Here is a 57671-nt window from a genome sequence, read left to right on the forward strand (position 1 = left end):
TGTTACCACAACCTCAGCCAATTGCTCTGACGAAACGGTTAATGTAATATTTAAATGAGTCTGGTTGGTCACAAGAACCTCTTGAGGCTCCATTCCAATAAAAGAAAACACCAGAGTAATCTCTCCATCTGGCAGTTCTAATAAAAAATTTCCATCAAAATCAGTAGATACACCTGTATTTGAACCCTTTATAACTACAGAAACTCCAGGAAGAGGCAAGCCCTTATCATCGATTACGGTTCCTTTTATTTCTTTTTGCTGCTGTTGATCTTGAATCACAGGTTCTGGAGCTCTTTCCACAATCATGATCACATCATCTTGAAATTTACATTCCAAATCTGTTTCTTCAAAGACCTCACTCAAAACTTCCTCAACAGTAATATTTCCTACATCTAAATCAATGGCTTGCAATCCTTCAATTTTATCTTCGTTAAAGATAAAACGTAAACCAGTTTGAGTTTTAATTTCATTTAGTACTTCTAATATGGTAGCATCTTCAAACTGCATACTTACTCTTTGGTTTTGAGAATAAATACTTGCAGAGGCTCCAAATGAAATTAATAGTACTAATAGAATAGTTATTTTCATTTCCACGAGGATTTTAAGCCATTTCCTTTGATGGAAATGTGCAAACAAATTGTTTTTTTTCATAATTTTGTAATGAAATGAGTTAAAATTTGAATAGAAACCGCCAAGTATCTATTCGATAATTGATTTCGAAACGGAAGGATCTGCAAATCTTTCCGTTTTTTATTTAGAATTAATTATTTAGCCATTACTACAATAGTATTTTTGTTAATTTCAAATTTCACATTTGAGGTTTCCTGTATAAAGTACAACAAACTACTCACATCAGCATATCTTTCCATATCACCCGAAAACCGGAAATCCTTGCATTTTTCATTCATGTAAAACACCTTCACGTTGTACCAGCGTTCCAAACGCAACATGATATTTTCCAGTGATTCGTTCTCAAAAACAAAATCGCCATCCTTCCAGGCAATGTATGGTCGAACATTTACTTTTTGAATTTCGATTGTTCCCAATTGCATGTCTGCCAAGCTCAATTCTCCTGGCTTCAGTTTTTCTTCAGCACTTTTAGGACTAGCTCTTACACCAACTGAACCTTCTACCAAAACAGTTTTGATCTCTTCCTGACTGTAGGCATTGACACAAAACTCTGTTCCATACACCTTTACCTCCTGATCGTAAGAATTCACAATAAAAGCTTTGTCTTTATCATGAACCACATCGAAATAAGCTTCTCCTTTTAAGTACACTTTTCGATTTTTACCTGTAAACTGCACTGGATAGCGCAACTCTGAATCAGCATTCAGCCAAACCCTGGTTCCATCGGCCAATTGCATGCTAAACTCATTTCCTCTAGCAGTTTTTAGTGTATTGTAAATTAACCTGTCTGAAGTTGAATCACTCTTAGAATACTCCAAACCCGTTTCTGTATCCAAATGAATAAAAGAACCATCCTTTTCTTTGATCTGCTTAGTCTGATCTTCAATATCAACTCTCTTTCCAGTAGATAAAATCAACTGAGCCCCTTTCTTTCCTGGTAAAATAATTTGATTTGCTGAAATCAATTCCTGATTTTCATGATACTGATTCCATAAGTATGGAATCGAAAAGCCTAGAATAATTGCGATACTGGCTGCTGCTGCAAACCAGGTAATATAACGAATACGAGAACTAAGGCGATTCTCAAATTTCCTCAATTCTTTATTGGTGTCGATTTGATTAGATTTTAAACTCCAACGCACAAACAAAGATTTTTTAAGAATCTTCTCATAGATCTTTTGGTTCTCATCCGAAGAATTAATCCATGCTTCCACAGATTTACTTTCTTCAAGAATGAGATCTCCTGAAATGTAATCTACAATTTCCTGGTATTTTTGGTCGGTAACATTCATTTGTATTCCTATAAATTAAGTGCACTTTCACTACAAGTACAGGAAAAAATGAAAAACGGTTGACAAGAATATCTATTTTTTTGAAAAAAAGTAAAAAAGAAAAAAATCTCCCAACTTATCAGAACTGGTTCTTAATGTTTTAAGAGAACGCACCAAATGGGTTTTTACAGTTTGAAGTGAAATATTTAACTCATCAGCAGTTTCCTGATATTTCATACCCCTCAAGTAAATACACTTGACAACTTCTCTCCCTCTTTCTGGTAATCTCTCAACTTCCTCCAGAATTTTGACTACAATTTCTTCTTTGTTCGATTCAAATTCATCGTAGATTTTATCGAAACTATCAATCCCAGTTGTGTCTTTAAGTACATCTATTTTTTCAAGCTTATTGTAACATGAATTCTTAACAGCAACATGCAAATAGGAGGGCAATTTATCTGGATTCCAATTTCGGTAAGTTTTTTTTCTCCAAATACCCACAAAAAGTTCCTGCACCAAGTCTTGAGATTGATCCATATCGTTTAAAAAAGTATCAGCCCAAATCACTAAGGATTCAAAATACTTTTTAAAAAGTAGATTCATTCCCTGCTTGTTATCAGTAGATAACAATTCGCATATGTACTTATCGGTGGTTCTCATGTTTGAATGGATGCTCCAAAGCTTGTAATTTTTTTTGTTTTCTGCAAACTCAATACTAAACTCAAGACCATTGACCATTTGACTTTTTTGATTTTTCAACACTTTATGTCTTTTTCTGACATAAACAAAAAAAGAGCAGTCGAACCAACTACGACTACTCTTTTATCACCAACTAACTAACCTCATGTATTCTCTCCTCAAAAGGAAATAAACATGAAACTAAAACTTAATTTATCTATTTCTACTAATTACTTTTATGGACATAACTGCCAATATAATGCTGTATCACTAAATCTTCTTCTGAAGATTTTTTTCATTTCCGCCTTGTGGCGTTTGTTGAATGAGTTATATTCCTTTTGAACAATCGCCATCACGATAGGTGAATTTGGATTTGCACGAACCGTTTTCACAATTGACATTCTACGACGAGATTGTGCCTTTTTGATATCTTTCTTGTAATCGAACATGGTAAATTCATCATCCTGTGATAACTTTCCACCATTTTCAATTTCTTCATTCTTTTGTTTTACCCATGCCATTTTCTCTTTCACAGGAATAATATAAGCTGAATCCAATCGGTTGCAGTAAGCGTGATATTCCGATGCCAAATCATCTTTATAAACTGCAGGCTCTTTAATTTTTGATATATCACCAGCAACTGTAAAGCTTCCGTATTTGCTTACCCATATATCGAACTCACAATTTTCATTTGCATACATTGTGAATCGTACAGGCGGTTTAATTTCATTTGATCGGAACTCAAACTCGCCATCTACAACCTGGATGGTATCAATACATTTTTCACCAACTTTTTTATTGGTTTTCATTTTTACAACTAAAGATCCATTCTGAAGACCTTCAATTTCCCCCTTAATTTTTAAAGACTCTTGGTTACAAGCAAACATGAATAAACTTGCAATCAATAAATACCCTATCTTCTTCATTATTTTGTTATTTAAGTAGGTTAGGTGTTTATAAATTATTATTTGATTTTGCATGCTTTTACAGCACTTACAATAATATGACGCTCAATTCTAATTTAGGGTGAATGAATGTTGATTATTTTTTGTTGAAAGAAAAAGAATTTAACATACAGCAGCGTGCTTTCTACAATCAGTTGACAGTTTTAAGTTAAAGGAAGCAAGAGCAAACTAAGAAGCAGAGTTCGACTCTTGGACTATTCGACCATTCCACTTATAAAACAAAAAAAGCCCGGTATAAAACCGAGCTTCTCTATATCATTTAATGGTAATACTTATTCTATTCCCAATCAAGAATTACTTTTCCGCAATCTCCTTTTTCCATGATTTCAAAACCTTTCTGGAATTCATCAGCTTTAAAGCGGTGTGTAATCATTGGTGATAGATCCAAACCACTCATTAGCATTTGTTCCATTTGGTACCAAGTTTCGTACATTTCACGACCATAGATTCCTTTCAACTGAAGACTCTTAAAAATAATATCAGTCCAGTTTACAGTAGTTTGTGATGGTAGAATTCCCAATAATGAAATCTTACCTGAATTGTACATGTGACCAACCATATCATTAAAAGCAGCTGGAGCACCTGAACATTCCAAACCTATATCGAAACCAATCATACCTAGTTCCTTGATTACATCATCTAAACTTTCTTCCATTGGATTGATTACACGATCGGCACCCATTTTCTTTGCCAACTCAATTCTGAAAGGATTGGTTTCCGTAGCAACAACATATCGTGCACCTGCAAATTTTGCTACTGCAACACACATGCTACCAATTAAGCCAGCACCAGTTACCAATACATCTTCACCAATCAAAGGGAATGAAAGAGCTGTGTGAGTAGCATTTCCGAATGGATCCATAATGGCTAGCATCTCATCAGGAATTTTGTCGCTCATTTTCATCAAGTTCGATGCTGGAATAGCAGCATACTCAGCAAAAATACCATCGATGTTTACACCAATGCCTACTGTATTTTCACAAACATGCTTACGACCTCTTCTACAGTTACGACAGTGACCACAAGCAATGTGACCTTCACCTGTTACACGATCGCCAATTTCGAAACCAGTTACACCAGCTCCAATTTGAGCTACTTCACCAACATATTCGTGACCTATAATCATTCCTGGTTTGATGGTATTTTGCGACCATTCATCCCACTTATAAATGTGTAAATCGGTACCACAAATTGCAGTTTTCTTAATCTTTACAAGAATGTCGTTTACTCCTACTTCAGGAATATCTACTTCTTCCATCCAAAGACCTTTTTCTGGCTTGGATTTTACAAGAGCTTTCATTTTAGCCATGATGATGTATGTGTTTGTTGTTTTTGTTGAAAATCTAAACTGTTCTTTCCTACAGATTTAATCAATCCATTTCTGTAAAAAAGCCTCACACAAAGTAAAAAAACTTGACCTTAAATTCAAGCCCTAGCTCACCTATTAAGTAAATAAAACTGAATGTCCCAAATTGCAGCTTAAGAATTAGTCGAAATTGCGGATATTGATTCCTTATTCCAGTAATATTTACTCCGAATACTCAATTTTAAAATAATTAACCCCAGAATTATTAACAGACTGCAATTTTCCTGCTCTTTCAATTCGGTCGATAGCAATATCACTAATAAAAGAAAATCCCAATTTGTAACCAGCAGAATTCACAGCAAGCTTTTCATTCTTTTGAATACAGATAAACCTTCGATTTGAATCCGGTGAAAAGTTCATTTTGTAAATGGCATGAGCCGTAGAAGCCGAACCGGCAAAAATATCCAGTACAATATCTTCCTTATCCATTAACTGATCGAAAAGAAATATTAGCAAGTCCGTAGGTTTTGGATGTTTAAATGGTATTTCTTCAGGATACAAGTCTTTCAACTCCTTTGTCCCCCTTAATCCTGGAATATCTGTAATGATTGAAGAGAGTGGTTTTTTCTCACTTCTCAATTCATTGCGATATTTCTTCAGTAAAAATCGCTTCCCTTTTTCTTTTGGAAATACCATTTTTCCTGATTTCGTCCACTCTTCTACTCTTGCCTTTGAAAAAGCCCAATACCTGCCATTGGGTGGCAAATATTCTTCCTGTGTATTGGGATTCACGATTGGAAATCTTGCATTCTCATTGCCACTAGCTGCAGTCGGATTATCTGGAATCCAATCTCCATTTTCATCATGATCAGGATTAGAATAATTCGAGAAATCCTTTTCTTCTCCTTTAAACTTTAGCTTTGATTTATCCTTGGCATAAACAAGAATGTACTCATGAATTGTTGAGAACAAGTTGGCCGAATCATTACTAATACTTCGGTTCTCCCAGATAAAACAACCTACAAAATTCTCTTCCCCATACACCTCATTACAAATCAACTGTAAATTGTTTTTCTCCGATTCATCAATCGATATTACTACAGCCCCATCATCGGTTAAAAGGTCTTTTGTAAGTATCAATCTAGGGAAAATCATATTCAGCCATTGAGTATGAATTTCTCCACTTTCAATTTTGTGTTGGGTAAGTTCATCAACCCTACCAATATTAAATTGATTCAGATATTCAAGATAATCATCTTCTGCCAAATGGTAATTATCACTAAAAGCAAAGTTCTTACCCGTATTGTAAGGCGGATCGATATAAATCAATTTAATTTTCTCTTGATAATCCTTCCTTAGAAGTTTAAGAGCATCCAAGTTATCTCCTTCAATAAATCGGTTCTCGGAGTTTTTAGGTAAAATCGATTTCTCTTTTACAAAAACAAGCTCTGCATCACAATTTGCTTTAGCAGAATCAAGAGCTAGTTTTTTATCGTACCATGAAAGCTCATAGTTTGTATGATCAATAAAGGCATCTTCACCAACAAAAGCTTTCAACTTTTGAATATCAAGTACTCCTCCTTCAAATAACTCAGGCAAAATTGCCTTCAATTCTCTTAATTGCCTTTGCTTTTTATATGAACTTAAAAGTGATGATTTATTGGTCATGATGTTAAGGTAAGCGATAATCTGTAACGCAAACCTAACACATTTCCCATTGGTAAAAAAATTTGATTGTATCGCAGCCTAACACTCTTCAGCTACCAATAGCTTCTCATATAAATAATCATCATTACCAGTTATCCTTACTGTATATGCATCTTCAGGTAAGTTTTCTGGCAAGGATTCTTCACAAAATCGTTTTAACGAGTCAAAACTCAAATATACAACATCACCTGCAAGATTAATCACCTCAATTCTGTACATTCCTTCTTTATATATTTCCATGATTATTAGATTGTAGTTTCGTTAATACTAATTTACAAAAAACATTTTCAGGTAATGTTTTATATAGGTTAATTTAAACTGATTTAATTATTACAATCAAAGTTAAACAGTCGAAGAGTCTTGAAAATTAAAATAACAGAACTTCAACTTTGCTAAACAACCAACTGATAAATACTCATTGATCATTGTTAACTGCCAATTGTTATTACCTTTGCGGCATGCAAATAAAGACTGAAGATATTTTAAAGAAGCTGGGCATTCAGGAATTGAATGAGATGCAAAATGTTTGTGCAAAATCGTGGGTAAAATCGAATGATTTAATTCTATTATCGCCTACGGGTTCCGGAAAAACACTAGCATTTCTTTTGCCAATGTTGAAAGATTTAAATCCCGAACAAGATGGAGTTCAGGCGCTTGTTCTTTCTCCTGCTAGAGAATTGTCTTTGCAGATTGAATCAGTTTTTAAGGATATGGGAACTTCCTATAAAGTGAATTGCTGTTATGGTGGTCATTCTATGCGAATTGAAAAGAATAATTTGCAAAATCCTCCTTCAGTTTTAATAGGAACTCCGGGTAGAGTTGCCGATCACATTCGCAGAGAGAATTTTGACACATCAGGAATTAAGTTCCTGATTCTTGATGAGTTCGATAAGGCCCTTGAATTGGGATTCCAAAAAGAAATGACTGAAGTTATTAAATCATTACCTCGAAATGTAAAGAAGGTGCTTACATCAGCTACCCAAGGAATTGAAATTCCTGAGTTTGCGCGAATGAATTCACCTAAGGAAATAAACTTTCTGCCAAAGCAAAAAACAATTGCTTTAACTCAAAGAAAAGTAATGGCCAACGATAAAGACAAGCTAGATGCATTGTATAGACTCATATGCACAGTTGGAGATCAACCTGGCTTGGTTTTTTGCAATCACAGAGATGCGGTTGAACGAATTGCTGATTTGCTAAAGGAACAAAATATCAGTTGCGATATATTTCATGGAGGATTGGAGCAAGCTGACAGGGAACGTGCTTTGATCAAATTCAGAAATGGTAGCAATCACTTGTTAATTACTACTGATTTGGCATCAAGAGGTTTGGACATCCCTGAAATTCAAAATGTGATTCATTACCAATTGCCAAAAGTTGAGGAAGCATTTATTCACAGAAATGGTAGAACGGCCAGAATGCATGCGAAAGGAAATTCCTTTATTGTATTGGCCGAAGAAGAAAAAGTCCCTGAATTTATATCTGATGATATTCCCTATTTCTCTCTTAAAAGTGAAGTACAAATCCCCAACGCTCCCATTTGGGAAACCCTTTATATTGGTTTAGGAAAGAAAGAGAAAATCAATAAGGTAGATTTGGTTGGCTTCTTCTTTAAAAAAGGAAACTTACAAAAAGATGAACTTGGAAAAATTGATGTATTGGACCATACTTCTTACGTAGCTGTAAAGAGAGGTCTTGGTAAAAAGCTTGCTAATCAATTGAAGAACGAAAGAGTAAAGAAAAAGAAGATTAAGATTCAAGTTTCAAGATAAATTATAGTCTTCAGCAGACAGCTTACAACCATCAGCAAAAAATATCTGTCATTTGAAAACTATCGAGATAAGTCGAGGATCGACTATTTCACTTTTTTACCTTTTGACTATTTGACTTTTATTCTCCAAATAAGTTATCAAGAAATCGAGTAAAGGAACTACCTGACTTTTTCTCTGTTGGGTATACCTCTTCTTTTGTAGAAATCATCTTATAGATATTTCCCCAATCAGGAATGCCCCCAATATTTCTATCGTCGATGTACAAATCGGCATAAATTTTACGGCTTACACTTTCATCAAACTCCTCTTCTGGATAGTTCTTATTAACAGCATAAAATACCAAACCTTTGCTTTCGCAGTAATCCACAGCTTCGTACAATAAAGCACCTGTTCGGTAGGTCCATAGAATAAGCTGGTGTCCTTCTTTTTGCAATTCAAGTAAACTTTCAACTGCAAAAGGAATTTCAGCTCCTATTTGAGGGTATTTATGTTGCACTATGGTTCCATCAAAATCAACAGCAATAATCATGAATTTCTTATTAAGGGAATAATACTCCCTTTAAATTTATAGAATTAATCTTAGCTTTCTAAGATTATGCAAAAGAAAAAGGTTCGAAAAATTTCGAACCTTAGTTTATTTTTAATTATTACTCACCTTTTCCCAAAGCTTGCGAACAATTCCAGGCGATGGTTCCTCATAATAATATCCTTCTCCATTGGTATAGTTCCCATATGCTCCATTTGATGTTACATCATTTAGAATCAAGGATACATTATCCAAAGTTCCTCTTTCTGCGATTTGATTCACAAAATTGATTTGCTCTTTATGACTAAAACCTTGTCGAAGCACAAACAGGTTGGCATCTGCTAACTTTCCAGTAATAAAACCATCAGTTACCATTGATATTGGAGCATTGTCGATAAACACATAATCAAACTTCCCTTTTACTGCATTCAAAAACATCTCCAAACGTCCATTTTCAAGTAACTCTGCAGGGTTAGGAGGAACAGGGCCTGAAGTCACGCAATACAAATTCTTAATGTGTGTATTTTGCACCACTTCTTGCCATTTATTGTATCGAATTAGGTATGTACTTAAACCAACCTTATTCTCTAAATCGAACATTTTCTCCACTTTAGGCTTCCTCATATCTGCTCCTATCAAAAGAACTTTCTTGTTGTTCATGGCAACAATACTGGCCAGATTGACAGTAGCAAATGATTTACCTTCCGAAGGAATGGTTGAATGAACCCCAATTATTTTTGTTGGCTGATCGGGAAGAACATAGTTCAAGTTGGTTCGAAGCGACCTGAATGACTCTGAAATTGCCGATCGTGGCTGATGGAAAACAGGCAGATTATTTGGATAACGATTATGAGCAATGGTTCCCAAAAGCGGTAAATGGGTTTTCTTCACCAACTCCTCCCTACTTTGGATATTATCATTGAAAAACTCTTGCATGATAATAATCAAAAAGGGAAATCCTAAACCTAAAAACATCCCAATTAACAGGTTTATGGCAAGTTTTGGTTTAATCTTTATGATTGTGGCCAATCGTGCAGGATCAATAATTTGAGCATCAGAAACATTTGAAGCCTTTGCAATAGCAGCTTCAGCTCTCTTCTTGAGCAAGAATGTATACAACTCATTGTTCAAATCGAAGTTGCGCTTCATATTATTAAATTTCTGCTCATTTTTAGGCATTCTAGCCAACTGATCTCTCACTTTTGACATGCGTTCGCTTAGACTAGCAACCTCGATTTGAGAATTGGCAACCAAAGATTTTAGGTTTTCATCCAAACTTTGGCGAATCATATCGATTTCATTATTCAGAATCACCATACTAGGGTTTTTGGGCTGTACACTGTAGGACAAAGCCTCTCGTTTACCATACAAATCGGTAAGTTTGGTTACTAATGCAGTCAAAGAAGGATCACTAACTCCTGCTGTTGTTGGTGCAACAACTTGCTTCATCTGATTGGCATCGCCCAGATTTCGAAGTAAATTTTTATAATACTCCAACGAAATCTGTGCTTGAGAAAGTTGAGTTTCCAACTCCTCCATTTTAGCCACTACTACTCCCGCTTCTTGTCCAAGGTCTACAATCCTGTTTCTGGAACGGAAATTGGTAAAACTCTGACCAGCCAATTGCAAGGAATCCACAATTCCTTCCAATCGTGAATCAATAAATCGAACTGTATTTTCTGACTTTTTATTTTTCTCGATTAACCTGAACTGAAGGTACACCCAATTCAGTTCGTTTAAGAAATCAACGCCACGAGCAGGTTCTGAATCATCTATTCTCAGATGAATCAATTCGGCTTTCTTCTCGGCAACCGTAATTACCATACTCTCCATATATTTCAGCGTAAGCTTATCCAAATCATTAAACACAAAGTAATGATTCGCATCCTGATCTACTTTCTTTTTCTTAGGCTTGATCGTAAAATGAAAGAACTTGTTCTTAAAAGCTTGATTAAAAAAACCTTCCTTTTCAAACTTCACCTTTACCTCATCACCTTTGTATTCAGCTTCGCCATCAACTCTTATTTTATAGGTATGTCCATCAACCTGTTCAATAAAAACAGGAATGTCAGTAAGGTTTGTGCCTTCGTGTTGAATAACTTCAAAAGGCTCATTTCTATACAATCCTTTGTCTATAAACCATGTTTTCTTGTACCAGGATTGAGTCCACCCCAGGTTCTCCATTGCTTTGCGGTTTATGGTAAAGGATTTTAAGATTTCCACATGATTTTGAATATTTGCCTTATCTCGCAGTTGATATCCTTCGAACATTTGTTTTCCACTTGTCTCATCAGGATCTACATGCACCAATAAGCTACTTCGCATCATATAAACAGGGGTTGAATATTTGCTCACCAAATAGGCAATACAAATCCCCATTACTCCACAGATTACAAATATCTTCCACTTAGATAAAATTCTGTAGAGGAAATCTTTAACGTCAGGACCATCCTTCTTGTCGAAATAGTCCACTACTTCATCTACGTATTTCATATGTCTTGAATTTACTTTTCAATTGTTATCCCGATAACTATCGGGAAGAACTTGCCAATCTTGTTATTCCTCTGTATGAGAAATTTTTCTCATGGCTCGTTTCATCACAATTCTATCTTAATTGGAAATTATTAAACTGGTAATCAGTACAGCTGTTGATACTGTTGAAAGCAACAAACTGTATACATTAGAGTTCATATCGGTATTCTTAATCTTATGAGGTTCAACGTAAATTACGTCGTTAGGCTGAATAAAAAAGGCTTCCGACTTTAGGAAGTTCTTACTCGATAAATCCAATCGGTAAGTTTTACTTTCCTGATTGTTGGTTCTAATTACCAATACTCGGTTTATCCTGGCGTGATCGGTAATTCCATTTGCCATACTTAGTGCTTCCAGAATACTTAAGCTACTGTTATAATTGTAATAAACTCCAGGAGTAGTTACTTCTCCCATAACAGTCACCCTAAAATTCAATAGCTTCACTTTTACACTCGCATCTTTCAGATACTCATCGGCGTGTTCCTGAACTTTTGCCTGAGCTTCTCTTTGCGTTAATCCTGCAACCCCTATGCTTCCAATTATCGGCAAGGATATGTTCCCATTTGAATCTACCTGGTATCCATTCAAATACTGATCAGGCAATTGGCTATAAAGGTTTTGTGTTCCTTGCTGCCCCCCTATGGCCTGGGCAGGATTGTAAAGCTGACTAATCTCTGGATTCATCGACTTTATACTAACGAATAGATTATCGTTGGTTTTGATCTTGTATTCAGGCACCTTTGTTACATATTCAGGAGCCAAAACTTCAGCATCAACATCTTGTAGATAAACAAGATCTTGATTCGATCGACAGGAAATGAGACCCATTACTATAACAAGGCTCATTAGGGTAATTAATTTTTTATTCATGGTCTTGGTTTTTATTTAATTCTTTAGGTCCGATAGTTATCGGTAATGAATTATGAATCAGGTTGTACCTGATCATACTTGTAAGAAAGAATCCTTACAAAAAGATTTGAGAGATTAAATTTTATAACAGGAGATCGTATTTGGTTCTCTCTGGTGACTGATAATATTTCTATAGAATTACATCCCCCTGAATCCCCCTTCAAAGGGGACTTTGGAAGCTGCATTTTTTCAACTGTTTACTGTTTACTGATCACTGCTAACTGATAACTGATAACTGATAACTGATAACTGATAACTGATAACTGCCTACTGTCCATCCCCAGTTAGAACCACTTTAATGGTGCTAAGGAAAAGCATTAAGTCTAGCTTTAACGACCAGGTATCGATGTACATCATATCTAACCTCATCCACTCATCAAATGGAATGTTGTTTCTTCCTGAAACTTGCCAGATACAGGTAATTCCTGGCTTCATACTCAATCGGCGTCTTTGCCAGCGTTGATACTGCTGAACTTCAGATGGGATTGGAGGACGAGGACCCACAATCGACATCTCGCCCTTAAGAACATTAAAGAATTGTGGAAGTTCATCCAGTGATGTTTTGCGCAGGAACCTTCCCACTCGAGTAACCCTAGGATCGTTTTTAATCTTAAAGACTGGTCCTGATTGCTCATTCATATTTTCCAGTTTTACTCGAAGAGCTTCTGCATTCTCGACCATCGTCCTAAACTTTAAACATTTAAACAATCGTCCGTTTAAGCCAACCCTTTCTTGTTTGAAAAATATCGAACCGCCATCCTCAATTTTAATGGCAATGGCTATGCTTAGTAACACAGGAGAAATCAATATGACAATGAAGAATGAGAATACAAAATCGAGAATTTCCTTCACTTTTAAAGCGAAGTAGTTTTTGGTGTTGTTTGCAAAGGTCAAAAATGGAAGTTCCTTAAAATAAGTCAAATGAGAACGCATACTAACCACACTCAATAACTCGGAATATACTCTAAAGGTTACTCCAACTTCCGAACAAGCATAGATTAATGCTCGCACTTCATCATTATTAAATTTTCCCTTACAGTAAATTACCTCATCCACTACATTGGCATCAATAATCTCATTCAATTGAAAATGCTCATGCATTACTCTTACATGCGAATCGTATTTGTTTTTAATGATCTTTCCATCCGACATGATCGCCCAAACACGATATCCCCAATCGCGAATAAAAAGCATTCTATCAATAAAGTGCAGGTAAGAATCATCATCGGCTACAATCAATACATTGCGTGTATTGTATCCTTTTCCTCTAATTTTCTTGAAAATGGTATAGCTCAACATTCTAAAGTTGAACAAAACTGTCATATTCAAACAGGCAAACAAAGCCAATATTAATACAGGAACAGTATCGGTTAAAAACAAGCTTCCCAAATACAACAAGCCTGAACTGATGAATACCATTGCAAAATATTCGGCAAACAATTCGGAGTAGGTTTTTACCCTTAACATTTTCCCTAAATTGAATTCCTTAATAAGAGTGTACCATATTGCAATAATCATTAAATATACAATATTGGTATCGTGAGCAGCAATTTCAACTGGCCGCAAATAATTGTTCGTTGCCCAGGCAACAAACCAATAGCAGCCTAAGGACAAAGCAACCTGAACTATGGTGCTTATCCTTGCCAGTGTTTTTTCTCGTCCTTTAATCATGTTTGGTTGTTTAAGGTTTTAAAGTGAATTTATTTATGGTTGTTTTATATTGTTTTACGCTTTAAAAACACCCCCCTATATCCCCCCTGAATGGGGGACTTTAGCAGATGCATTTTAATCGCGCCACTGATAACTGATAACTGATAACTGATAACTGATAACTGTTTACTGTTCACTGTTCACTGTCCACTGAAAATCTCTCCCTCAGTACATAGTAAATAAATAGCGAATTGGTCACCAGGTATCGCTTCCACATTCTTCCGGGTTCTTGTAAGAATCTATAGAACCATTCCAATCCTGTTTTTTGCATCCAAACGGGTGCTCTTTTAACTTTTCCTGCAACTACATCAAACGATCCTCCAACACCCATAATGAAGGGTACTTTCAACCTGTCTTTGTAGGTGTTTAAAAAAATCTCTTTGGTTGGTGAACTAATGGCTACAAACAAAATATCAGCTTTCGATTCTGCAATTTGAGCAGCGATATTGGCTTCCTGATCTTTCTTAAAGTATCCATTGCGATATCCTGCTATGATTTCCTTTCCAAATACCGATGTATATTTTCTAACTACCTCAGAAACTACCTCTTCTTTTCCGCCAAAAAAGAAAATCTTATACTTTTTCTCAGAAGCAAGAATTACCAGCTCTTGCATTAAATCAACGCCTGCAACACGCTCGGGCAATGGTTTACCCAATAAACTCGCAGCCCATACCACTGCCATTCCATCAGCATTAATAATATCACTATCAACTACCGACTGATACAACTCCTCATCCTCTTGCATATTAACCAGCTTGGCTGCATTAACCACAATGTGTTGAATTGATTTTTTTTCGCGAATCGAATCATCGATAATATCAATGGTTTCGCGCATTGTTAAAACATCAACCGGCGAATTCATTATTGTAACTCGTTTTCTCATAATCCGGTGTTTTTAAGGTTTCTAATAAATAGGTTGATAAAGCCAAAAACATCCAGGCCTGAGCCCATCGAATGTATGGTATCTTGGTTTTAAAGTTTTTCCCAGCTCTGAAATAGAAATATCCTTCAGGACTTTGCAGGTTTGATATGGTCCAATTCAATACCCGATCTACCAATTCCTCCTGCAATTGAAAAGCACCAAGCTTACTTAAGGTGATTGGCAATTGTGCCGGACAATGTATATCTACAGGGTAAGTTGAATTGTTAAAGTATTTAGGAATCCCCTCTTCGGTAAAGAAATGATTCAGGTAATATTCCAGTCCTTTTTCTATATTCTCATGGAAGGATTCATCCTCTGTATATTTCTGGTAATCGGCCAAAGCCTCCAGGTTAAATCCAGTATGGAAATTATCAATCCACTGATGATAAGGTAAAGTTCCATACGCCCACGATCCATCTGCATGCTGATAATTAATACTAAACTGAACTGACTTTTTCGCTTCCTCAGCCAACACCTCACCTTTGGTAATGGAATAAATTCGAGCTAAAGTTTTACTTCCCAGTAATGAAGCGTTAAACACTCTTGTTTCATCTAGTGGTGAATAGGAAAAACAAAAATCACCATTTCCATCGTAGGTGCGATGCAAATCGTTCAAAATAAAATCTTTCGCGCTAATGGCTGTTTCCAACAATTCTTTATCGCCCAATATTTCGTAGGCATCCAACAAAGCGTTGGTAACATATGATGTAACCACAACCGAAGGTGTTCCTTTGGGTTGAAAAAATGCCCTGGCTTGCCAATCGAAGTTGTATCCCCAACAAGCTCCCGACCATCCTGTCGATTGCAATTCCAATATCTTCTGACTTAAAAAAAGGATCCGGGATCTTACCTCCTGTGTGCGATCAAGCTGATAAAGCTTACAATAACCACTAAGAAATAAACCAAGACCTTTAGGATTATAAGCTTTCTTAATCCCTGCAAGATCCCGGAAATTCATTGGATTTCTTTTAAAGGCCTGAATCCATATCAATCTCATCAATCGACTTTTGTTCAAAAAAGGAATCGACTGGAAAAGTTTGGAGTTTAATCCATCATAAGGATCCCAACCTTTGTATTCTTGGTCTTCTATATAAACTCGAAGTTTTTCGAGACTTTGTGCTATCATTTATTCGTGTGTGTTTCTTTAATTTGAACAATTGCTTCACTAATCGTGAAGAACTTTAACTTCCCTCCTGATGCTTTCATTGCCAAAAACTCAATAGCATCGGAGTAGTAGAAATCTTTCGGATGTCCCACCAATACAAAAGGATGAAAGGATGTATTGGAACTCTCCTTGATCTTGATGGCTGCATTAAGGAACTTCCGCATTTTCGATTTCGAGAACAGGCAAAAATCCCATGTAACGGCTTCTTTATCCATTAAAAATTGGAGGATTTCCCATTTCGTTTTCTTAGTACTGTTGTTCTTAAACTTTTCAATAGAATTCGCCTTGTTCTTTAAAGCTGATCGAATCCTCACCAAATCGTATTTCGAAATTCTTCTGATTTTTTTTGCAAAAACAGGCAATTCCACAAACTCCTTTTCATTCTTGCTGGCTGCTAACAAAGAGCCATTGGTAAACCAATAAGGAATTTCCTTCTTTACAAGGGTATAGTCGTATTTCGACAGTTCACTCTCAGCTTTTCCACCATAATAAACCGAACTATCGGCTATAAATTCATTCTCTTTTAATGCTTTTAACAAACGTTCCGATGGATCGATATTGTAACCTCCTGCCCGCAATACATTGCATTTGTATAATGGATTAATTGGCCGTAGCATATTTTCCAACTCCTCTTTGCCTTTGCGAATCAATTTGCTCAATCCCATACTGATTTTCTCATTGGCCTGATCCGGAACTTCTGGCAATCTCCAGTAATCCATATTCAGTTGCCACTCTCCATTATGATATTGTGCATCAATCCATTGTGGATGAAGGTGCAGTTGAATATCATGCCCCAACTGATGAGCTTTCTTAATCTGATTGGCCATGGCTTCGGCAGGATTTCTTTCGTATCCCATCGACTCACCGCTTTCATATACTTCCTTCAGTTTCCAATACTCTACCACCTCAAAGAATATGGTGAGTTTCATTCCATACTTAGAACAAATTGCAAGTAAGCGATTGGTAGGTTCTATAATATGCGTAAACACATTACCTCTTCCCGATCCAAACAACTCATAGTCTAATGTCAAACAAAGTGAGATCATTCTTAAGTATTCTTATACTACTTCAACTAAAAAGGTGGACTTATTTATTGGGTATAATGCTGATGTAATTAATGAATGGAATTGTCAAATAATAATTCGAATAAGATTAACTTCATTAGACCCTGAGTTCGATTAACAATTACACTTACATCTATTCCAGATACATTTTCATACTTGTTTTACTTCCTAACACTAACTTTCTGTCCTTTTACATCTATTCCAAGTGATCTTCATCTTTCAACACAGCCAGTTCATTATAATTTTAATACACTTACATTTAATTTACATTGCCTTACATCTACTCCAGATACATTTACAGATGTATTTTGTACTCTTACACTTACTCCAGATGCTCTTCATCTGTCAACATGTCCTGTTAATGCTACTACAGATGCTCTTCACCTGCCAACAAGTCCTGTTAATGCTACTACAGATACACTTACATTTACTCCAAATGCATTTACATGCCTGTTTTGCCCATTTACACAGCCATCTTTTACATTAAATTCCGATACTATTTCAAGCCCAATACCTTCCATTACTGCACATTAACTATCGCTTCATCTGATAAAAGAATGGCAAAGGATCATTAATATCCCAAACATCGAAGGTTCGCTTGTTAAAGTCGAACAGAACTTTTAGCATGTGAATGGCTTCACTTGGATTCTTTAGGATCAGTACCATGTCTCGAAGTACATTAATCCATTTTACTGGTTTCGGATTTTTATACGCTACCAGTTTATGTCCCATTATATAAGCTATCAATTCAGGATATTTCTTCTTCATGATTTTAATGAAACCAAATGGTCGAGGGTTCACTTCAAGCAAATACAATTGTCCATCTTTAATTTTAAACTCTACATCTAAAAAGCCGGTAAACTTTGTTTGATTCAGAACTGCCTCTGCCTGTTGTTTGATTTCCTTGGCATAGTTTCCAACATACTCCTCAACTACCGATGAAACACCCGATCGGAAATGACGAACCTCGTTTACACAAATATCCAACTTCACAATTCCCTCGTCCACATAAGCACCATAGGAAAAGTTGTTTTTTAAATCCGCACCTAAAAAGTCCTGAGTAATGAGCGATGCCTTTTCCTGATCACTTACTATTTTAAGCAATTCAATCATTTCAGCAACATTCTCAATCAATTGAGTTTTAAATCTGGGCTTTTCAAACAGAAAGATATCCTTGTTCCATTTCACGATCTGAGGATAATGGAGTTGATTCACCAGTTTCTGATTTTCTACATCCATTAAAATATGGGTCTGGGGAAACAACACCTCAACATTTTTTGCCAGCTGGTAAGTTTTGCTTTTGGTCATCAATTGTTCTATCGACACTTTATGCCCTGGCATCACCTGATACAACTGAAAGAAGCGTGGAAAATGATTCATCAAAAAAGCCAAATAAAATCCACTGGCGATATATGCTTTTAATTTAGGATAAGTATTTGCCAATGAATTCAATTCCAACACCAAATGCTCCTCGCTACGAATCGCTTTTTTCTCCCCATACTTCGAATGCATGGCAATTTCGTTTTTTCTGCCTACCAAAATTACATGGTAATTCAAACGACTAAACTCCCGCACCAAAAACAAGGCCTGAGGTCCTGCACCTACAACTAATATTTTCTCTGAAAAATTTTTCATTGGTATTGATGGTAGAAGATAAGGGTACGCTGTACCTAAATTCTTTAACGGATCAATTCTTAGCCTTCTACTTTAATTGAGAAACCACAAGATTAAATTTCCCCTTCGCTGTTCTAATCAACTGATCTGTTTCTATCTTGTCAAAACGAATCATGCATTCATCGCCAAGCAAATCACGCAAGTTCAATTCTATTACATCCAAATCACTTTTATCAAATCTCTTATCCGGTATCAGATTCACCCTTATAATGCCAGGTTCATCCTGAACAATTTGTGCTGCCAACAAGTTTCTGGCTTGCTTAAAGGCCAAATCAAGCCGACCAATTCGTTGACCATCTTTTAAAACAATGTAATCATCATCTCTGCCTTCAATCTTCTTGATCACGCAAATGCCATTGCTGCATTCCGCCAATTGCACCACATCATCTACTCGATAACGGATCAACGGAAAAGCGGAGTTGATAAAACTTGTGGTAATCAAATGATCATCTTCGAACTCGGTATGGGAATACAATGGAAACTCCCGATACAATTCATCTTCGAACTGCCCCAATGCAACTGTTTGCTCAGCATTGCCATACCAATCGTATATTTTTGTATTCAGTGTTTTCTCAACAATATCTTTCTGGAATCCATGCAAAACCTCCGATGATGTAAAAGCAATCGGAATGTCTAAACTCAAATCTTTCTTGTGCAATTCTGTCGCCAGAATGTGCATAGAACTCGGATAGGCTTTAATTACCTTAGGATTAAAATCTTTTATCAGCTTGTAGTATTCATCAATTCTTTCCGACTTTAAGTGATAGGATGACAAATACAATACATTATTGCTCTTATCGTAATAAGAAAAAGTATTCCGGTCTAAAGTTCCTCTTAAGGATACAACCGGATCACCCAAATGATAACCATGCATTTGCTGGAAAAAGTGACCGTAGGCATACTCTTTTATCGTAGATGAAAAGTCTCTGTAAACCTGTAATGGTGTACCTGTTGTTCCACTTGAATAAGCTTTAAATACACACAATCTGGATTTAGCCAACATCAACTTTGCATGATTACGAACATCTACCTTTGAAATAATGGGCAGTTTGCTCTTATCACTCAAATCCTTAACCGAATGAAGGTTTAACCCATGCTTTTTGTAGAATTGTTTGTAAAACTCCGTATTGCTATAAGCATTTCGATATTGCTTGACGAACTCCTCGCTTTTCAGTTCTAAAATCTCAGCTTTAGACATTTGATCCAGTTCAATAATCCGTCTCAATTCGCGCTCGAATGCTTTGCCAAATTTTATCTTATAGGCAATCAAATCTTTAATTAACTGTACTGCCATATCTTCAATAAACTAACCACGAATTCCACAATTTTCACGAATTATAAATCATCAAACAATTCACATAAACCAAAATATGAATCTGTTCGTGTAACCTGTGAAATTCGTGGCTTATAATTCTTTTTAAGCTGTATCTATCTCCTTCAAAATCTCCTTGGCCGCAGCATCCTTATCCTTGGTATCCAAATAGGAAACCATCAAATTAAACTTTCCTGCCTTTGTTTTTATGATCTGATCTTCTGTTATCTCATTGTAATGAATCTTACAATCTTCTGTTACCAACTGAGTAAGATTCTTTAGCAATTCTGCTTTGTTTTGCTTTGTAAAATTGTAATCAGGTATAATATTCAAATCGATTTCACCTGGCACTTTCTGTACAATTTGTGCAGCCAGAATATTTTTAATGTTGTTGAAATTAAACGCATGATCCAACAAGCCAATCTGCTGTCCATTCTTTAATCTTACATATTGGTTGTCGCGACCTATTATTCGTTCCGTGCAGCAACGAATGCAACTCGCATCGCACTTTAACTTGATGATATCATCAACCTGGTAACGAATCAATGGGAATGATTTGTTGATGAAACCCGTGGTGATGATGTGATTCTCTTTTACCTCAATGTGCCCATACAAGGGAACATCTTGATACAAGTTTTCTTTTACCTGTCCCAAAGCAATGGTTTGCTCCGAATTTCCATACCAATCAATCACTTTGGAATGTAGTATCCTTTCAATAATTCTTCTTTGCCAATCGTGTAATACTTCAGAGGAAGTAAAAGCAATCGGGATGTGCAAATCCAATCCTTTCTTGTACAATTCCGTCGACAAAATCTGCAATGAACTTGGATAAGCCTTAACCACTTTGGGTTCAAACTCCTTAATCAATTCATAATACTTTAGGATGTTCTTCTCGTTCAGATTATAACTCGATAGGTGCAATGTATTCAAGGCCTTATCGAACCTCGAAATTTCATCTTTGTCCAAATCTCCTTTTATTGAAATCACCTTATCGCCAAGATTGTATCCATGGATATTCTGGAAATAGTATCCGTAAGAATACTCCTTACATACCGATTGGTAATCTCTATACAGTTTCAAAGGCGAACCTGTTGTTCCACTTGTGAAGGCCTTGTAAACAAACAAACGGTTTGTCGTCAACAAATCATCAACACGATGCCTAATATCATCTTTGGTAATGATTGGTATTTTCTCTGCGTCATCAATCGACCTTACTGAGTTAACTCCTAATCCATGCTTTCGATACAACTCATTGTAGAACTTGGAGTTTAGATAGGCGTTTCGATATTGCTTTACAAATTCTTTGTTTTTTAATTCTGATAGTTGGGATTCACTAATTGAGTATAGCTCCTTAATTCTTTTCAATTCCTTTTCGAACCCAATACCAAATTTAATTTTGCTCAAAAAGTAATCCCTTATTCCCCTGTAGTTCATGGTAGATTGAGAATAATGTTTTTAATACACGATCTGGATAAAAATCAACAACTGTTCTTGTTGAATTTTGTGAGTAGTTTTTGCAAAGACCTTTATTGGTCATCAACTTAACGATTGCATTTTTAATGGCTCTTTGATTACCGGGAACCACAAGTATTCCATTTCTCCCTTTGTGAATGAGATCGGGAATCCCTCCCACTTTACTTGATATGATTGGCAATCCATAACTCATGGCTTCCAGTATCGACAAAGGCAAACCTTCTTTATAGGATGGCAGAATAAATGCATCCGATGATCGAAACAATTCTTCTTTCTTTTCTTCGTTGGCCCAACCTTTAAAATGAACGATACTCTGCATCTTCCATTTCGAAATGGTGTTGGTCAATCGATCCACTTCACCATTTCCGGCAATCACAAGCTCCAGTTTATCTTCAAATTGCTCCCTGTTTTTAGCGATCACTTTAATCAAGTCGAAAATGCCTTTGTTGTCACCAATCAATCCCAGGAAAAACAATCTAAATTTATCGCCGGGTGGTTTTCTCTCCGTATTCAGTGGAGGAAGAATCATATTATTTAGGATTTTGATATGTTTCGGCTTAAAAGCACTGGTATAAAAATGCTTCCATTTTTCCGACAAGCAAATTACCAGGTCTGCCGAGTTGATTACATATCGAATTCTGCGCTGAATGAACTTTGATGATCCTAGGTAAAAATCCCGAAAACCTCCTCCATGTATGTGGTAAATGATTTTCTTATTGGAAAAGGCTCTTGCAAAGACATACAGAATGTACTTCCTGTAAAAACTACCTTTTGATGCCCCATGAATGTGAAGAATCTTAATATCCCGATCTTTAATCAGAATCCACAACAACTCCACAATACAAAATGGGAACCACAAGGTATTCATCAATTTGGATTGAAACCGATGCGTAACCAAAACCTTAAAGTTTGACATGTGCTTCGAATAATTGTTCACACACAAACCAATTCCCCCTTTCGAATTCTGATTACCCGGTGCTATGTAAAGAACTTCCTTCATTCTTTTAATTGATTTTAACTCCCTGATAATTTAGGATTGAATAGCAATGACTGCTTTTGCTGCAGCGGCTGAACAAATTTGTGCCAAACCCGAAGCATACGTGCAATGTTCTCATATTTTCCTCCATGCGAATTGATGGATACTCTTGGGATTTGGAACTCAGAATTGAAGTTCGAATTCAATTCTGGATTTACTGTAAAAGCCATCTTGTAATTGTACTTCTTCAGCAAGCTCAAATCTCTTTGGTTATAGTCACCATTGGGAAAGGAAAACGAATTAATATCAACCGACAACCACTCTTCCAATGTTTTTTTAGATTCTCGATACTCAAAATCCAATTCCTCATCCGAACATTGTATCGTAATCGGGTGATGATAGGTATGAGATCCAATTGTAATTAATGGATTATCCTTTAAGCGTTTTAACTCTGACAGTTCAATGCAAGATCTCTTTAAATCATATCTGGAAGCCGCACCTCGGATTATCTGCATCCTTCTATCGTTTGGCAATTTCTTCAGTTCTTCAACTGATTTATATTCTCTACTCTCCTCTACCACTTTAGCCGCATACTCCCACCAAAAGTTTCCTGACATTACAGGTCGTACAGGAATAAAGAAAGTTGCTGGTATTTGATATTTTTCAAGAACCGGAATCAATTTTAAATTGCCTTTCCAGCCATCATCAAAAGAAACAAAAGCAGTTCTTCCTTCTACATCCTTCTCTCCACTAATGATCTGAAAATATTCTTCCTCCGAAATAAACCTGAAACCTTTCGAAAGCAAAAAGCCAATGATTCCTTTAAAAAGCAAAAGCGAAGGATTGTGAAAATAGATGGATAACACCTGCTTATCGAAGTGCTTTAAAGCTGACTTTCCAAATATCAACAACAATAGGTATCCTAGTATGTTGGCAATTAGTTTCTTCATACGTATTCTTCTACTCCTTCAAATTCTTGCTTAGATTTCTGATCAGATTTCTTTGCTTTATACAAAACAAAAGGCTTTGCTAATAATGACTTCAGTCGATTCTGTAGTCCGAAACACATGTAAAAAGGCATTGCAGTCTTTGTGAACTGAAATTTATAAACATCCATACCTACTCCGAACGAGTATTTCTCTTTGTGCAGAGAAAAGGACTTTCGAATGTTACAATCCATACATTGAACGCCTACTCCATAAATTCTGTAATCCCTATCGAAAGCACAATCAATGGCTATCCTGGCATTATCACAATCTATATTTGCCACATAAGCAACCGGGTAATCATTAAACTTGGCAAACATCACATGCGATGGAAACTTACTGTACAAACTTTTGTGAAACTTTTCCTTGTTTTCATCATCGTATACAAAGCTTTTTCCATCCAACATTTTTGATTTCGATATTCTTTTGATGGTCTCAAAATTGGTTGAATTGATTTCTTCGTAAGACAGACTTAAACGAAATCCATCCTTTTCGATTTTTCGTAAGGTTCTATCTAACTTCTTCCGAAACTTCTTGGCATAAACCTTTTGGGCAAACTCATTGTAATCCTTATAATCCGATATACAAATCATTGGAGCTCCCGAATATCGATACATTTTAAAATCTTTTGTCAGAATCGATTTTTTAGGAACATACTTGAAAAAAATGAAGTGATAACGAATGTTCTTTTTGATCCAATTAAGAAGTTGTTTCGTAAAACCAGAGTCTAATTCTTTAAGTACAATTAAATCATGCCCAATACAAGACCATTGCTGCCCAAGGAACTCAATAAATTCGAGCTTAATACATTTGCAAAACTTACGAATTAACTTTACTAGAGGAATAATGGCAACCAATTGGTCACTCTCATAACCAGTCACAATATAGGCTTGCTTTTGAAAGCCGATTACATTGTTTTCCACTTTCTTGAAAACCTCATACCAACTGTAAATCCATTCGAATCGGTTACTAGGAAAATTTGCTTTGTATTCTAGGTTCTCAAGTTCTTTTATTGAAATGGTTTTAAAATTATACATTAGATTTTAGGGTTTTAACTCTTTAGGATAATACCATTCTACATTTCAACACGTTCAGTAATGTTTATTTTATTATTAGAAATCTTATTGTTCGTTTTTATTTTTAATTCTTCCTTGATTCTACTCTTTTGCTTATTCCTTTGAATGATTGCAGATATCTTTTGGATTTTCGATTGAACCTCTTTGTCTGCTTTGATCAATCTGTATTTGAAGTATGGCAAAGCCAATAAAGATTTTAAACTGATTTTGTAATCAAAACACATAAAGAATTGGTCCATATCGTCACAAAACCTGAACTTATAGGAATCATGTCCCATCCCCAATGACAATTTCTTCATTTTATCATCAAATGCATTCTTGATAAAAGAATCAACACATCGTATTCCAATACCATATTTTCGGTACCTCCTATTAAAGGAAGAGTCAATTCCCAATCGCTTCCCTTGCCAATCAATTGAAGTAGAATATGCAACAAGCTCATCATTTAGCTTTAGCAATAATATCTGAGATGGAAAACGCTTATAAATGCTTAAATGAAATGCTTCTTTTTCCGAGTTGCCGTATAAAAAACTTTTGCCATCTATCTCCTTTGATTTTGAGATATGCTTGATCAATTGTAAATTTTCTTTACTGATTTCTTTAACCTCTATGGTAAACTCCAAGTTCTCTCTTGATAATTTTCTAGTGGTGCGCTTAAGTTCTTCTCTAAACTTTTTTGAGTATACCTTTTTAGTGAAATCTGGATATCCTTCATATCTATTCAATTGTATACAAGGCGCTACTGAATAATGAAATAATCTGAAACACTTCATCAATTCGGACTGCTTTGGTATGTACTTTAGAAAAATGAAATCATAAGAAATGTTTTTCCTGATCCAACCTCGCAATTCACGATAAAAAAGTTGATCAACTTCATCTACTATCAAAATATCATTCCCTAAGCTAGACCATTGTTGACCAAAAAATTCGAGAAAGGATATGCGAATAAACTTAAAGTATGTCCTCACTAATTTTAATAATGGAACAATCGCAGTTAACCTGTTCTCCTTATAAACAAGAATGATGACGGGTTTCTTTTTAAACCCAACGATATTGTTTTCCACTTTCTCAAAAACCTGATACCAACTATAAATCCATTCAAATCTACAGCTAGGACAATTGGCATTGTATTCAAGCTTTTCGAGTTCTTCAATTGTAATGGTTTCGAAACGATACATTCTACTTTGGGGCATTAAATTTATTTGTGTGCTTTATAAATCTACATCTCAATGCTTTCAACAAAACTTATTTTGTCTTTAGAGGTCTTATTATTCTTCTGTTCATTTTTTAATTGCTGCTTCTTTCTATTCATGACTGCAGTAACATCCCGATTCATCTTTTTTATTCGATAATGAAAATAAGGCAACACCAATAAGGACTTCAATCTGATTTTAAAGTCATAACACATAAAAAACTCTTCTATACAATTAGTAAACTGAAATTTATAGGTATCCATCCCCAATCCGAAAGATAACTTCTGAACATTGTCTTCAAAGCCAGCACGAATTACCTGATCAACACAATGAATTCCGACTCCATATTTTCTAAACTTTCTATCAAAAGCAGCGTCAACACCAATTCTTTGCCCATTAATATCTATTAAGGTACCATAAGCTACAGCTTCACCATTAAACTTGATAAAAACTACTTTTGACGGGTTCTGTCTGTAGATCTTTAAATGGAAATCTTCTTTGAGTTTGTTCTCGTACAAGTCCATTTTCCCATCAGTTGTTTTACTTGCCGATATATTCCTTATAATGGCTAAACTGTATTCATCAATTTCATGTTGTTCCACCTCCATTTTAAAGCCATCTCTTTTAATTCTTCTGTAAGTTCTGCGAAGATCTTCTCTGAATTTTCTGGAGTATACTTTTAATCGAAACCTTTCGTAATCTGAAAAAGAGGACGTTTGAACAAACGGAGCTCCTGCATACCTATAAAAACGAAACTTCGATTTTAACCTACTGCTCGCCGGAAGATATTTCAAGAATAAAAAATGATAGGAAATATTTCTTTTGATCCAACTGTACAACTCTTCAACAAAACCATCCTCAAGTTTCCTGATGACAATAATATCGTGCCCCATTCCCGACCATTGTTGTCCAAGAAATTCAAGAAACTGCAACTTAAAATATTTGAAATAGGTTCGCGTTAGTCTCATTAAAGGAACAAGAGCCACCAGCTTATTTCCCTCATAAGCAGTAACGATGTAAGCTTTTTTATCAGCTCCAAAATGGTTATCGTCGTGCTTTTTGAATGTATGATACCAATCAGCTATCCATGAAGTCTGAGATCCAGGAAACTTACTGAAATACTCAATCTTCTGAAGGTCTTCTAATGTAATTAAACTAAAGCTATACATTGATGTAATCTTATCTTTTATAGAAAGGATATGAAGGTTTTATGTTTTTGTAGATGTCAGATTTCCTTTTAAAATCGATATAACGATTTACCCTTGATTCAATCAAAGCAATTCCAATGTAAATGGAAAGAAATACATCCACCAGAAAATAATTAGCTTGCTGAGTAGCCAGACAGGACAGAAACATAAAAAACATCGCCATTGTCAATTGGTTGTGACTGCTTTCGGATCTAGCAATAGCCTTGTAAAGCGTTATTAGAAATAACATATACAAAACGAAACCAATAATTCCATTGTCAACTAAAGTTTGAATAAATCCATTGTGAGCAAACAAAGGCATACCATCTTTCTGCTCATACCTTCGCATAGATTCTTCCATTCCCATGCCAAACAGATAGGTAACAAAGTTGCTTTCATAAAGGTTGGTCAGGTAAATATCAGCAATTTGTATACGACCAGATCCTACAGTTTCATAAGCCGATTTGTCTTCCTGGCCTGCACGGTCATCCATGATTCTTCTTCGGAATCCCTCGTTGGTTTGGAACAAAACCGACAATCCAATTGCCATTAGCACTCCAAAAGCTGCAATTTTCCCAAGGTTTTTAAAGGATATTTTTCTGGCAAATAAAACAATGGTGCCAACCAAAAACATCATCCAACCTGTTCTTGTATAGGTTTTAAAAAGAAAAAACACACCTATAATCAAGAGGGGAATCACAATTAGGTTTACTCTAAAGTTTCCTCTTTTATTAGCCACAAAATCAAGAAGCACAACACTTGCGACAGCCAATACTGCAGACGAATAATGTGGTGCTCCAAGCATTCCAATCAATCCATCAATTTGTGTATCCTCCATCCATAACATTGTGGTTACTGGCGCATCAAATACTCCAAAATAATAAGGAATATTGCACACGATAAAAAAGGCTGCCATGAAAACGGGAACCAACCTTAACTTTTTTAAAGCACTTGCGCTATTAATATTTAGGTAAATCCAATGAACAAATACTGGTATGGTTAGGTACTTTACAAAATTGATAATGGAGTCTACCGGAAACTTAAAGAATGATACATTCACCAAATTCTTAGCTGCAAACAAGTAAGCTAAAACCAGGAATGCATGCCCAGTTTTCTGACCCACAACTCTTGATATCAGATATAACAGTAAAGGCAGTTTCCACAAATAAACCATCTCTTGTCCACCAACTGTAAATCCTTTTAGGTAAAAGGCTACAAAAAAGATGAGAAACCAGAATCCTATTTCGATATACCTCATTGCTTTAACAATTGTATGATCAATTTACAAATCCTATCCATATCCAACAATCCGTAACGCTGATCAACAGGAAGAGGAATCAGATACTTGGCCAATTTGTATTCCAGTTTATCTGATTCTACATTTTGAATCACACTTGGCCAATAGCTTGCGGTATAAATCTCCTGCAGCATCAACTCTTCTCTTAAATTATCAATTTCCACATAGAAAGGATAAACCATTGGTCCATCAATATCCGCATCATTAATGCTTAATCCATTGTATCCCTTCAACTTTAAATGTAGGTATTGAAAATTTCGATTTCTTCTGCTTTTAACTGCTGTATAGTCAATACTAGATAGAATTCTGTAGGTTAAATCAGACATCAATTTTATCTCCTGACCACACAAATACTCTTCATTTCTCTTGAATGCCGGATAACCATCATTAGGACCATTCTCTAATCTTCTCAACAAATGCTCGCTTCTTTTCCAGGATACTTCTTGCTTAAAATCCATGTACGGCGCACTATCCGTGCTCAAATAGGCTCCATCGCTTACACCGAAAAACTTTCTTGTCGAATAAAAGGTATCAAAACCTTGCACTGGAACTTCAAAAAAGGCCTGAGAATTGTCGACTATTAAATTGTGCAAACGTCTTGTCAAAAAGTTCACATACCTTCCTTTTAATCCAAAGTAATTGATTGCCAAGAAAGCCTCATCCTTTTCTGGATAAATGAGTTGATCTGGTTCCAATTGCATATTAATTGGATATTTCTCATACTTCAGCCCCAATTTTAAAATGGGTTCCATGACTGCATCACAAGAATATTCAGGCAAATAGATTTTCTTATAGGCACGAGCTCTTAGGATATACTCCAGGCAGTTCCGTCCGGTATTCAAACGAATTAAGTTCGGATAGTACTCCGATTCGAATCGGTTCTCCAATTCAAAATATCCGCCAATCGCCCTAACCATATGTATTTATTCGAGTTCAACTGCAATAAATTCTTCAATCTTATCCATCATCTTGTTGCGTATCTCAAGGTTTGGAAATTCCAGTAGCCCAATTCCTACTGTGCAGTTCGAACCCTTAAATTTGAAGACATCTCCTCCCTTTTCAACCATCAACCTGATGTCAAGAACATAGTCGGTTATAGTTTCATGAACTTTAACCGATTTAAATTTTCCATCCCTATTGGAATGAATCACATAAGTTGTATAAAACTTATCAATATCTTTTCGATTGTGGATTTTGGGTTCTTCCCCCATACAAGCATCCACACTCATTTTAATCATATCCACATTACTGGCACACTTGATTATATCCGGAATGCAATTACCACCATTTCTTGCGCCGATCTCAATTAAATATACTTCATCATTTTCAGCTACAATCACCTCAATATTAAAGCCGCCGAACTTTATTTTCAGTAAATCAATTGCTCGCTGCAACTCCGATTGAATTTTAGCATGAATGTGTTCTGGCAGCAAGGAAGGGTAATTAATACTTGAAGGCACAAATGGGTTTACTTCAACATTGTTTCGCTGATCTCCCAGGTAATAGGCAATAATTTTACCATCATACACAAAAATATCACCATCCAGTTGTGGATATTGCTTCTCGATAAACTCTTCAACAATAAACCTTTTACAGCGAGAGAATTTCATGGCATAATCAATGGCCTTATCCATTTCCCAAAAATCATTTACCGCACTAATCCCCTTACTCCCACTCGAATCAACTGGTTTCACGATGATAGGGTATCTGAATTGATCACTGGAACCTGCGAAATCTTTCAAACTTCCATATGCCCCATAGGATGGAGTATTAAATTTCTTTAATCTTAAAAAGCTTTTATACAAATCTTTTTCCGACAAGGTCTTAACTGCCTTGTACGGATTTCCAGGCAAACCCATTTTCTCAGCCACATAGGCAGCTGTAGGTGCTGCCGGATCTGATGCATATGCCAATATCCCATCAATTTCTAATTTACGGCCCAACTTTAGAACCGCCTTTAGATCTGTAGTACTAACATTATAAAATTCATCGGCAAATTTGTGTCCAGGATTATCTGGATTATAATCGCACGTTATTACATAAAAATCCTTGGCCTTCGCATATTTAATGCAAGGAATTTGGAAGGATGTTCCTCCAAGAATTAGTATTTTCTTTTTTTGATTTTGCATGATGTAATCCGAAATTAAATCATCCGATATTGAAGTCATTCAACAATTCTATCACCATGGCTTTATCATTAAACATAAGCACATCAATAATTGAAAGGTATGGAACAAAATCATTTTCAAATTGCTTGTAACTCACTTTTCCCGACTCTATAAAACCCAAATCGATTCCATGCATTGCAAAGTAATCTTTGTGGTAAAGAGATTTCCCTCCAATCGGATTGATATAGGTATCACAAGCAAGCATCTTACTGATGCTAATCAGTCTATCGGCTTTGTCTTGTCCTTTTGTTTCACTAAACTCTTCTGATGATTTCATCCAGTTCAATTCCATATTCATATACCTGCAAACCACAAGAATACTTAAAATGGCAAGATCTCCTATATTTGAATACTCTCCCACAAAAACAGATTCTATTACATCTCTAACTTCTTTGTAATATGGCGCTTTTGCGTATGCTAACTTTAGCTGATGGCGAAATTTTTTAATAAACAATTGCTTTTCTACCAGCTCAATTTCATTGATGAGTTTGTTTTGACTTGCTTTTCGCAATGGAATGGTAAACATGAATTCCTTTCCATTTGCCAGTATTTGATTTCTATTGATCCAGCCGCGTTTGATAAAATTTACGTCATCGTAAAAAACTACATTCTCAACAGAGTGAAGCAACTGAAAATATCCCAAATAAGGAAATACATAGGGTTGAATAATTGCAACACTATCAGGCAGTGGGAATTCGCAGATTCTAACCTGCTTCTCCAATTTTTGATACGAATTTGGTCTCATAGGAATCAAACTACCATTTTCAATTTTTTGCGTGTAGCATATACAAAGCAATACAACGAATCGAATATCGGATATTGCGAAAGCATCAAATACGGAAAGCTTTCTCCAACCGATGAATCCTTAAAATATTGAAGGCATGTTTCTCTCAAATCCTCATCCTTCAAGAATATTGCAAACTTTAGCAATTCACGATGATACATTTTGTTGATAAATGGCTCTAAATCTTCACACCCAAACTTCTTGATGTAATGCCTCTTAATATCATATCGATCACTAAAGAATCTAAAATCTCCCATCACATCTAACCCATGAGTTGCAGAAGTTCCATGAATACGATAGGTAATGGTATCATCAGCCAAGTAATGTACTTTCATTCTGGCTGCAGATTCTATCCACAAAGGATAATCACCCATTCTCCAGTTGTGCTTCCTGATTGGTTCTCCAATTCGAATGGCCTGCAACAAATCATTTCTCATACAAACCGATGCTGTAGCAATGTGATTGCCTCTGATCAAATCCGAAAGAACATTTCCACACGGCAGATTCTTGCCATCCCTAATACCTTTTAAAAATTTATCTCCTTTTTGACATGAAAAATTGGTATGTACCAATCCATAATCGGTATTTGCTTCCAAAAAATCAACCTGCTTTTGGAGTTTATAAGGATCAGTCCAATAATCGTCACCCTCGCAAAAAGCTACATACTTTCCCCGACAAGCCTCATCGGTTCTTTGATCATTAATGGTTGCACCTACATTATTTTCGCTTGTAATAACTCGAATAATACCAGGATATTTCGCAGCGTATTCCTGGATTACCTCCATTGTTTTATCCGTACTGCAATCTTCACCAATAATATATTCGAAATCAAAATTTGTTTTCTGATTCAAGATTCCTTCAATACACTGAGCAATAAATTTCTCATGATTGTAGGTTATGGTTTTTACACTTACCAAAGGCTTATCCATAGGACTCGTTTATTTTTCTTTTGGGAATTTTCTTTTCTCTTTATAGGTTTTCAGAACTTTTACCGGCACTTTATTAGAATCAACTTGTACCATTTCTGAAATAATGGAAATAATCAAATCAACGATTTCATCTGCCAAATCAGGATACAAAGGCAAGCATATAATCTGCCTTGATACTTCAAAAGCAATATCTAATCCTTTAGCCGAAGGCAATCCTCTATAGGTTGGAAACTCACTTATTAATGGGTAAAAATATCTACGTCCATAAATTCCATGTTTCTTTAATTCTTCAAACAAATCATCTCTGCTTCTGCCAAACTCCGACTCATCTATGAATATTGGAAAGTAAGAATAATTGTAATCTACCTCCTGCGGTTCATCCAAATACCTTACTCCAGGAATATTCTCCAATCCTTGCTTGTACTTTTCAGTGATATGCTTTCGACCATCAATCACGGTATCGAAATATTTTAATTGCAACAATCCGTAAGCCGCCTGCAACTCGTTCATTTTTGCATTAATCCCCGGAGCAACTACTGTAGTCTCGTTTGCAATTCCGAAATTCTTAAGATAATCCAATCGCTTTTTGGTCTTAATATCATGACAGATAATCGCTCCTCCTTCAATAGTATTGAATACCTTGGTTGCATGGAAACTAACGATTGATAAATCACCATAATTAAGAACACTTGAACCCTTTAAGCGAACACCAAAGGCATGAGCAGCATCATAAATCACCTTTAAGCCATAGTAATCTGCTAAATCCTGAATCTTATCTACCTCACAAGGATTACCATACACATGAACTGGAAGAATGGCAGTAGTTGCCGGTGTAATGGCAGCCTCAATTCTCTCGGGATCCAAATTGCAGTAATCAGGCTCTATATCCACAAAAACAGGTTTGATATGGTTCCACCATAATGAATGCGTTGTGGCAACAAAACTATATGGTGTGGTAATTACCTCTCCTTTTATTCTCAAACACTGAAGTGCAGCCATTAAAGCCAAGGTTCCATTTGCAAATAACACTACGTAGGGAACCCCCAGGTAGTTTGCCAAGGCCTTTTCAAATTCCTGATGATATTTTCCATTATTGGTAAGCCACCTACTATCCCAAATATCAGCCAATAAAGGAATAAACTCGTTAAGAGGTGGTAATTGAGGTCTTGTTACTAATATTTTACGTTTTTCCATCTTCGTGTAGGTATAATTTCTTTAAGAATTAAAATACCATCGCTAACTGCTTCTTGTTTTGTAGCACAAGCCAATAGTAGGTATGTTCCGATACCTGCTAGTATCTGAAAAGAGAGTGAAAGAATCTGATTTTGTATCAACCAACCAATGCTCATAACTGCAGCACTTACAAGTGTGATCAAAAAGGTTTGACTCACGTCTTTAATTTGATTGATGGTTGAGTAGGAAATTAACTTCCCTGTATAATATGCATTAATAAAAAAGCTTATGAAAGAGGTTACAATTTGTCCAACAATTAATCCCATAATTCCCCATTGCAAACCAATAACAATTGCCAATACGACAAATACTTTTTTAATAATTTCCAGGTAGAGAAATAGATCGGATCTGCCTTTTACCTTTAAAATATTCAAGTTTGATGAATGCAAAGTGTAGATCATACCCGCAATACACAAAAGTTGAAAATAAGGAACCGATGGCATCCATTTTTCACCCAAGACAATTGAGAACAATGGTTCAGCCATTACAGCCAATCCAATCATCAATGGAAAATTGATAAAGACCAAAAGCTTAATGAGTTTTCTGAACCCCATTCGAAGCCTTTCATTCTCGTCCTGAATTTTTGAAAAGGCAGGAAATGTGACGTTGCCGACCACCTGCGCTAAAGTAGCAACGGGTACTTGCTGAAACTTTTTAGCCTGATCGTAAAAGCCTAATGCGGTTGCAGAGAACATTCTACCAATTACCAGCAAATAAATGTTTTCAAATGTCTGACTGATTAAACCTGACAACAACAACTTCGATCCAAAATTGAATAAACCTTTAAATGATTTGATCGAAAAAACCATACTTGGTCGCCAGGAACTCTTGACCCAAAACAATAGGGTTCTGAATACATAAATACCCATTACCTGCGCAGCCAAAGCCCAAACTCCAAAGTTCAATAATGCCAAACCAATTCCCAATACCGCAGACAGAATATTTGCTGTTACAACTACTTGTGCAATGGCTTTAAAGTTCATGTCAATCTTGAACTTTACAAATTGAATCAAGCCAAAAGAATTGATCACCAAAATCAAACAAACTACTCTGGTTAAATCCACCAGTTCCGGTGTTCTAAAAAAATCAGCAATCAAAGGAGCTGTAAAAAACAATATCAGGTAAAGAACAAGTCCTATGCTAATATTAAAGAAGAATACCGTTGAAAAATCCGTCTGATCTGCATTCTTCTTCTGAATCAAAGCATTATCAAAACCACTATCAATAAAGGCCTGCGATACCGCGATAAAAATAGCTAGCATTCCAAGTAGACCAAAATCTCGAGGCTCTAGCAACCGTGCTAAAATAATTTGCGATATCAAAAGAATAAATTGACTCCCAAACTTTTCCACAAAGCTCCAGAAAACGCCTTTAATGGTTTTGCTCTTTAAATCAGACATGCTTTTGTAAAGCTAGGCAACAATACGTTCCCGAATGGATGATGCTTTTTTCAATTCCTGTACAATCCTGATGCAAGCTTTCCCATCACCATAAGGATTGATGGCTTGAGCCATTTTTCGATAAGTTGCATCTTCACGGAACAACAAATCAACCGATTCTATGATTTTCTGAGAATCCGTGCCAACCAGTTTTACTGTACCAGCTGTTAAAGCTTCTGGTCTTTCGGTTGTATCCCTCATCACAAGAACTGGTTTGCCCAAAAATGGAGCTTCCTCTTGAATACCTCCCGAATCAGTAAGTATCAAGTAAGACAAATCCATCAGGTAAACAAATGGCAGGTAATCAATCGGATCTATCAAAAAGATATTGTTATTTGAATTACTTTCTGAATCTGCACCTTGTCCTAAAATATCATAAACTGGTTTTTGAACATTAGGATTCAAATGAACCGGATATACAAAATCTACTTCAGGATGTTTCTCAGCCAAAAACTTAATTGACTCACATATATTTAAAAATCCTCTTCCAAAATTTTCTCTTCTATGTCCTGTAATCAATACCATTTTGCGGGTTCGATATACCCACTCGGCAACACGACCTGTTGAAATTCCTTTTGCTTGCAACACATTCACAATATCCATAACCACTTTCGAAGAGCGATGTATTTTTGTAAGTGTCAGCTGAAGCGCATCAATCACAGTATTGCCAGTAACCACAATTCTACTTTTTGAAATGCCTTCATCCATTAAATTCTTTTGTGCCATTATGGTTGGAGCAAAGTGCCATTGTGCCAAACGACCTGTAATTTGTCTGTTAGCCTCTTCGGGCCATGGCGAATACAGATTATTGGTACGCAAACCTGCCTCGATATGAGCCACAGGAATTTGCTGATAGTAAGCTGCCAAAGCCGTTGTGGATGATGTAGTAGTATCGCCATGAACCAGAACCAAATCAGGATCTGCCACTTTCAATACATCTCTCATGCCTATTAAAACACGACTGGTAACATCGTATAAATCCTGACCTGATTTCATGATTTGTAAATCATATTCAGGTACGATTTCGAAAAGATTCAATACCTGATCCAACATCTCGCGGTGTTGCCCAGTTACACATACAATGGTTTCAAACTGTTCCGGATATTTCTGGAACTCCTTAACCAAAGGTGCCATTTTAATGGCTTCTGGTCGAGTGCCAAAAACCAACAATACCCTATATTTATTATTCTCACTCATATTCTTAATTCTTAGATGGTAAAAAAAGTAGTAGACGTATTATCTTAAATTATTCCTTTTGTTCTCCTTTTGCTTAGGTATTTCAACTGGAATTTCATTAAAGATTTTCTCCTGTTGATTGGTAACTCCACAGAAATCCAGAATCACTTTTTCATCAGAAAATGGAAGTTTTTTGAACTCATTGTGTGCCACCAAATAAACAATCATATCAGCCATATCGAAAGCAATTTCGTAATTACAAATCTGGAAGTTTGAATGCTCTTCAATATTAGGCTCAACAATAATGTAATCATCTTGTTGCGATTGCGTAATTTTATTGGCGATATACATGGCTGGCGATTCTCTTAAATCATCGATATTAGGTTTGAAAGCCAATCCCATTACTGCAATTTTTGGCTCATATCCACGATCTAACTGAAACTGCAATCGTGCATTTTTAATTTTCTCCACACACCAAAATGCCTTGTAATTATTGATTTCGCGTGCTTTTCCAATGATTTGACTTTCCAACGGATATTCAGAAACGATAAAGTAAGGATCCACAGCAATGCAATGACCACCCACTCCACAACCTGGACTTAGTATATTCACCCTTGGATGCTTGTTGGCCAACTCAATCAACTCCCAAACATTAATTCCTGCCTTTTCGCAAATCACAGAAAGTTCGTTGGCAAATGCGATTTGTACATCGCGAGAAGAATTCTCAACCAACTTACACATTTCTGCAGTTCGTGAATTGGTTTTATGAAGTTCACCTACAACAAAGTTTCGGAAAAACTCACATGCCATTTCAGTCGACATTTCATCAATCCCACCAATTACTCTATCGTTGTGCTCCAACTCATAAATGATATTCCCAGGAAGTACACGTTCCGGACAATAAGCAATGAATATCCGATCTTCCAGATCAGGACGCTTGGCATAAATTAAATCTCGAACCTTCTCGGTGGTTCCTACTGGTGATGTGGATTCTATAATGAATAAATCGCCTTCTTTTAATACTGGAATTGCTGCTTTGGTGGCATCCAACACATATGAAATATCGGGTTCATGGTTTCCTTTAAAAGGGGTTGGAACCGCAATGGTATATACATCAGCTTCCTGAACTTCTGTGTGAGCGGAAAGCAAATTGTCTTCTACAACCTTGTGCACCAACTCATCCAAATCGGGTTCTACTATAATGATTTCACCCAAATTAACTGCCTCTACTACCTTTGGATTTACATCTACTCCTTGCACACGAATCCCACTTCTAGCAATAAGTGAGGCCGTAGGAAGTCCGATATACCCCAATCCAATTGTGGTAACTACTTCAAACTTACTCATAAAAATTTCTGATTTCTGCGATACTGTAATCAGAAGCTGTTTAAATTTGTTTTTAGAGTTTTTTATCGATGAAAAAAGAAGAGTAACCAGGCAAATTTTATTTAAATAGTGGTTCTATTTAAATAGAATTTAACGAAGTTAGACTTCATTTATTCATATAAAAAAACTGAGGGATAACTTTAAACAGTTTCTTTGTATCAAGCGACGGGTTGAACTTGTTTAATCATGTCTAACGAGATATCAGTATAAACACAAGTTCCCAAAGAATCGAATCGGATAACAATACGATTCTTGCCTTTTATTTGCATGATCTCGCCCTTGATCCCCTTGAAAGGACCACCCATTATCTCTACCAATTCTCCTTTTTCCAAATTCTCATGACTCAAATCTACCTTGCGATTTTCATCATCCAGAAAAATTCGAAGAGCCTGAATCTGGTGTTCAGGTATAGGTACAGCTTTGCCACCAAAAGTTACATATCTAACAGCGTAAGCAGAATTGATTACGTTGTAATACTCCCTTTCACTGACTTTCACAAACAAATAAGATCGAATCAATGGTTCTTCAACCCATTTGGTTCGATCGCTCCACTGACGAAGCTCTTTTTTTAAAGGAAGGTAGCACTCAATATTCTTTGAGCACAATTCTTTGTACAGCCTCTTTTCTGCACGCGATTTGGTATAAATCGCGTGCCAAAAGTAAGGCCTTCTTAAGGCTTGCATGGTTGATTGAGTTTAAGGTTTATACTCGTGAATTAAAAGATCTTGCCTCCAAAATGATTCTGGTTGAAGGGTGGTTGAAGCCCTAAAATCATTTTATCAGCGTATAGCGCTCTGGTTATATTATATGATGTCGCGGCACAGCTTCGCTTCCTCGGTCACAGAAAACAGTTATGCCGATTCATTTTTTCTCATTAAAATTCGAAAAAGCTCAAAGCTTTTCCTGGGCGGATGATAGTTGGTTTGGGTAGTAATTTATTTCATTACATAAAGCTGGGTCGTTTCTTCATGTAAACCGTTAAAACACCAGACTTTTCTTTCTCGTTTTTTTTAAACGGTAAATAAAATTTCGTAAGATTTTCTGAGTTGAACAAATATACCTACTCATTACTTAGATTGAGTCTAAGTTATTTTGGCAAGAGTATCTTCTCGCATGATCAATCTACACTTTATCCTGACAATCAGTAGATAAGAAAAATTAAACACATCTTCCTGTTTTATTTTTTCTTAAACAACATATGTATTAACAATTCTTAAACCCACTATTTATCACGACTTTAGACCATTTATCTATAATATATTTCAATTGAGGTTCAGGTGTTTTGAAAATAAAAACCTGTTAGAAATGGATATTCCAACAGGTTTAAATAATATTAATAAAATAATTCAGCTTATTGTGCATCTACCACAGCAATGGTTACCATATTAACAATCTCGCGAACCGAACTTTCCAGTGGTACAATGTGAATGGATTTGTTCATCCCCAAAAGAATTGGACCAATAGCTTCAGCTCCTCCAATTTCCTGCATCATTTTGTAGGCAATATTACCACTACTCAAATTCGGGAAGATAATGGTATTCACCCTGCGCCAACCCAATTTCGAGAAAGGAAACATTTTAGTTCTTAGCTCAGCATTTAAAGCAAAATTCATTTGAATGTCACCATCCACAATTAAGTCTGGATGTTCTTGATGTAGCACCTCAACTGCTTTTTGCACTCTAACCGGACTACCATCTCTAATGGAACCAAAATTGGAATAAGAAACCATAGCAATTACTGGCTCAATATTAAACTTGCGCACTGCCTCTGCCGTTAGTAAGGTGGTATCCACCAAAGTTTGAGCATCGGGACGAGGATTTACCGTTGTATCAGAGAAGAAGATAGGTCCCTGCCTGGTCATCAACAAATACATACCCGCAATGTGATTAATATCGGATTTGATTCCCACGGTTTGAATTGCAGGTCTTATGGTATCGGCATATTTCGATGTTGATCCACTAATAAAAGCATCAGCTTCACCAGTTTCTACCATCATGGCACCAAAATAATTTCGGTTGGTCATTTTATCAACTGCCTCATTGTAGGTAAGTCCTTTTCGGTTGCGCTTTCGGAACAATATTTTCGCATACTCCTCTCGTCTTGCTCTCTCTTCTGCCCCTCTCCAATTGATGATTGGTACACCATCCAGATCCAAATCGTTCTCTTGAATTACTTTATGGATGTGTTCTGGATTACCCAACAATATTGGCACAGCAATTCCCTCATGAAGAACGGTTTGTGCAGCTTTTAAAACTTTGAAATTAGCTCCTTCAGCAAATACAACACGTTTCGGATTTCGCTTGGCTTTATCTGTTAAAGCTCGCAGCAACTTGTTGTCTCTGCCCAACCTTTGTTCCAACTGAGTTTTGTACTCCTCCCAATTGTGAATTGGCGCTTTTGCAATGCCCGAATCCATAGCAGCCTTAGCTATAGCAGGAGCAACCACAGTCAGCAATCGTGGATCAAGGGGTTTCGGTATAATGTAATCCTTTCCATAGCTAAGATTCATTTCGTGATAAGCCGTATTTACAATATCAGGAACATCCTCTTTGGCCAGTTTTGCCAATGCCTTTACAGCAGCAATCTTCATTTCCTCGTTAATGCCCGTAGCTTTAACATCCAATGCACCACGGAAAATGAATGGGAATCCCAACACATTGTTTACCTGATTCGGGTGATCGGATCGACCGGTTGCCATTACAATATCCTTGCGTGTTTTCATTGCCAGCTCGTAAGCAATTTCAGGATTGGGATTGGCCAGTGCAAAAACAATAGGTCTATCGGCCATGCTTTTCACCATACTTGGCTTAAGCACATTGGCAACCGATAAGCCCAAAAACATATCGGCACCATCCATGGCATCTTCCAAAGTCTTCACATTAACCGATGTAACAAACTCCTTTTTGATATCACTTAAATCAGTACGCGATTTGTGAATTACTCCTTTGCTATCGAGCATGATGATGTTCTTTTTCTTCACCCCCAATGCAATGTAAAGGCGAGTACAGGCAACTGCCGATGCACCTGCTCCATTCACTACAATTTTTATATCGCTTAGCTTTTTCTTTTGTAGTTCAACCGCATTCAACAATCCGGCTGCCGATATGATAGCCGTACCATGCTGATCGTCGTGCATGATCGGAATGTCCAATTCCTTTTTCAACCTGTCCTCAATGGCAAAACATTCTGGTGCCTTAATGTCTTCCAGGTTAATTCCTCCAAAAGTTGGAGCAATCCCTTTTACAATTTTCACGAACTCATCCACATCCTTGCTGTCCACCTCAATATCGAATACATCAATATCTGCAAATATTTTAAACAGCAAGCCCTTCCCTTCCATCACAGGTTTACCGGCTTCTGCACCGATATCGCCCAAGCCCAAAACAGCGGTACCATTAGAAATTACCGCTACCAGATTACCTTTGGCGGTGTACTTGTAAACATCTTTTGGATTTGCCTCTATCTCCAAACAAGGCTCTGCCACCCCTGGAGAGTAAGCAAGCGATAAATCCAATTGTGTTGAATGTGGTTTGGTTGGGATCACCTCGATTTTCCCGGGACGTTTGCCTTCGTGATACCGAAGTGCATCCTCTTTGGTAAATTTTGCCATGATTAGTGTTAGTTTGAGCGCAATTGTTTTTGATTTTGTAGGCTTGCAGAACGCAAGTTGAAGAGGACTAATAGACGAAGCTATGAGGTGCACTCGTAAAACGACTCAACTTCACGGTCCTTTCTTGGGTGGGTTTTACTCAATTAAAATTCCGACATTCTGTTCTTAATGGAAAGATGTAAATTCATGTTGTTCAACATGGTTTGGATTCTTATTACATTCCAATTAATCACCTCACCCTTACCCTCTCCTTGGAGGAGAGGGAACTGGAGCTGCCAAGATTTTGCAGTATACTCCCCTTAGATATCGCCACAAAGTGGCAGATTATTTCAGCCTCAAGGAAAGGCCTTGGGTAGTTACGTTAAGGAAAATGCGTCCTGAAAGGACAGTTTAAAATTAAGTTGTCCTTTCAGGACGTATTCAAAAATAGCTTAACACCCAGAGGCGTTGCCTCTGGCTAAATTAAACTAGACTTTCAGTCTGATTTACAAGAACCTATTAATATTTTGGAATATTTACTACCATTTAATAACACTCCCCTTATTGTCTGGAACTTGGGGATGAGGTGAGTGCAAACACAAAAAAACGCCAAAGCATGAAATCTTTGGCGGTTTCTTAGAGTAAACATGCCTGGCATCTTTGAGATGCTTGGCATGCCCTACACTAAAGGATATCTTTATACTTAAAATCTCGAATCAATACATCAGGTTCAACGCCCTGGTTCAGCTTTGTACCTCCATATTGTATAAATTCCTTTGGCGAAACATAGAAAGTGATTTTAGTATTGGGCAGTTTGTACATCAGAAAATCACCATAGTAGCGTATATTTTCACCAGTTGCTTTATTGCCTACAATGGTTCCTAAATTATTCTCTTTTACCACACCTGCAAAGGTAGCAGCAGCACTATTCGATCGTTCATTAATAAGAACGTATACCTCCCCTTTAAAGGCCAATTCCTTATAATTGGGTTTGTATGTATAAGCAGTGCTATCCATACAAAACAAAGTATCGTTGGGCAGTTTTTCGATGCGAGCATATAATTCAGGTCTCTTTTGACTATAGTTTTCCTTCAGTTCCTCACTCACCCTAATTCCGATGCTTTTGTATTGAGAGTAAGATTTATCCGTTAAATAATTCAGCAAACTATCTACTGCACGACTTCTTCCCCCCGGATTATTTCTAACATCAATAATCAACTGCTTGCTGCCTTTGCTTTTGATCTCTTGGAAAGCATCTTTCAAAAATTGATTGTATTGCCTATCTCCATAAAAAGAGGCAATGCTCATCTTTGCGATTTGTTGATCATCAGAAAAAACCAAACGATACTTATCTAGATTCTGCTGAGAGCCGTATTTTTTCCTCAACTCAAAGTATTTGGCATTGCAAACTCCATTTATGGCAAGCGGTGCATCCTCATCCATGAGCTTTAAGCGATAAACTTTGGTTTCGCCATACAAAGCCCAAAACGACATGGCAAACATCTTCTCCACAGATCCATCTCCACATTCCCGATTTTTCACTCCCACCGTATTTCTCATGTCCTGCAGAATCTGATCCGAAGTAATGTTGTTAATGGCCAATATTTGCTTGCCTGCAATATCAAGCGAGCGATCTTCACCAATATATTCGTTTACATACAATTGATGATCCTTAACAGTTATGGAAAAAGGCATGCTTACACCTCCTCCATCAATCATGTACTTTTTTCTTTCGCTGTATGGGAATGAGATGCCAGTATGAGTATCCTCCAATTCGCCAACCAGCTTTGCTATTTCTATATAAAATTGATTTATGGAAAGGCTATCGGGCAATTGTTTTTCTGCAATATTTCCATGCATACTCCACTCAAATGCAAATACTTCATTTAAAATCAAGGGATGCATGTTCTCCACCTTGTTTTGGAAAAACCATAAATCTTCAATCAATTCCGCTTTTTCAAAGTAAGTGGGTTTGTAGTCTTGAGCTGTTGCGCATGGCAATAGCAGTATGGATATAAGAACTATTAAAACTATTGATTTCATGAATATATTTGATATATACGATTATCTAAAAAGTACTTCAATAATTAAAAGTGACTACCTAAGATCTTTCTCGGCTTCCAAAGTTGCTTTCCTAACTTCCTCAATAAACTCGTTTATTCTTAAAGAATCAACTAAATCACCAGAAATGACTCTTAATGAATCTGAAAATTCTTTAATATCATATTTCCATGCCCCATTAATTGCAAACTCAAATGCTAAATGATCAATACAATGTCCTCCACATTTCTCAATACTAAAAGAAGGGTTATTCAGAATAAACTCTTTTGCATACATTCCCATAATCTCTCCCAATGCCCCATCTGATTGTGAACACAAATATTCAAAACACGTATAGTACAAAGGCGCTAATTCATCACTCTTTTTTGTTAATGACTCCAATAAGTTAAATGTTATCTCATCATCAGATGGGTAAATTCTTCCCTCACAAAAATCAACTACTATAGAATCAACTTTTTTGTTGTTCAGATATAAAGAAATAGGTTGTTCGTATATGGTGCAATCATTAAAGCGAGCTTTAATTTTAGCCATTTTTTGCTCTTTTTTCAATGCATAAATACTATCAGCATTATTCAAAGGTTGTTCCACTACTACCTCTTGAATTTCCGTTTCCGGCTTTGGAACAACAATTACAGATTCCAAATCCTTTTTATGATTTGGGACTTTTTCTTGCTGATTATTTGATTTACAAGAAACAAGCAAGCAGAATAAAATGATAGGGATAAATTTCATATGTATTTTTTTAAGCGTCATAATTTAAGCACACTTATTACTAGCAATATACTGCACTCTAAATTAACCATATAAACAAACACACCCAACACCAATCATTAATCCATCCTCATTCCAAATAAGCCCTTACTGAAAGCACCCCACCAATTCGCACTTTACAGATAAACCCATAAAATACAAACACTAAAAAATACTTTTATCAGGATTTAAAAATTCTTTATCAGTTTTAAAGATTCATTTACGCCACTTCAACACATATCAACTCCAATCATGAACTTTACCATATCAATAACATTTTTTTCAAAGAAATTTAAATTCTCTCTACGCCTTTAAATTCGTAGGGAGAGGTGAAATTTAACATGCAGTATAAACTTAATTTTTAAAACAATACCAGCATATTATTTTTAATTTTCGATATTGTTTCATAAATTCATTATTGATTTGTCAACCATGAAAGCAATAGAATCAGAGCAGAAGTTATTGTAGAAGGATTAGTGCGGTGGAAATAATTAATCTTTAAACATTACTAAAATGTCTGAACAACAAAACTATGACGACAGCTTGGTAGAAATTAAAGCTGTGAAAAACGAAAATGTAAAACATTGCAGCATGCCTGTTGGAATGTACATTCAAGAGATTAAAGCAATGATTCATGTGGCAAAAGAAGACTTGCCTTTGTTGACCCCTGTTGGATATACAGCAGAAAACCTTACCAAACTTGAAGTTTTAACGGGAGCACTTTCTATTGCTCAGGCCATTTGGGATACCCAATTAACGGCTCAGAAAGATGCTCAGAAAAAATGGCAAAAGGATGCACCTGCCATGTTTGAGCTAATTCGTGATTTATATGAAAACATGCGCTTTGCTTACCGCAAGAACGATGAATTACAAGAAATTCTTGATGAAATAAACGAAGGTGACTCCAATGCAGATGCTGTAATGGATCTGTTAAGGCTAGGGACACTGGGAAATAATAATCAAGAACCATTAACAGGAATTGGTTTCGATATCGCAAAATGTAATACCGCAATTAGCGAATCGGAACGCATGGGAACTCTCTTGGCCGAAGTAAACGGTTCGTTGTATGTTGACGATGACAGAAAGGTAATCCGCGACAAAGCATACTCTTTGGTGAAGCAATATGCAGATGATTTGAAGGAATACGGACAATTTGTATTTAGAGACGAAGAGGAACATGCAATGCTTTATTCTAGTAAGTACCTGAGAAACAAGAAAGCTGAATACCGTCGTAAGAAAAAAGAAGAAGAAAATACACAAGAAGAAACAGTAAGTTAATGTTCATAAATACGGGTTTTAAGTTTTACACTTAAGAGGGAATCTTCGGATTCCCTCTTTTTTATGGCGGCAAGACAGGAAATAAGATGAAAAAGACAAAAGTAGGTGTCAGTCTTCGGTCTTGGAGAGTGTCAAACCTGTCTTGGAGGCTTCACCCACCTGTCTTTTTGCACCTGCCTCTTGTCTTGGAGAAGGTTCTTCTATGTCTTGGAGCACCTTACGGCAGTCTTGGAGCTCTTTTTTTGTGTCTTGGATCAACTGACTGCCTGTCTTGTTGATGCAGACTTTTGTCTTGCTAAAGCTTTCTATCTATAAAACAATCACTTCAGCTTCAAAATCAAATTGGGATCGGGACAGGTATTGAGGTAGTTTTCTCGATCGACCTGATTGGATACGCCTGGAAAATCGCCCTCTCGTCCATTCATATCGGCGATGATCTGAAAATGCAGATGGCATGGCCAATTGCCATTCTCCTGATCGTTGCCCAGTTCGGCAAACTTCTCGCCTTGCCTTATCTCTTGCCCTACACTTTTTCCTTTTAAGGAATCAACAGATAAATGTCCGTAAAGGGTGTAGAAAGTAGTTCCTTCGATGCAATGCTCGAGTATGATGGTTGGGCCGTAATCGCCAAATACATCGTTGTTTTTAAAGCTATGGACCTTACCATCCAAAGGTGCAGAAAGGCTGGTATTGGCTGCCAACCAAAGGTCGGTTCCTAGGTGAATGCTTCGTGCATCTTCGCCCTCGCCAAAGTGTTTGCTTTTGCGATAAATCAATCTGTCCTCGTTGTAACCACCAATGGCATATTTGGCGCCAGTTTGTTGCAAACAGTCTGAAATGTATTGCTGCAATGCCTCCACCGAGCTCAAATCAATGGAATACAGGGCTTGATTATCGATGGAAAGATCGAGCTTGTGATGTTTTTCTTGATTTAAGTTGAATGGGAAAATATCGGTAAAGAGGTGTTGATTGTTTTTTAGTATTTGTGATAACATTATTGTATTGGTTTAGTTATTTATAGTCCTCTAGCCGAACAGGCTCTGACTTTCTGTATTAAATTTGTGACTCATAATGATTCTAGTTTGCCACTTTCGAATTGAGTTTTTCCCTTTCAAGGGAAAATCCCGATAGGGAAAAGGGTGCTTTAAGAATTTTTCTCACTATTTCACCCTTTCGCCTGTCAACAGTTTCCCTTTTACTATTACCCCAAACCCCTAAAGGGGCTTTTTCTGTGCGCTGTTCCCTTTAGGGAATCGAAGGGTGAGCGTTGGGAAGGCTGCGTACTTTATTCTCCATTTATTTTTTGATACAAACCTGTAAAGATCGTGAGTCCTGTTTCGATGATTTCGTCGGGGAAATCATAATCGGGATGGTGCAGGGCTGCCTGATCGACGCCAGCTCCCAGGCCAAAAAATCCGCAGGTGTATTTCTGAGAGAAATAGCCAAAATCTTCGGACCACTTGAAGGGTTTGTCCAGGTATTTATACGATAAATTGTGCTCTTCGGCCAAATCATGTAGCATATCCACACACTCATCTTGATTTACCGTTGCTGGAAATTCTTCGTGATAAGCAATGCTGCATTCCAGGTTTTCTTCGGCTGCGATTCTGTTTACAATCTCCTCCGATTTTTGGGTAAGCACCTCCATATCAGCATTCTCAAAAGAACGCAGGGTGATGCCCATTTCGCCACTGCCTGCAGAGGTTCCAAAGGACTGCTCACCCATACGGATGTAGATAAATGTAAGCAGAGTAAGATCGGTAAACAGGGCTTTGTTGTTGAGCAAATCGTTTAACTCACGACTGATTTTTGAGATGGCTATGGCTGGGTTTCTCCCCTTCTCAGGCTCTGCCGCATGCGATGTTTTTCCATTCAATCGAATGGTCATTCCTTTCGATGCCGCAGAAAAACTTCCGCGTCGCAACAATATGGTATTGGTTTCCTGCCCGGGTACATTGTGCAGGGCAAACATGTAATCGGGATTCAGATCGGCAAACTTGGGATGAAACAGTACATCTTTTGCTCCCTGCTCTACCTCCTCGGCTGGTTGAAATAGCAGAATAACCTTGCCTTTTCGCGGTGGATTTTCTGACAATTGCTGAGCCATTCCAGCCAGTATAGTCATGTGTCCATCATGTCCGCAGGCATGTGCCACACCATTGTAAATTGAGGCATACTTTAGCCTCGTTTTTTCCTCTATTGGCAATGCATCTAACTCTGCTCGAAACACGGTAGTCTTGCCCGCCTCGACTCCTTTAAATACAAATGCTCTGCCCGTATCTCCCAAATGGATGATTTCATGAGGTTGATAATCTTCTACAAAATCGACAATGGTTTGAGCGGTTTTGTATTCCTGATTGGATAATTCGGGTTGAGAGTGCAATTGATGCCTTAAAGCAACGAGTTTTGTGTTCATCTTTTGTGATTTGTGTTAAAGGTAGGTGAAAGATAGTGATAAATTGGTTTAAGTCCTCATACCTGAATACCTCACCCTAACCCTCTCCTTAAGGAGAGGGAACTGGAGCTGCCAAGATTTTGCAGTGTACTCCCCTTCTCCTTGAGGAGAAGGGGTTGGGGGATGAGGTCAAGATTCAAACAATCAGATTTTCCTTTTATAAAACACCTCACCCTAACCCTCTCCTTAAGGAGAGGGAACCGGAGCTGCCAAGATTTTGCAGTGTACTCCCCTTCTCCTCAAGGAGAAGGGGTTGGGGGATGAGGTCAAGATTCAAACAATCAGATTTTCCTTTTATAAAACACATCACCCAAGCCCTCCCCTTAAGGAGAGGAAACCGAAGCTGCCAAGATTTTGCAGTGTACTCCCCTTCTCCTCAAGGAGAAGGGGTTGGGGGATGAGGTATTAATCAAAAAAAATGAGTAACAAAATTCAATAATTATCATTAATTTTCTATACCTAATTCACTATAACATGGTTGACTTTAAAGAGTGTTTGTTTTACAATGCCTCTCCTGAGATTCATAAAAGAGCAAAAGAACTCAGGAAAAACATGACTGATACAGAAAAAATCCTTTGGGAATACCTAAGAAATAGGAGATTCAAAGGATTAAAGTTTCGCAGACAACACCCCATAGATATATTTATAGCCGATTTCTACTGCCATGAATTAAAATTAATAATCGAACTTAATGGGGAAATTCACAATACAAGTGAGAATCAAGAATATGATGAAGGAAGAACTGCTGAACTTGGATATTTGGGTGTCCAAGTAATTAGGTTTACAAATGAAGAAATAGATTGTGATATAAAGGGAGCTTTTAGGCGTCTGGCGGAATTTATTGATACTATAAGACTAGCTTTTCCTAATACCTCACCCTAACCCTCTCCTTAAGGAGAGGGAACCGGAGCTGCCAAGATTATGCAGTGTACTCCCCTTCTCCTCAAGGAGAAGGGGTTTGGGATGAGGTCAAGATTCAAACAATCAGATTTTCCTTTTATAGAACACCTCACCCTAGCCCTCTCCTTAAGGAGAGGGAACTGAAACTGCCAAAATTTTGCAGTCTACTCCCCTTCTCCTCGAGGAGAAGGGGTTGGGGGATGAGGTTCAAAAAAAAGCCCCACATAAAATGCGGGGCCGTATATAGAATCGTAATGATCTTATTTTTTAGGAGGCTTGTAACCTCTTTGCTTTGCAGCTTCTTCCAAACGTTGTTGGAACTTCGATTTCTTAACTGGCTTCTTCTTGTTTGCCTCGATAGTTGCCAATACTTTGTCTTCATCAACCATGTACTTACGGATTGCCCAAGTTTGAGCAACAGTAAATAATGTTGCAATAAAGTAGTAGTATGAAAGACCTGATGCATAACCGTTAAACCAGAACAAGAACATTACTGGCATTAAGTACATCATGGTTTGCATACCAGGCATTTGTTGCGACGACTGCATTTGGCTGTTCATACGAGTGTATACCAAGTTGGTAATTGCCATCAACAAACAGAATAAACTGATGTGATCTCCATAGAATGGGATGTTAAATGGTAAATCAAGAATTGAATCGTATGATGATAAATCCTCTGCCCATAAGAAACTCTTCTGACGAAGCTCGATAGACGATGGGAAGAATCGGAACAATGCAATCAGGATTGGGAACTGTACCAACATTGGCAAACATCCACCCATTGGGTTCACTCCTGCCTTTTTGTATAATGCCATGGTTGCCTGCTGGCGCTCCATTGCTTTATCCTTAGGGATTCTTTCGTTGATTTCATCGATTTGTGGTTTCAACACCTTCATCTTCGCTGTCGACATGTACGACTTGTAAGTTAATGGTGCTAAAATCAGTTTGATGATGATTGTTAAGATCAGGATGATGATACCATAGTTTGCAATGTGATTTTCCAAAAAGTTGAAAATAGGAATTACAAACCACTTGTTCACCCAGGCAAACATTTTCCATCCCAAATCAACCAAGGCGTGCAATTCGATATCCTTACCATACTTTCTCATGGTCTTGTACTTGTTCGGACCAAAGTAGAAATTCATTGGATAGTTTTCCAATTGAGATCCCTGGTATGGTAATGAAATTGCAGCATCAAAGTTCTTCAAGATAGGATCATCTTCTCCCATGTCAACCGACTTCAATTCAATTCCTTTGAATGAATCATCAGCAATTAAAACAGAAGAGAAGAATTGTTGCTTAAAGCCAATCCATTTTACTTTTGTAGATAAGCTTTCCTCATCTTCTCCAGAAGGAGACATGCTATCTACATCATCTTCGAAAAACTTATAGAAGATATTGGTATACTGATTTTCGAACTTGCGTCCTTTTTCCTGGCTAGGAATATCAGCTGCCCAGTTGAAAGTCAGATCTCTTTGATTCAAAGCAATTACATCCTGCATTCCTACAACATTGATATCAAAACCAAGCATGTAAGAATCTGGCTCCAATGAATACTTGTACTCGATGTATTTGCCTTCGCCAGCATTTAATCGCATGCTAACTACTTGTTGAGCGGTTGTCGCATCAACTGTTTTAACCGAGTTCACAGGAGTAAAATACAAATCCTGAGTATTCATTGCTTTGTTCTGAGCATAGAAAGCCAATCCGAATTTGGAATTTTTCTCACCCCAAAGCATCAACTTCTCTGCATCGTGAGTTTTGTAATCTTTCAACTCAACGTTAGCAATCTTACCCCCTAAAGTATTGATGCTAATTTTCACCAATTTGTTTTCCAGGGTAATAATTTCCTCTTTTTGCTGAACTGCTCCGGCAAATGCTCCATATTCACTTTGAAGTGCTGCAGTATCTTGCTTCTTTTCTGCGTACTGCTTTTTCAAGGCCTCAATTCTTTCCGCTTCTAATTGCTCATTATGCAATCTTTCAACACGGGCGATCGAATCTCTGGTCTTCATGGCTTTGATTTCTTCATCCGATGGTTTTGTCAGGTATGTATACCCGATCAAAATCGCACCGATGATCACCAAGCCCCAAATCGAATTTCTATCCATATTCTATTATTTAATCTTTTCTAAGTAATGTATTGTAGCCTACAGATTACTTTTCCATTGCTACTTTCACAAACTCAACAAACAATGGTTGAGGTTTGATAACCGTACTCTTGTATTCTGGGTGGAATTGTACACCAACAAACCATTTGTGGCCATCCAACTCAACCGCTTCAACCAAACCAGTATCTGGATTCATACCTACAGCTTTCATTCCTGCAGCTTCGAATTGCTCCAAATATTCATTGTTGAATTCATAACGGTGACGGTGACGTTCCGAAATTTCTTTCTGCTTGTATGCAGCAAATGCTTTCGAACCTTCTTTTAAGATACAGTCGTATGCTCCCAAACGCATTGTACCACCTTTTTCGGTTACATTCTTTTGCTCTTCCATTAGGTTGATAACCGGATGTGGAGTTTTTGGATTCATTTCCAAAGAATCTGCACCTTCTAGTTTTAACACATTACGTGCAAATTCGATTACTGCAACCTGCATACCTAAACAAATACCCATGAATGGGATGTTGTTTTCGCGAGCATATTTTACTGCTAAAATCTTTCCTTCTAATCCACGATGACCAAATCCTGGTGCAACCAAAATACCTTTCAAGTCTTTCAACTCTTCCTGGTAATTGGCATCATTCAATTTTTCTGAATGAACCCATTCGATTTTCACTTTACATTCGTTAACCGAACCTGCATGAATAAATGATTCAGCAATTGATTTATAAGCATCATGTAACTCCACATACTTACCTACCAAACCAATTTTCACCTCTGCTTTTGGATTCTGAAGACGAGTTAAGAATTTAGTCCACTCTTTTAATTTTGGTTCTTTCTTCAAGTCAAGTCCAAGCTTTTCACAAACCGTTTGATCAAGCTTTTCTTCGCGCATTTTCAAAGGCACTTCGTAAATGGTTGATACATCAATAGACTGAACTACTGCTTTTGGATCAACATTACAGAACAATGCTACTTTCCTACGAACATCTGCAGTCAATTCGTGCTCTGTTCTTAATACCAATACTTCTGGTTGAACTCCTGTTTCCAACAACGACTTCACCGAGTGCTGTGTTGGTTTGGTTTTCAACTCTCCTGAAGCAGCAAGGTATGGCACCAAAGTCAAGTGAATTACCAAGGCATCTTGTCCAAGCTCCCACTTTAACTGACGAACTGCCTCGATATATGGTAATGATTCAATATCACCTACAGTACCACCAATCTCAGTAATTACAACATCATACTTGTGCTTAGTACCCAAAAGTTTGATGTTTCTTTTAATTTCATCGGTGATATGAGGAATAATCTGAACTGTTTTTCCTAAGAAATCTCCTTTTCTCTCTTTATTGATAACGTTACGATAGATTCTACCAGTAGTAACGTTGTTCGCCTGAGATGTAGGAGCATTTGTAAAACGTTCGTAGTGTCCCAAATCCAAATCGGTTTCTGCACCATCATCGGTAACGAAACACTCACCATGCTCATATGGATTTAATGTTCCTGGATCTACATTCAAATATGGATCTAACTTTTGGTTAGTTACAGAGTACCCTCTAGCCTGCAATAATTTAGCTAGCGACGATGCTATAATTCCCTTTCCCAATGATGAGGTTACCCCACCTGTAACGAAGATGTATTTGGTTGTTGACACTTTATAAACTTTTTTAGTTGATTTATTAAAGCTGCAAAAGTAGTCAAATTATAGGTTTTTAGGAAACAAATTCAATGTTTCAAACTATCATTTGTTGATTTCTTTGCGCAAAGAATAAATTCTCAAACATGAAAAAAGCATTCCCCATGTTGAGAAATGCTTTTAAACGCATCTATTTAATACAAATTTATGAAACTAAACCGTCAATAACCTTGAGCTTTTCATTTAAGATAGCAAGGTTTTGTTTTCCTCTCTCAATCTTCTCCTGAATCTCACTTACTACATTCGAATTCTTTGATGAAGAGAAAAACCCAACATTGTTTTCCCATAGGGCAATATCACTTTCCAATTGCCTGATTTTATTTACAATCTTATTTCTCTCAACAATAATCTTATCTTCAGAATTACTCATGGTCAAGAAAGTATCAATCTTCGATTTAAACTTCTGAACTTCCTTGTTGTCACTATCCATATTCATTCTATCATACAAACCATTAATGGCCTTTCTGAAAGCTTCCTGCACCTTATCCTTCTTCTTGTATGGCACATGACCAATATTCGACCACTCTTTTTGGAACTGGCGCAATGCATTTAAGTTGCTATCATTATCCTCCCCAAGTTCGAATGCCTTTACTTTTTCAATTAATGTCTCTTTCAGCTTCAAGTTCTCTACTTGTCCGGCATCCGCATTATCGAAATGCTCCGATTTGTTATTAAAAAACTTATCGCAAGCGGCACGGAAACGCACCCAAAGATCCTCAGAAACTTTTCTTGGCACAGGACCAATATTTTTCCATTCTTTCTGTATGGCAATTAATTTATCCGTAGTCACTTTCCAATCCTGACTATCTTGTAAACTTTCTGCAATGGCACAAAGCTCCTTCTTTTTCTCCAAGTTCACATTCAACTTCTCTTTCAAAGCCATGTAAAAGTCACGCTTCCTATCGAAATATAAATCACAGGCTGCTCTAAACCTTTGATAAATTCTGTTGTTGTCTTTTTTAGGAGCAAAACCAATGGTTCTCCATTCTTTCTGAAGGTCTATAATTTCTTTCGAACTGGAATTCCATTCTTTATGGGAACCTATTGCTCGATTGGCTATTTCTTCAGCCTTTTCGCAAAGAACAGTCTTTTTGGCCAAGTTGTTTTTCTGCTCAGATTTTAAGCCTTCGTAATACTCCTGATGTTTACGATTTATGATTGTTGTAGCTTCTTTAAATCTTGCCCATAATTTTTCCTTGTCTTCACGAGGCACCGGACCAATCTCTCTCCACTGTTCATGGTACTTTTGAAGTGTATTAAATGCTTTTACCACTGAAGGTTCATCCAACAACTTCTCTGCCTCTTCGCAAAGTTTAATTTTAGAAGTCATGTTCTTCTTTAAATCCAAATCGCGAAGTTCTTTGTTGATTTTAATGTAATCGTAAAAGTTTTCAACATGATGATGGTAGTTATCCCACAAGTTTTTTAATGCTTGTTGTGGCACCATTCCTATCTCGTGCCACTTCTTTTGTAACACCCTAAATTCGTGGAAGGTTTTATCGAATGCTTCTTTTCTATTTACCAGCTCTTTAATATCCTCTATTATCTGATATTTCTTTTTTAGGTTTTCTTCCTTTTCCTGTTCTACATTACGGTTTAATTCTGATTTCTTTTCCTTAAACTTTTGCAACATTTCACGAACCTGGCCTTCTAACTCATCCGTACCAAAATCAAATTCATCCTCAACACCACCATCTGCAAGAAATTTTTGCTTCGCAGCTTCAACTTCTTCTTTGTGTTTTTTGTAAAAGTTTAGTTTTATGGCCTCTACCTTTTCTTTTATTGCCGATAAAGATTCATTTTCGAGAAGTAATGCCAAGCGATTCTTCAATTCGCCTTTCTCCATTAATGTGTAGTCAGGTTCTTTTTGAAGTTCAGAATCCTTTTCTGAAGCAGAATCAGAATTATCTTCTGCATCGCTACCTTGTTTAGATTCCGAAGTTGCTTCACTAACATTATCTTCTTTTAAATTTTCGGTTTCATGAGAATCTGCAACATTATCTTTCGCTTCTAAATTTTCATTCAATTCATTCTCATGTGAGGGATTTGACAGGTCTGGTGCTTTCATGTAAATTGAGTTAGATTAAGTTTCGAACAAAGCAAAACTCGCGTTAACAATACCACCTAAAAGAAAACTTTTAAGCCTACTCTTACGAATTTAACTAATTAAGTGCTAAACCTCAAAGATTTTAAATATTTTCTTTCCCCTTAAAACAAAGAGGTTCATGCAATACATGAACCTCTTAACCAAAACAAACTAATTAACTAACCTAAATTTCTCAACATATTCGGAGAAATCTATCTTCTTTAAACCTTACTCTTTATTATGAATATTACCTATTCAAACCTTCCATTGTTTCCTTTATTTGATCTCGATGTTATGAATTTCAGGCTTTTTTTCTTCAACTTTTGGAAGAACAATATTTAATATCCCATTTATTACTTCAGCAGAAATATTCTGTTGATTGATTGTATCAGCCAACTTAAAGCTACGTTCGAATTTGTATACTCCAAATTCTCTTCTTAAGTACTTATTATTTTCCTTTGTATCCTTCTTTTCCGCCGAGATTTTAATAGAACCATTCTCTACCTTAATACTCACATCTTCTTTTGCAAAACCAGGAATAGAAACCTCTATCAGATAGTAATCTTCCTCTTCGACAACATTAGTTGCTGGACGAAAACCACTTTCTCTTTCAACAGCAGCTTTAAAACTATCCTGAGTTTCTTTAAACAATTGATTCATTAATTGATTTGTAAAAAAATCATTTGGTCTTTTGCCATATCTTAATAATGTCATAACTCTAATCTCCTATATTTTTTATTAATTCTTCGGCTCCGGATTCCGATTGTTTATTTTTTCAAATTCGATGACCAACCTTCAAATGGCATACCATCATCAAAAACAATTCAAAACGTCAGCTTTCCCCTTATTTTTCCGTGTCATATTGTCATTGTTTACACAAAATAATATGTCACATTGTCTTTTGTGAATGATTTATCATCTTCATTTTCTATTTTCTTGCATCACTTGCATGTGATGTATACTTTTACACAAAATTTAGAATTAATGAGAATCGATATATTAACTGTTGTTCCAGAATTATTGGAAAGTCCTTTGAATCATTCAATAATTCAACGAGCAAAAGATAAAGGCGTAGTTGAAATACACATTCATAACATCCGTGATTTTTCGGAAGACAAACACAATAAAGTTGATGATTACGCATTTAGTGGCGGAGCTGGCATGGTAATGCGATTAGAGCCAGTTGTTAAGGCAATTGAACATTTAACCAATCAAAGGAAATATGATGAAATCATTTTTACTACCCCAGATGGTGAGCAGTTCGAACAAAAAACTGCAAATACATTATCGCTAAAGGAGAATATTATAATCCTTTGCGGTCACTATAAAGGAATTGATCAAAGGATCAGAGATCATTTTATTACCAAAGAAATATCCATAGGTGATTTTGTTCTTACGGGAGGTGAACTTGCTGCTGCAGTAATTACAGACAGTGTTGTTCGTTTGATTCCTGGAGCAATGAACGATGAAACTTCCGCTCTTACAGACTCTTTCCAGGATAATTTATTGTCGCCACCAATCTATACAAGACCTGCAGAGTTTAGAGGATGGAAAGTACCTGAAATTTTACTATCAGGAGACCATAAAAAAATTGAGCAATGGCAAGAAGAACAAGCCTATTTAAGAACTAAAAAATTACGTCCTGATTTATTGGATGAATAAGAAAGGCTCCATTTAGGAGCCTTTTTTTTATTAATAGTTTTTTGCTTTTTTCTCAAAATGAGCTTGAGGATGTTCACAAGCAGGACACATATTTGGAGCTTTAGTACCTTCATGCACATAACCACAGTTACGACAATACCATTCTTCCTTTTCTTCTGATTCAAATACTTTTTCAGCTTCAAGATTACTTAAAAGCTTTAAGTATCTTTCTTCATGCATTTTTTCAACCTTTGAAATCAATTTAAAAGCAGTAGCAACTTTTTTAAAACCTTCTTCTTCTGCGATTCGTGCGAACTCTGGATACAATTCAGTATACTCTTCATTTTCTCCGCTAGCAGCTGCTTTTAAGTTTTCAGCAGTGGTTCCAATAACACCCGCTGGAAATGCTGCAGTAATTTCAACTTCTCCGCCTTCTAAAAATTTGAAGAATCTTTTTGCATGCTGCATTTCTTGCTCAGCTGTTTCCATAAAGATTGCAGAAATTTGCTCATAACCTTCTTTTTTAGCTTGCTTCGCAAAGTAAGTATATCTGCTTCTTGCCTGAGATTCTCCAGCAAACGCTTTCAATAAATTCTTCTCGGTTTGTGTTCCTTTTATGCTCATAATTATTATTTATTGATTTTGATTTTTGATATACAAATATCTTGATTTTTTACCACAACATAAAAGCAATCTAATACTAATCAAACAATTTATACTGATTACAAAATAGGTTAACATTCAAATCAAGCTTAATTTGAAGCAAAGTTAGCACGGAAACACGCAAGATATTATTGTTAAGTCTTTCAAAAAATAAAGACACTTTCCACAAAAAAATCACTTTTACCCAAACACCCCCTAAATTTAAAACCTTTGCGCAGTTTTTTTTAGTGTTTTTATTAAAGACACCCCTATTTTTATTTGTTATTTTGAATATTTTTTGATTATTTTTGAATCGCACCCCTAATTCGTTAGGGTTAGAATTAGAAATTAGTTGATTTGCACCAGCACTTACCCCTTTACAAAAGGGGTAAGTGGTATTTTTTTAGTAAAAACCACAATTTATTTAATCGAGATATTACTATTTACCTTAATTATTAATCTAAAACCCATTATTATGATGAGAATTAAAAAGTTAATTACATTACTTATTGGAGTTATTATAAGCACAAGCTCCTTATTCGCTCAAAATAAAAAAGGCGAAATTTCCTTGGGGGCTGACCTTATGAGCAGATACATTTGGAGAGGTACTCAATTTTCAACTGGTCCTGTAATTCAACCAGGAATTGAATACAGTAAGGGAGCATTTGCAATTGGCGCATGGGGGTCGTATTCCTTCGACGGTGATAATGACGGAGCAGAAGCAGACATGTACATTTCGTATCGTTTTGCAGACGATTTAATTACTGTAAGCCTTACCGATTATTTCTTCCCAAATGATCAAATTGCAGCAAACAACTCTTATTTCGATTTCAAAAAAGAATCAACAGGTCATATTCTTGAAGGAAGTATTGTCTTTAATGGCACCAAAAGCTTTCCCATTAGCATTATGGCAGCAATGAACTTTTGGGGAGCAGATCAAGATGTAAATGGTGATCAGCAATATTCCTTATACATTGAACTAGGACATAGCTTTACCTATAAAGATGTTAATATTGACTTAT

At 36.6% G+C, this 57671-nt stretch carries 48 protein-coding genes (1 of these 48 running past the window's edge); 5 read left to right on the top strand and 43 right to left on the bottom strand.

Going from position 1 to position 57671, the window contains the following annotated elements; all coding sequences use genetic code 11:
* From DF185_RS16345 to DF185_RS16375, 7 genes are all read right to left on the bottom strand, one after another.
* Nucleotides 1-588, bottom strand: a 588-nt coding sequence (locus DF185_RS16345; protein ID WP_207784679.1) for an STN domain-containing protein, incomplete at its 3' end; no start/stop codon positions are given.
* A 176-nt stretch (nucleotides 589-764) separates the two neighbouring features.
* On the bottom strand, nucleotides 765-1922 hold the full coding sequence (locus DF185_RS16350) for a FecR family protein (RefSeq protein WP_110361840.1): 1158 nt from the start codon (nucleotides 1920-1922) through the stop codon (nucleotides 765-767).
* Between the two features lie 72 nt (nucleotides 1923-1994).
* Nucleotides 1995-2660 (bottom strand): RNA polymerase sigma factor, encoded by a 666-nt coding sequence (locus DF185_RS16355; RefSeq protein ID WP_133250065.1) that lies wholly within the window; start codon nucleotides 2658-2660, stop codon nucleotides 1995-1997.
* Between the two features lie 155 nt (nucleotides 2661-2815).
* Nucleotides 2816-3505 carry a DUF4369 domain-containing protein gene (locus DF185_RS16360; RefSeq protein ID WP_165836052.1) on the bottom strand — a complete coding sequence of 230 codons (690 nt, stop codon included), beginning with the start codon at nucleotides 3503-3505 and terminating at the stop codon, nucleotides 2816-2818.
* Between the two features lie 316 nt (nucleotides 3506-3821).
* Complete coding sequence (gene tdh / locus DF185_RS16365; protein WP_243421785.1) at nucleotides 3822-4853, bottom strand: L-threonine 3-dehydrogenase; 1032 nt, start codon at nucleotides 4851-4853, stop codon at nucleotides 3822-3824.
* 219 nt (nucleotides 4854-5072) lie between these two features.
* Nucleotides 5073-6518, bottom strand: coding sequence for a site-specific DNA-methyltransferase (locus DF185_RS16370; protein WP_110361843.1), 1446 nt, complete (start codon nucleotides 6516-6518; stop codon nucleotides 5073-5075).
* A 78-nt stretch (nucleotides 6519-6596) separates the two neighbouring features.
* Nucleotides 6597-6797 carry a hypothetical protein gene (locus tag DF185_RS16375; RefSeq protein WP_110361844.1) on the bottom strand — a complete coding sequence of 67 codons (201 nt, stop codon included), beginning with the start codon at nucleotides 6795-6797 and terminating at the stop codon, nucleotides 6597-6599.
* A gap of 218 nt (nucleotides 6798-7015) precedes the next feature.
* Between DF185_RS16375 and DF185_RS16380 the strand changes: the two genes are divergently transcribed.
* Nucleotides 7016-8329 (top strand): DEAD/DEAH box helicase, encoded by a 1314-nt coding sequence (locus tag DF185_RS16380; protein WP_110361845.1) that lies wholly within the window; start codon nucleotides 7016-7018, stop codon nucleotides 8327-8329.
* Between the two features lie 118 nt (nucleotides 8330-8447).
* Here the strand turns inward: DF185_RS16380 and DF185_RS16385 are convergent, their stop codons facing one another.
* The 29 genes from DF185_RS16385 to DF185_RS16520 form a co-directional block, all read right to left on the bottom strand.
* Entirely contained in the window at nucleotides 8448-8858 is a 411-nt protein-coding gene (locus tag DF185_RS16385; protein ID WP_110361846.1) for a BT0820 family HAD-type phosphatase, read from the bottom strand.
* A 111-nt stretch (nucleotides 8859-8969) separates the two neighbouring features.
* The gene (locus tag DF185_RS16390; protein WP_110361847.1) at nucleotides 8970-11348 is read right to left on the bottom strand and encodes a GumC family protein; all 2379 of its coding nucleotides are present in this window, start codon (nucleotides 11346-11348) and stop codon (nucleotides 8970-8972) included.
* Between the two features lie 117 nt (nucleotides 11349-11465).
* Nucleotides 11466-12257 carry a polysaccharide biosynthesis/export family protein gene (locus DF185_RS16395; RefSeq protein ID WP_110361848.1) on the bottom strand — a complete coding sequence of 264 codons (792 nt, stop codon included), beginning with the start codon at nucleotides 12255-12257 and terminating at the stop codon, nucleotides 11466-11468.
* Nucleotides 12258-12563: 306 nt separating this feature from the next.
* Entirely contained in the window at nucleotides 12564-13967 is a 1404-nt protein-coding gene (locus tag DF185_RS16400; RefSeq protein WP_110361849.1) for a sugar transferase, read from the bottom strand.
* Between the two features lie 172 nt (nucleotides 13968-14139).
* A complete protein-coding gene (locus DF185_RS16405) occupies nucleotides 14140-14889 on the bottom strand; it encodes a WecB/TagA/CpsF family glycosyltransferase (protein WP_110361850.1) in 750 nt (249 codons plus the stop codon).
* Nucleotides 14852-16054 (bottom strand): delta-aminolevulinic acid dehydratase, encoded by a 1203-nt coding sequence (locus DF185_RS16410; protein WP_110361851.1) that lies wholly within the window; start codon nucleotides 16052-16054, stop codon nucleotides 14852-14854. The genes DF185_RS16405 and DF185_RS16410 overlap by 38 nt, the downstream gene beginning before the upstream one ends.
* Entirely contained in the window at nucleotides 16051-17139 is a 1089-nt protein-coding gene (locus tag DF185_RS16415; protein ID WP_110361852.1) for a polysaccharide deacetylase family protein, read from the bottom strand. Before DF185_RS16415 ends, DF185_RS16410 begins: the two co-directional genes overlap by 4 nt.
* Nucleotides 17140-17537: 398 nt before the next feature.
* Nucleotides 17538-17678, bottom strand: coding sequence for a hypothetical protein (locus DF185_RS23630; RefSeq protein WP_165836053.1), 141 nt, complete (start codon nucleotides 17676-17678; stop codon nucleotides 17538-17540).
* 13 nt (nucleotides 17679-17691) lie between these two features.
* On the bottom strand, nucleotides 17692-18792 hold the full coding sequence (locus tag DF185_RS16420; RefSeq protein ID WP_110361853.1) for a hypothetical protein: 1101 nt from the start codon (nucleotides 18790-18792) through the stop codon (nucleotides 17692-17694).
* Nucleotides 18793-18859: 67 nt separating this feature from the next.
* On the bottom strand, nucleotides 18860-20125 hold the full coding sequence (locus DF185_RS16425; RefSeq protein WP_110361854.1) for a phenylacetate--CoA ligase family protein: 1266 nt from the start codon (nucleotides 20123-20125) through the stop codon (nucleotides 18860-18862).
* A gap of 123 nt (nucleotides 20126-20248) precedes the next feature.
* Nucleotides 20249-21547 carry a phenylacetate--CoA ligase family protein gene (locus DF185_RS16430; RefSeq protein ID WP_133250066.1) on the bottom strand — a complete coding sequence of 433 codons (1299 nt, stop codon included), beginning with the start codon at nucleotides 21545-21547 and terminating at the stop codon, nucleotides 20249-20251.
* Nucleotides 21534-22616 (bottom strand): glycosyltransferase family 4 protein, encoded by a 1083-nt coding sequence (locus DF185_RS16435; RefSeq protein WP_110361856.1) that lies wholly within the window; start codon nucleotides 22614-22616, stop codon nucleotides 21534-21536. The genes DF185_RS16430 and DF185_RS16435 overlap by 14 nt, the downstream gene beginning before the upstream one ends.
* A 14-nt stretch (nucleotides 22617-22630) precedes the next feature.
* A complete protein-coding gene (locus DF185_RS16440; protein ID WP_110361857.1) occupies nucleotides 22631-23542 on the bottom strand; it encodes a polysaccharide deacetylase family protein in 912 nt (303 codons plus the stop codon).
* The gene (locus DF185_RS16445; protein WP_110361858.1) at nucleotides 23539-24615 is read right to left on the bottom strand and encodes a GNAT family N-acetyltransferase; all 1077 of its coding nucleotides are present in this window, start codon (nucleotides 24613-24615) and stop codon (nucleotides 23539-23541) included. Before DF185_RS16445 ends, DF185_RS16440 begins: the two co-directional genes overlap by 4 nt.
* Nucleotides 24616-24653: 38 nt before the next feature.
* The gene (locus DF185_RS16450; RefSeq protein WP_110361859.1) at nucleotides 24654-25847 is read right to left on the bottom strand and encodes a GNAT family N-acetyltransferase; all 1194 of its coding nucleotides are present in this window, start codon (nucleotides 25845-25847) and stop codon (nucleotides 24654-24656) included.
* A gap of 26 nt (nucleotides 25848-25873) precedes the next feature.
* Nucleotides 25874-27016: a GNAT family N-acetyltransferase gene (locus DF185_RS16455; protein WP_110361860.1), complete on the bottom strand. Its 1143-nt coding sequence runs from the start codon at nucleotides 27014-27016 to the stop codon at nucleotides 25874-25876.
* Nucleotides 27017-27026: 10 nt separating this feature from the next.
* A complete protein-coding gene (locus tag DF185_RS16460; protein ID WP_110361861.1) occupies nucleotides 27027-28292 on the bottom strand; it encodes an O-antigen ligase family protein in 1266 nt (421 codons plus the stop codon).
* A complete protein-coding gene (locus tag DF185_RS16465; protein ID WP_110361862.1) occupies nucleotides 28289-29248 on the bottom strand; it encodes a hypothetical protein in 960 nt (319 codons plus the stop codon). Before DF185_RS16465 ends, DF185_RS16460 begins: the two co-directional genes overlap by 4 nt.
* 6 nt (nucleotides 29249-29254) lie before the next feature.
* Complete coding sequence (locus tag DF185_RS16470; protein ID WP_110361863.1) at nucleotides 29255-30499, bottom strand: ATP-grasp domain-containing protein; 1245 nt, start codon at nucleotides 30497-30499, stop codon at nucleotides 29255-29257.
* On the bottom strand, nucleotides 30480-31244 hold the full coding sequence (locus tag DF185_RS16475) for a WbqC family protein (RefSeq protein ID WP_110361864.1): 765 nt from the start codon (nucleotides 31242-31244) through the stop codon (nucleotides 30480-30482). The genes DF185_RS16470 and DF185_RS16475 overlap by 20 nt, the downstream gene beginning before the upstream one ends.
* A gap of 5 nt (nucleotides 31245-31249) precedes the next feature.
* Nucleotides 31250-32212 carry a glycosyltransferase family 2 protein gene (locus DF185_RS16480; protein ID WP_110361865.1) on the bottom strand — a complete coding sequence of 321 codons (963 nt, stop codon included), beginning with the start codon at nucleotides 32210-32212 and terminating at the stop codon, nucleotides 31250-31252.
* 9 nt (nucleotides 32213-32221) lie between these two features.
* On the bottom strand, nucleotides 32222-33406 hold the full coding sequence (locus DF185_RS16485) for a DegT/DnrJ/EryC1/StrS family aminotransferase (RefSeq protein ID WP_110361866.1): 1185 nt from the start codon (nucleotides 33404-33406) through the stop codon (nucleotides 32222-32224).
* Complete coding sequence (locus DF185_RS16490) at nucleotides 33385-34845, bottom strand: MOP flippase family protein (protein WP_110361867.1); 1461 nt, start codon at nucleotides 34843-34845, stop codon at nucleotides 33385-33387. The genes DF185_RS16485 and DF185_RS16490 overlap by 22 nt, the downstream gene beginning before the upstream one ends.
* A 12-nt stretch (nucleotides 34846-34857) precedes the next feature.
* On the bottom strand, nucleotides 34858-36081 hold the full coding sequence (gene wecB / locus DF185_RS16495; protein ID WP_110361868.1) for a non-hydrolyzing UDP-N-acetylglucosamine 2-epimerase: 1224 nt from the start codon (nucleotides 36079-36081) through the stop codon (nucleotides 34858-34860).
* Between the two features lie 39 nt (nucleotides 36082-36120).
* Entirely contained in the window at nucleotides 36121-37407 is a 1287-nt protein-coding gene (gene wecC, locus DF185_RS16500; protein WP_110361869.1) for a UDP-N-acetyl-D-mannosamine dehydrogenase, read from the bottom strand.
* A 197-nt stretch (nucleotides 37408-37604) separates the two neighbouring features.
* Complete coding sequence (locus DF185_RS16505; RefSeq protein WP_110361870.1) at nucleotides 37605-38129, bottom strand: UpxY family transcription antiterminator; 525 nt, start codon at nucleotides 38127-38129, stop codon at nucleotides 37605-37607.
* 668 nt (nucleotides 38130-38797) lie between these two features.
* Nucleotides 38798-41056 (bottom strand): NADP-dependent malic enzyme, encoded by a 2259-nt coding sequence (locus DF185_RS16510; protein ID WP_110361871.1) that lies wholly within the window; start codon nucleotides 41054-41056, stop codon nucleotides 38798-38800.
* 663 nt (nucleotides 41057-41719) lie between these two features.
* A complete protein-coding gene (locus tag DF185_RS16515) occupies nucleotides 41720-43078 on the bottom strand; it encodes a S41 family peptidase (RefSeq protein WP_110361872.1) in 1359 nt (452 codons plus the stop codon).
* Nucleotides 43079-43132: 54 nt separating this feature from the next.
* Complete coding sequence (locus tag DF185_RS16520) at nucleotides 43133-43828, bottom strand: hypothetical protein (protein WP_110361873.1); 696 nt, start codon at nucleotides 43826-43828, stop codon at nucleotides 43133-43135.
* Nucleotides 43829-44359: 531 nt separating this feature from the next.
* On the opposite strand from DF185_RS16520, the gene DF185_RS16525 reads away from it, so the two are divergent.
* Nucleotides 44360-45124 (top strand): hypothetical protein, encoded by a 765-nt coding sequence (locus DF185_RS16525; RefSeq protein WP_110361874.1) that lies wholly within the window; start codon nucleotides 44360-44362, stop codon nucleotides 45122-45124.
* A 320-nt stretch (nucleotides 45125-45444) separates the two neighbouring features.
* On the opposite strand, the gene DF185_RS16530 is transcribed toward DF185_RS16525, so the two are convergent.
* Nucleotides 45445-46119 carry a peptidoglycan DD-metalloendopeptidase family protein gene (locus tag DF185_RS16530; protein WP_110361875.1) on the bottom strand — a complete coding sequence of 225 codons (675 nt, stop codon included), beginning with the start codon at nucleotides 46117-46119 and terminating at the stop codon, nucleotides 45445-45447.
* A gap of 290 nt (nucleotides 46120-46409) precedes the next feature.
* Nucleotides 46410-47540 (bottom strand): amidohydrolase, encoded by a 1131-nt coding sequence (locus DF185_RS16535; RefSeq protein WP_110361876.1) that lies wholly within the window; start codon nucleotides 47538-47540, stop codon nucleotides 46410-46412.
* Nucleotides 47541-48053: 513 nt separating this feature from the next.
* Here DF185_RS16535 and DF185_RS16540 point away from each other — a divergent pair.
* Nucleotides 48054-48461 (top strand): endonuclease domain-containing protein, encoded by a 408-nt coding sequence (locus tag DF185_RS16540; RefSeq protein WP_110361877.1) that lies wholly within the window; start codon nucleotides 48054-48056, stop codon nucleotides 48459-48461.
* Nucleotides 48462-48739: 278 nt separating this feature from the next.
* On the opposite strand, the gene yidC is transcribed toward DF185_RS16540, so the two are convergent.
* The 4 genes from yidC to DF185_RS16560 all read right to left on the bottom strand — a co-directional run bounded on the left by yidC (nucleotide 48740) and on the right by DF185_RS16560 (nucleotide 55080).
* Nucleotides 48740-50590 carry a membrane protein insertase YidC gene (gene yidC / locus DF185_RS16545; protein WP_110361878.1) on the bottom strand — a complete coding sequence of 617 codons (1851 nt, stop codon included), beginning with the start codon at nucleotides 50588-50590 and terminating at the stop codon, nucleotides 48740-48742.
* Between the two features lie 46 nt (nucleotides 50591-50636).
* Nucleotides 50637-52238 carry a CTP synthase gene (gene pyrG / locus DF185_RS16550; protein ID WP_110361879.1) on the bottom strand — a complete coding sequence of 534 codons (1602 nt, stop codon included), beginning with the start codon at nucleotides 52236-52238 and terminating at the stop codon, nucleotides 50637-50639.
* 187 nt (nucleotides 52239-52425) lie between these two features.
* Nucleotides 52426-54348: a DUF349 domain-containing protein gene (locus tag DF185_RS16555; protein ID WP_110361880.1), complete on the bottom strand. Its 1923-nt coding sequence runs from the start codon at nucleotides 54346-54348 to the stop codon at nucleotides 52426-52428.
* Nucleotides 54349-54642: 294 nt separating this feature from the next.
* Nucleotides 54643-55080 carry an Hsp20/alpha crystallin family protein gene (locus DF185_RS16560; RefSeq protein WP_110361881.1) on the bottom strand — a complete coding sequence of 146 codons (438 nt, stop codon included), beginning with the start codon at nucleotides 55078-55080 and terminating at the stop codon, nucleotides 54643-54645.
* Between the two features lie 270 nt (nucleotides 55081-55350).
* Here DF185_RS16560 and trmD point away from each other — a divergent pair, with 270 nt between their 5' ends.
* Complete coding sequence (gene trmD, locus DF185_RS16565) at nucleotides 55351-56028, top strand: tRNA (guanosine(37)-N1)-methyltransferase TrmD (RefSeq protein ID WP_110362010.1); 678 nt, start codon at nucleotides 55351-55353, stop codon at nucleotides 56026-56028.
* 30 nt (nucleotides 56029-56058) lie between these two features.
* On the opposite strand, the gene rbr is transcribed toward trmD, so the two are convergent.
* Nucleotides 56059-56631, bottom strand: coding sequence for a rubrerythrin (gene rbr / locus DF185_RS16570; RefSeq protein ID WP_110361882.1), 573 nt, complete (start codon nucleotides 56629-56631; stop codon nucleotides 56059-56061).
* A 493-nt stretch (nucleotides 56632-57124) separates the two neighbouring features.
* On the opposite strand from rbr, the gene DF185_RS16580 reads away from it, so the two are divergent.
* A protein-coding gene (locus tag DF185_RS16580) for a TorF family putative porin (RefSeq protein WP_110361884.1) crosses the window boundary here: on the top strand, nucleotides 57125-57671 show its 5' portion. The gene runs 203 nt beyond the window's last position; only the first 547 of its 750 coding nucleotides appear in the window; its start codon is at nucleotides 57125-57127; its stop codon lies beyond the right edge, outside the window.

Source organism: Marinifilum breve (genome assembly GCF_003202155.1).
Lineage (GTDB): Bacteria > Bacteroidota > Bacteroidia > Bacteroidales > Marinifilaceae > Marinifilum > Marinifilum breve.

Bases quoted from the DNA above. Each gene is read 5' to 3' on its own strand.
- DF185_RS16435 (WP_110361856.1), bottom strand. From the start codon at position 22,616: ATGAAGGAAGTTCTTTACATAGCACCGGGTAATCAGAATTCGAAAGGG.
- DF185_RS16485 (WP_110361866.1), bottom strand. From the start codon at position 33,406: ATGGAAAAACGTAAAATATTAGTAACAAGACCTCAATTACCACCTCTT.
- trmD (WP_110362010.1), top strand. From the start codon at position 55,351: ATGAGAATCGATATATTAACTGTTGTTCCAGAATTATTGGAAAGTCCT.
- DF185_RS16460 (WP_110361861.1), bottom strand. From the start codon at position 28,292: ATGAGGTATATCGAAATAGGATTCTGGTTTCTCATCTTTTTTGTAGCC.
- DF185_RS16505 (WP_110361870.1), bottom strand. From the start codon at position 38,129: ATGCAAGCCTTAAGAAGGCCTTACTTTTGGCACGCGATTTATACCAAA.
- DF185_RS16450 (WP_110361859.1), bottom strand. From the start codon at position 25,847: ATGCCCCAAAGTAGAATGTATCGTTTCGAAACCATTACAATTGAAGAA.
- yidC (WP_110361878.1), bottom strand. From the start codon at position 50,590: ATGGATAGAAATTCGATTTGGGGCTTGGTGATCATCGGTGCGATTTTG.
- DF185_RS16465 (WP_110361862.1), bottom strand. From the start codon at position 29,248: ATGGTTAGGGCGATTGGCGGATATTTTGAATTGGAGAACCGATTCGAA.
- DF185_RS16385 (WP_110361846.1), bottom strand. From the start codon at position 8,858: ATGATTATTGCTGTTGATTTTGATGGAACCATAGTGCAACATAAATAC.
- tdh (WP_243421785.1), bottom strand. From the start codon at position 4,853: ATGGCTAAAATGAAAGCTCTTGTAAAATCCAAGCCAGAAAAAGGTCTT.
- DF185_RS16510 (WP_110361871.1), bottom strand. From the start codon at position 41,056: ATGGCAAAATTTACCAAAGAGGATGCACTTCGGTATCACGAAGGCAAA.
- DF185_RS16470 (WP_110361863.1), bottom strand. From the start codon at position 30,499: ATGACTTCAATATCGGATGATTTAATTTCGGATTACATCATGCAAAAT.
- DF185_RS23630 (WP_165836053.1), bottom strand. From the start codon at position 17,678: ATGGAAGGTATTGGGCTTGAAATAGTATCGGAATTTAATGTAAAAGAT.
- DF185_RS16525 (WP_110361874.1), top strand. From the start codon at position 44,360: ATGTCTGAACAACAAAACTATGACGACAGCTTGGTAGAAATTAAAGCT.
- wecC (WP_110361869.1), bottom strand. From the start codon at position 37,407: ATGAGTAAGTTTGAAGTAGTTACCACAATTGGATTGGGGTATATCGGA.
- DF185_RS16380 (WP_110361845.1), top strand. From the start codon at position 7,016: ATGCAAATAAAGACTGAAGATATTTTAAAGAAGCTGGGCATTCAGGAA.
- DF185_RS16395 (WP_110361848.1), bottom strand. From the start codon at position 12,257: ATGAATAAAAAATTAATTACCCTAATGAGCCTTGTTATAGTAATGGGT.
- DF185_RS16350 (WP_110361840.1), bottom strand. From the start codon at position 1,922: ATGAATGTTACCGACCAAAAATACCAGGAAATTGTAGATTACATTTCA.
- DF185_RS16405 (WP_110361850.1), bottom strand. From the start codon at position 14,889: ATGAGAAAACGAGTTACAATAATGAATTCGCCGGTTGATGTTTTAACA.
- DF185_RS16475 (WP_110361864.1), bottom strand. From the start codon at position 31,244: ATGAGACCAAATTCGTATCAAAAATTGGAGAAGCAGGTTAGAATCTGC.
- DF185_RS16400 (WP_110361849.1), bottom strand. From the start codon at position 13,967: ATGATTAAAGGACGAGAAAAAACACTGGCAAGGATAAGCACCATAGTT.
- DF185_RS16390 (WP_110361847.1), bottom strand. From the start codon at position 11,348: ATGAAATACGTAGATGAAGTAGTGGACTATTTCGACAAGAAGGATGGT.
- DF185_RS16530 (WP_110361875.1), bottom strand. From the start codon at position 46,119: ATGTTATCACAAATACTAAAAAACAATCAACACCTCTTTACCGATATT.
- DF185_RS16555 (WP_110361880.1), bottom strand. From the start codon at position 54,348: ATGAAAGCACCAGACCTGTCAAATCCCTCACATGAGAATGAATTGAAT.
- DF185_RS16370 (WP_110361843.1), bottom strand. From the start codon at position 6,518: ATGACCAATAAATCATCACTTTTAAGTTCATATAAAAAGCAAAGGCAA.
- DF185_RS16415 (WP_110361852.1), bottom strand. From the start codon at position 17,139: ATGATCTCACTTTGTTTGACATTAGACTATGAGTTGTTTGGATCGGGA.
- DF185_RS16360 (WP_165836052.1), bottom strand. From the start codon at position 3,505: ATGAAGAAGATAGGGTATTTATTGATTGCAAGTTTATTCATGTTTGCT.
- DF185_RS16520 (WP_110361873.1), bottom strand. From the start codon at position 43,828: ATGAAATTTATCCCTATCATTTTATTCTGCTTGCTTGTTTCTTGTAAA.
- DF185_RS16480 (WP_110361865.1), bottom strand. From the start codon at position 32,212: ATGGATAAGCCTTTGGTAAGTGTAAAAACCATAACCTACAATCATGAG.
- DF185_RS16410 (WP_110361851.1), bottom strand. From the start codon at position 16,054: ATGATAGCACAAAGTCTCGAAAAACTTCGAGTTTATATAGAAGACCAA.
- DF185_RS16540 (WP_110361877.1), top strand. From the start codon at position 48,054: ATGGTTGACTTTAAAGAGTGTTTGTTTTACAATGCCTCTCCTGAGATT.
- DF185_RS16375 (WP_110361844.1), bottom strand. From the start codon at position 6,797: ATGGAAATATATAAAGAAGGAATGTACAGAATTGAGGTGATTAATCTT.
- DF185_RS16560 (WP_110361881.1), bottom strand. From the start codon at position 55,080: ATGACATTATTAAGATATGGCAAAAGACCAAATGATTTTTTTACAAAT.
- DF185_RS16490 (WP_110361867.1), bottom strand. From the start codon at position 34,845: ATGTCTGATTTAAAGAGCAAAACCATTAAAGGCGTTTTCTGGAGCTTT.
- DF185_RS16455 (WP_110361860.1), bottom strand. From the start codon at position 27,016: ATGTATAGCTTTAGTTTAATTACATTAGAAGACCTTCAGAAGATTGAG.
- DF185_RS16535 (WP_110361876.1), bottom strand. From the start codon at position 47,540: ATGAACACAAAACTCGTTGCTTTAAGGCATCAATTGCACTCTCAACCC.
- rbr (WP_110361882.1), bottom strand. From the start codon at position 56,631: ATGAGCATAAAAGGAACACAAACCGAGAAGAATTTATTGAAAGCGTTT.
- DF185_RS16420 (WP_110361853.1), bottom strand. From the start codon at position 18,792: ATGAAAAATTTTTCAGAGAAAATATTAGTTGTAGGTGCAGGACCTCAG.
- DF185_RS16515 (WP_110361872.1), bottom strand. From the start codon at position 43,078: ATGAAATCAATAGTTTTAATAGTTCTTATATCCATACTGCTATTGCCA.
- DF185_RS16440 (WP_110361857.1), bottom strand. From the start codon at position 23,542: ATGAAGAAACTAATTGCCAACATACTAGGATACCTATTGTTGTTGATA.
- DF185_RS16445 (WP_110361858.1), bottom strand. From the start codon at position 24,615: ATGTATAATTTTAAAACCATTTCAATAAAAGAACTTGAGAACCTAGAA.
- DF185_RS16425 (WP_110361854.1), bottom strand. From the start codon at position 20,125: ATGGCAGTACAGTTAATTAAAGATTTGATTGCCTATAAGATAAAATTT.
- wecB (WP_110361868.1), bottom strand. From the start codon at position 36,081: ATGAGTGAGAATAATAAATATAGGGTATTGTTGGTTTTTGGCACTCGA.